Annotated in this window: 53 protein-coding genes (2 of these 53 only partly in view); 23 read left to right on the forward strand and 30 right to left on the reverse strand. The window is 62.9% G+C overall.

The window, feature by feature from the left end; all coding sequences use genetic code 11:
- Positions 1-88, reverse strand: partial view of a DUF1217 domain-containing protein gene (locus M1D34_RS11330; RefSeq protein ID WP_498779087.1) — the 5' end (the start) only. The gene continues 2,222 nt to the left of window position 1, outside the view; 88 of the gene's 2,310 nt are visible here — the first part of the coding sequence; its start codon is at positions 86-88; its stop codon lies off the left edge, out of view.
- Between the two features lie 374 nt (positions 89-462).
- Here M1D34_RS11330 and M1D34_RS11335 point away from each other — a divergent pair, with 374 nt between their 5' ends.
- Positions 463-1,029 carry a DUF6101 family protein gene (locus M1D34_RS11335; protein WP_498779089.1) on the forward strand — a complete coding sequence of 189 codons (567 nt, stop codon included), beginning with the start codon at positions 463-465 and terminating at the stop codon, positions 1,027-1,029.
- A gap of 79 nt (positions 1,030-1,108) precedes the next feature.
- On the opposite strand, the gene ubiA is transcribed toward M1D34_RS11335, so the two are convergent.
- The 3 genes from ubiA to M1D34_RS11350 all read right to left on the reverse strand — a co-directional run bounded on the left by ubiA (position 1,109) and on the right by M1D34_RS11350 (position 4,130).
- The gene (gene ubiA / locus M1D34_RS11340) at positions 1,109-2,065 is read right to left on the reverse strand and encodes a 4-hydroxybenzoate octaprenyltransferase (RefSeq protein ID WP_003533315.1); all 957 of its coding nucleotides are present in this window, start codon (positions 2,063-2,065) and stop codon (positions 1,109-1,111) included.
- Positions 2,066-2,137: 72 nt separating this feature from the next.
- Positions 2,138-2,944, reverse strand: coding sequence for a MipA/OmpV family protein (locus M1D34_RS11345; RefSeq protein WP_010968872.1), 807 nt, complete (start codon positions 2,942-2,944; stop codon positions 2,138-2,140).
- A 370-nt stretch (positions 2,945-3,314) separates the two neighbouring features.
- On the reverse strand, positions 3,315-4,130 hold the full coding sequence (locus tag M1D34_RS11350; RefSeq protein WP_003533310.1) for an AraC family transcriptional regulator: 816 nt from the start codon (positions 4,128-4,130) through the stop codon (positions 3,315-3,317).
- Between the two features lie 112 nt (positions 4,131-4,242).
- On the opposite strand from M1D34_RS11350, the gene M1D34_RS11355 reads away from it, so the two are divergent.
- The 5 genes from M1D34_RS11355 to M1D34_RS11375 all read left to right on the forward strand — a co-directional run bounded on the left by M1D34_RS11355 (position 4,243) and on the right by M1D34_RS11375 (position 10,952).
- Positions 4,243-5,439, forward strand: coding sequence for an MFS transporter (locus M1D34_RS11355; RefSeq protein ID WP_498779092.1), 1,197 nt, complete (start codon positions 4,243-4,245; stop codon positions 5,437-5,439).
- 106 nt (positions 5,440-5,545) lie between these two features.
- Positions 5,546-6,586 carry a polyamine ABC transporter substrate-binding protein gene (locus M1D34_RS11360; RefSeq protein WP_498779093.1) on the forward strand — a complete coding sequence of 347 codons (1,041 nt, stop codon included), beginning with the start codon at positions 5,546-5,548 and terminating at the stop codon, positions 6,584-6,586.
- Positions 6,583-8,955 (forward strand): putative bifunctional diguanylate cyclase/phosphodiesterase, encoded by a 2,373-nt coding sequence (locus tag M1D34_RS11365; RefSeq protein WP_498779095.1) that lies wholly within the window; start codon positions 6,583-6,585, stop codon positions 8,953-8,955. Before M1D34_RS11360 ends, M1D34_RS11365 begins: the two co-directional genes overlap by 4 nt.
- Before the next feature lie 126 nt (positions 8,956-9,081).
- Entirely contained in the window at positions 9,082-10,353 is a 1,272-nt protein-coding gene (purD, locus tag M1D34_RS11370; protein WP_498779096.1) for a phosphoribosylamine--glycine ligase, read from the forward strand.
- Between the two features lie 116 nt (positions 10,354-10,469).
- The gene (locus tag M1D34_RS11375) at positions 10,470-10,952 is read left to right on the forward strand and encodes a plant virulence effector HPE1-like domain-containing protein (RefSeq protein WP_498779097.1); all 483 of its coding nucleotides are present in this window, start codon (positions 10,470-10,472) and stop codon (positions 10,950-10,952) included.
- 110 nt (positions 10,953-11,062) lie between these two features.
- Here M1D34_RS11375 and M1D34_RS11380 read toward each other — a convergent pair whose 3' ends face one another.
- The 4 genes from M1D34_RS11380 to M1D34_RS11395 all read right to left on the reverse strand — a co-directional run bounded on the left by M1D34_RS11380 (position 11,063) and on the right by M1D34_RS11395 (position 16,518).
- Positions 11,063-11,599 carry a 2-thiouracil desulfurase family protein gene (locus tag M1D34_RS11380; protein ID WP_498779099.1) on the reverse strand — a complete coding sequence of 179 codons (537 nt, stop codon included), beginning with the start codon at positions 11,597-11,599 and terminating at the stop codon, positions 11,063-11,065.
- 59 nt (positions 11,600-11,658) lie between these two features.
- Positions 11,659-13,824 carry a glycine--tRNA ligase subunit beta gene (gene glyS / locus M1D34_RS11385; RefSeq protein WP_498779100.1) on the reverse strand — a complete coding sequence of 722 codons (2,166 nt, stop codon included), beginning with the start codon at positions 13,822-13,824 and terminating at the stop codon, positions 11,659-11,661.
- Between the two features lie 91 nt (positions 13,825-13,915).
- Positions 13,916-15,850, reverse strand: coding sequence for a DUF2207 domain-containing protein (locus M1D34_RS11390; protein ID WP_498779102.1), 1,935 nt, complete (start codon positions 15,848-15,850; stop codon positions 13,916-13,918).
- Positions 15,851-15,969: 119 nt separating this feature from the next.
- The gene (locus tag M1D34_RS11395; RefSeq protein ID WP_010968864.1) at positions 15,970-16,518 is read right to left on the reverse strand and encodes a LemA family protein; all 549 of its coding nucleotides are present in this window, start codon (positions 16,516-16,518) and stop codon (positions 15,970-15,972) included.
- Positions 16,519-16,745: 227 nt separating this feature from the next.
- On the opposite strand from M1D34_RS11395, the gene M1D34_RS11400 reads away from it, so the two are divergent.
- Positions 16,746-16,991, forward strand: coding sequence for a hypothetical protein (locus M1D34_RS11400; protein ID WP_003533290.1), 246 nt, complete (start codon positions 16,746-16,748; stop codon positions 16,989-16,991).
- Here the strand turns inward: M1D34_RS11400 and M1D34_RS11405 are convergent, their stop codons facing one another.
- The 5 genes from M1D34_RS11405 to M1D34_RS11425 all read right to left on the reverse strand — a co-directional run bounded on the left by M1D34_RS11405 (position 16,992) and on the right by M1D34_RS11425 (position 20,422).
- Positions 16,992-17,954 (reverse strand): glycine--tRNA ligase subunit alpha, encoded by a 963-nt coding sequence (locus M1D34_RS11405; protein WP_013844095.1) that lies wholly within the window; start codon positions 17,952-17,954, stop codon positions 16,992-16,994.
- A 99-nt stretch (positions 17,955-18,053) separates the two neighbouring features.
- On the reverse strand, positions 18,054-18,245 hold the full coding sequence (locus M1D34_RS11410) for a hypothetical protein (protein WP_003533286.1): 192 nt from the start codon (positions 18,243-18,245) through the stop codon (positions 18,054-18,056).
- A gap of 145 nt (positions 18,246-18,390) precedes the next feature.
- On the reverse strand, positions 18,391-19,257 hold the full coding sequence (locus M1D34_RS11415; RefSeq protein WP_003533284.1) for a S49 family peptidase: 867 nt from the start codon (positions 19,255-19,257) through the stop codon (positions 18,391-18,393).
- 138 nt (positions 19,258-19,395) lie between these two features.
- A complete protein-coding gene (locus M1D34_RS11420; RefSeq protein WP_127541639.1) occupies positions 19,396-20,166 on the reverse strand; it encodes a tRNA1(Val) (adenine(37)-N6)-methyltransferase in 771 nt (256 codons plus the stop codon).
- A 34-nt stretch (positions 20,167-20,200) separates the two neighbouring features.
- Positions 20,201-20,422 carry a putative signal transducing protein gene (locus tag M1D34_RS11425; protein ID WP_003533280.1) on the reverse strand — a complete coding sequence of 74 codons (222 nt, stop codon included), beginning with the start codon at positions 20,420-20,422 and terminating at the stop codon, positions 20,201-20,203.
- Positions 20,423-20,529: 107 nt separating this feature from the next.
- On the opposite strand from M1D34_RS11425, the gene M1D34_RS11430 reads away from it, so the two are divergent.
- The 5 genes from M1D34_RS11430 (at position 20,530) to M1D34_RS11450 (ending at position 26,635) form a co-directional block, all read left to right on the forward strand.
- Positions 20,530-21,546 carry a polyprenyl synthetase family protein gene (locus M1D34_RS11430; protein WP_010968861.1) on the forward strand — a complete coding sequence of 339 codons (1,017 nt, stop codon included), beginning with the start codon at positions 20,530-20,532 and terminating at the stop codon, positions 21,544-21,546.
- A 262-nt stretch (positions 21,547-21,808) separates the two neighbouring features.
- Positions 21,809-23,638: a tetratricopeptide repeat protein gene (locus M1D34_RS11435; protein WP_027992607.1), complete on the forward strand. Its 1,830-nt coding sequence runs from the start codon at positions 21,809-21,811 to the stop codon at positions 23,636-23,638.
- A 7-nt stretch (positions 23,639-23,645) separates the two neighbouring features.
- Complete coding sequence (locus M1D34_RS11440) at positions 23,646-24,551, forward strand: 4-(cytidine 5'-diphospho)-2-C-methyl-D-erythritol kinase (RefSeq protein ID WP_498779109.1); 906 nt, start codon at positions 23,646-23,648, stop codon at positions 24,549-24,551.
- 7 nt (positions 24,552-24,558) lie between these two features.
- Positions 24,559-25,101: a molybdenum cofactor biosynthesis protein B gene (moaB, locus tag M1D34_RS11445; protein WP_027992605.1), complete on the forward strand. Its 543-nt coding sequence runs from the start codon at positions 24,559-24,561 to the stop codon at positions 25,099-25,101.
- Positions 25,102-25,555: 454 nt separating this feature from the next.
- Positions 25,556-26,635 carry a hypothetical protein gene (locus M1D34_RS11450; protein ID WP_498779111.1) on the forward strand — a complete coding sequence of 360 codons (1,080 nt, stop codon included), beginning with the start codon at positions 25,556-25,558 and terminating at the stop codon, positions 26,633-26,635.
- 137 nt (positions 26,636-26,772) lie between these two features.
- Here the strand turns inward: M1D34_RS11450 and M1D34_RS11455 are convergent, their stop codons facing one another.
- On the reverse strand, positions 26,773-27,324 hold the full coding sequence (locus M1D34_RS11455; protein WP_498779113.1) for a glycosyl transferase: 552 nt from the start codon (positions 27,322-27,324) through the stop codon (positions 26,773-26,775).
- Between the two features lie 178 nt (positions 27,325-27,502).
- On the opposite strand from M1D34_RS11455, the gene M1D34_RS11460 reads away from it, so the two are divergent.
- Positions 27,503-28,660 carry a PA0069 family radical SAM protein gene (locus M1D34_RS11460; RefSeq protein ID WP_498779115.1) on the forward strand — a complete coding sequence of 386 codons (1,158 nt, stop codon included), beginning with the start codon at positions 27,503-27,505 and terminating at the stop codon, positions 28,658-28,660.
- A 160-nt stretch (positions 28,661-28,820) separates the two neighbouring features.
- On the forward strand, positions 28,821-29,471 hold the full coding sequence (rnhB, locus tag M1D34_RS11465) for a ribonuclease HII (protein WP_003533269.1): 651 nt from the start codon (positions 28,821-28,823) through the stop codon (positions 29,469-29,471).
- A 395-nt stretch (positions 29,472-29,866) separates the two neighbouring features.
- On the opposite strand, the gene M1D34_RS11470 is transcribed toward rnhB, so the two are convergent.
- From M1D34_RS11470 to M1D34_RS11525, 12 genes are all read right to left on the reverse strand, one after another.
- Positions 29,867-30,352 carry a F0F1 ATP synthase subunit B gene (locus tag M1D34_RS11470; protein WP_498779117.1) on the reverse strand — a complete coding sequence of 162 codons (486 nt, stop codon included), beginning with the start codon at positions 30,350-30,352 and terminating at the stop codon, positions 29,867-29,869.
- Positions 30,353-30,365: 13 nt separating this feature from the next.
- Positions 30,366-30,980: a F0F1 ATP synthase subunit B gene (locus M1D34_RS11475; protein WP_010968855.1), complete on the reverse strand. Its 615-nt coding sequence runs from the start codon at positions 30,978-30,980 to the stop codon at positions 30,366-30,368.
- Positions 30,981-31,053: 73 nt separating this feature from the next.
- The gene (locus M1D34_RS11480) at positions 31,054-31,281 is read right to left on the reverse strand and encodes a F0F1 ATP synthase subunit C (RefSeq protein ID WP_003533642.1); all 228 of its coding nucleotides are present in this window, start codon (positions 31,279-31,281) and stop codon (positions 31,054-31,056) included.
- A gap of 84 nt (positions 31,282-31,365) precedes the next feature.
- Positions 31,366-32,118 carry a F0F1 ATP synthase subunit A gene (locus M1D34_RS11485; protein WP_003533645.1) on the reverse strand — a complete coding sequence of 251 codons (753 nt, stop codon included), beginning with the start codon at positions 32,116-32,118 and terminating at the stop codon, positions 31,366-31,368.
- A gap of 60 nt (positions 32,119-32,178) precedes the next feature.
- Positions 32,179-32,541, reverse strand: coding sequence for an AtpZ/AtpI family protein (locus M1D34_RS11490; protein ID WP_003533647.1), 363 nt, complete (start codon positions 32,539-32,541; stop codon positions 32,179-32,181).
- Between the two features lie 291 nt (positions 32,542-32,832).
- The gene (locus M1D34_RS11495) at positions 32,833-33,990 is read right to left on the reverse strand and encodes a cell wall hydrolase (RefSeq protein WP_010968853.1); all 1,158 of its coding nucleotides are present in this window, start codon (positions 33,988-33,990) and stop codon (positions 32,833-32,835) included.
- Between the two features lie 290 nt (positions 33,991-34,280).
- Positions 34,281-36,182, reverse strand: a complete 1,902-nt coding sequence (locus M1D34_RS11500; protein WP_013844091.1) for a potassium transporter Kup — start codon at positions 36,180-36,182, stop codon at positions 34,281-34,283.
- Positions 36,183-36,198: 16 nt separating this feature from the next.
- Complete coding sequence (locus M1D34_RS11505) at positions 36,199-37,179, reverse strand: magnesium transporter CorA family protein (RefSeq protein WP_003533653.1); 981 nt, start codon at positions 37,177-37,179, stop codon at positions 36,199-36,201.
- A gap of 294 nt (positions 37,180-37,473) precedes the next feature.
- Entirely contained in the window at positions 37,474-38,628 is a 1,155-nt protein-coding gene (locus M1D34_RS11510; protein ID WP_318867087.1) for an Mrp/NBP35 family ATP-binding protein, read from the reverse strand.
- Positions 38,629-39,089: 461 nt separating this feature from the next.
- Complete coding sequence (nurR, locus tag M1D34_RS11515) at positions 39,090-39,923, reverse strand: LuxR family transcriptional regulator NurR (RefSeq protein WP_003533659.1); 834 nt, start codon at positions 39,921-39,923, stop codon at positions 39,090-39,092.
- Between the two features lie 153 nt (positions 39,924-40,076).
- Positions 40,077-40,817, reverse strand: a complete 741-nt coding sequence (locus tag M1D34_RS11520; protein WP_107591875.1) for a helix-turn-helix transcriptional regulator — start codon at positions 40,815-40,817, stop codon at positions 40,077-40,079.
- Positions 40,818-41,044: 227 nt separating this feature from the next.
- Entirely contained in the window at positions 41,045-41,905 is an 861-nt protein-coding gene (locus tag M1D34_RS11525; RefSeq protein WP_013844089.1) for an IclR family transcriptional regulator, read from the reverse strand.
- A 119-nt stretch (positions 41,906-42,024) separates the two neighbouring features.
- On the opposite strand from M1D34_RS11525, the gene M1D34_RS11530 reads away from it, so the two are divergent.
- The 6 genes from M1D34_RS11530 (at position 42,025) to M1D34_RS11555 (ending at position 48,067) form a co-directional block, all read left to right on the forward strand.
- Positions 42,025-42,795: an SDR family NAD(P)-dependent oxidoreductase gene (locus tag M1D34_RS11530; protein WP_498779120.1), complete on the forward strand. Its 771-nt coding sequence runs from the start codon at positions 42,025-42,027 to the stop codon at positions 42,793-42,795.
- Positions 42,792-43,712: a 2-dehydro-3-deoxygalactonokinase gene (locus M1D34_RS11535; RefSeq protein ID WP_015007236.1), complete on the forward strand. Its 921-nt coding sequence runs from the start codon at positions 42,792-42,794 to the stop codon at positions 43,710-43,712. Before M1D34_RS11530 ends, M1D34_RS11535 begins: the two co-directional genes overlap by 4 nt.
- Before the next feature lie 14 nt (positions 43,713-43,726).
- Positions 43,727-44,365 carry a 2-dehydro-3-deoxy-6-phosphogalactonate aldolase gene (locus M1D34_RS11540; RefSeq protein ID WP_153312927.1) on the forward strand — a complete coding sequence of 213 codons (639 nt, stop codon included), beginning with the start codon at positions 43,727-43,729 and terminating at the stop codon, positions 44,363-44,365.
- The gene (locus M1D34_RS11545) at positions 44,362-45,246 is read left to right on the forward strand and encodes an SMP-30/gluconolactonase/LRE family protein (protein ID WP_127638796.1); all 885 of its coding nucleotides are present in this window, start codon (positions 44,362-44,364) and stop codon (positions 45,244-45,246) included. The genes M1D34_RS11540 and M1D34_RS11545 overlap by 4 nt, the downstream gene beginning before the upstream one ends.
- 91 nt (positions 45,247-45,337) lie before the next feature.
- Positions 45,338-47,062 carry an IlvD/Edd family dehydratase gene (locus tag M1D34_RS11550; protein ID WP_003533670.1) on the forward strand — a complete coding sequence of 575 codons (1,725 nt, stop codon included), beginning with the start codon at positions 45,338-45,340 and terminating at the stop codon, positions 47,060-47,062.
- Positions 47,063-47,428: 366 nt separating this feature from the next.
- Positions 47,429-48,067, forward strand: a complete 639-nt coding sequence (locus M1D34_RS11555; RefSeq protein WP_498779122.1) for a PRC-barrel domain-containing protein — start codon at positions 47,429-47,431, stop codon at positions 48,065-48,067.
- An 82-nt stretch (positions 48,068-48,149) separates the two neighbouring features.
- Here the strand turns inward: M1D34_RS11555 and M1D34_RS11560 are convergent, their stop codons facing one another.
- Positions 48,150-49,694: a trimethylamine methyltransferase family protein gene (locus tag M1D34_RS11560; RefSeq protein WP_027989715.1), complete on the reverse strand. Its 1,545-nt coding sequence runs from the start codon at positions 49,692-49,694 to the stop codon at positions 48,150-48,152.
- A 90-nt stretch (positions 49,695-49,784) separates the two neighbouring features.
- Between M1D34_RS11560 and M1D34_RS11565 the strand changes: the two genes are divergently transcribed.
- Positions 49,785-50,756, forward strand: coding sequence for a LysR substrate-binding domain-containing protein (locus M1D34_RS11565; RefSeq protein WP_027989716.1), 972 nt, complete (start codon positions 49,785-49,787; stop codon positions 50,754-50,756).
- Here the strand turns inward: M1D34_RS11565 and M1D34_RS11570 are convergent.
- Both M1D34_RS11570 and M1D34_RS11575 read right to left on the reverse strand, forming a co-directional pair.
- Positions 50,732-52,078 (reverse strand): putative bifunctional diguanylate cyclase/phosphodiesterase, encoded by a 1,347-nt coding sequence (locus tag M1D34_RS11570; RefSeq protein ID WP_127638798.1) that lies wholly within the window; start codon positions 52,076-52,078, stop codon positions 50,732-50,734. The two genes, M1D34_RS11565 and M1D34_RS11570, sit on opposite strands and share 25 nt — an antisense overlap.
- A complete protein-coding gene (locus M1D34_RS11575) occupies positions 52,075-53,940 on the reverse strand; it encodes a response regulator (protein WP_498779124.1) in 1,866 nt (621 codons plus the stop codon). The genes M1D34_RS11570 and M1D34_RS11575 overlap by 4 nt, the downstream gene beginning before the upstream one ends.
- A gap of 238 nt (positions 53,941-54,178) precedes the next feature.
- Here M1D34_RS11575 and mutL point away from each other — a divergent pair, with 238 nt between their 5' ends.
- A complete protein-coding gene (mutL, locus tag M1D34_RS11580; protein WP_498779125.1) occupies positions 54,179-55,996 on the forward strand; it encodes a DNA mismatch repair endonuclease MutL in 1,818 nt (605 codons plus the stop codon).
- A gap of 93 nt (positions 55,997-56,089) precedes the next feature.
- Entirely contained in the window at positions 56,090-56,323 is a 234-nt protein-coding gene (locus M1D34_RS11585; protein WP_010968840.1) for a DUF2093 domain-containing protein, read from the forward strand.
- 122 nt (positions 56,324-56,445) lie between these two features.
- On the opposite strand, the gene lpxK is transcribed toward M1D34_RS11585, so the two are convergent.
- Positions 56,446-56,813, reverse strand: the end of a protein-coding gene (gene lpxK / locus M1D34_RS11590) for a tetraacyldisaccharide 4'-kinase (RefSeq protein ID WP_010968838.1). 673 nt of this gene lie beyond the right edge of the window; the window shows 368 of its 1,041 coding nt (coding positions 674-1,041); its start codon lies off the right edge, out of view; it ends in the stop codon at positions 56,446-56,448.

Genomic DNA, 56,813 nt, shown 5'->3' on the forward strand with positions numbered 1-56,813 from the left:
GGGCGACGATCGTCTGCTCCGACACGCGCCTCAGGCTGAGCTTCATGTCCCGTGCGATCAGATTGTAGTCGAGATAAGTCGAAACCATGCGTCGCCCGCCAGCAAGGAACGGGGACCGCCGGCGCTCCGACATCCCCTGAAACCACTCCGATGATGACCAAGATCGCGCAGCATGCTTGTGTGTGGCTTTTCCCGCTGGAGCGGGACGAGGAAAGTGAGTGCCCATTTTCCGCTCGCATCCCGCGCCCTGGCAAAGCACGTCGAAAATGCCCGCGGTTTCATTGACGAATGAGAAACCTTGCGGCCTCGGCTTTTGCTAACCATCGGAGACAGCAAAGTTTTTTTAACCGCGAATTTTAAGCCGCCCGGAACGGAGCCCACCTATCCTCAGCCCGTAGAGGACGAAAAGTCCCGACAGGAAGGCCGGGAACGGCTCTCAAGGAAAAACAAGGGCGATATGAAATGCGCAATACACTCTCTCAGCCGGCTTGGGTCGAAAACACGCTCAGACTTGACCCGAAGCGCTTTCCGCAGCAAGCAAGCTACGTGCTGCGCGGGCACACGGGGAATGTCAGCATCAGCCTTGACGAGCGTGGCGCTGTTCTGCGCAAGGTGCTACCATTCAGCTGCCTGCCGCTTTCGATCGCTCTGCCGGCGCGAGCTTTCAAGGGTGTGGCGGCACGGGCAATCGACCATGGCGACGGGGAGGTTACAGTGACGCTCGAACTTCATCACGATGATCCGGATCTCTGTATCCCGCTGCTCGTGGCTCATGATCTTTCGGACATCGCCGCCGATTGGCGCGCCTGGGCCGAAGCCTATCGCATTCCGATGCTCATGGTGGAAGCCGACGGGGTCGCGCGGCCGCTTGAGGAACATATCGGCGATGTCCGCACCGCTCCCGCAAAGCCGCGCCGCCGTCATTCCTTCTTCGCCGAGCGCCGCCCGCGTTTTCTCGTGCGCCGCTCCACCGGCAGTCTCGGTATCCAGATGAAGATCGACGGCCGCGAAATCATCGCCCGGGCGTGACCGCAGCGTTCCACGCCGTAAGACATAGATCAGCAAGCCGGCCCTACGACGCTCCGCGTCCTATGGCCGGCTTTTGTATTCAAATGAGCCGCACGAGAAGCGAGAGCACAAGTCCGGCAAAGATGATCAGGCCGACGACGCCGTTGAACTTGAATAGCGCGAGACATTGCAGCGGATCGTGAATGTTTAATACGACGATCTGGTAGGCGAGCATCACCGCGGCCACCAGAAGCCCGACATAGGCGAAGAATCCGGCACCGGCCGCCAGAAAGGCGAAAAGCATCAGGAAAACCGCAATCCCGTATAGCCCGATAAGCCAGGGCTGCGGGTTGTCGCCGAAGCGGCGGGCGGTCGAGCGGACGCCGATCAGCTCGTCGTCCTCCCTGTCCTGATAGGCGTAGATGGTATCATAACCGATGGTCCAGGCGATGGCGGCAGCGTAGAGGCTGATCGCAGCCAGGGAGAGGCTGCCGAACTCCGCGGTCCAGCCCATGATCGCGCCCCAGGAGAAGGCGAGCCCGAGGAAAAACTGCGGCCAGTCCGTGAAACGCTTGGCGAAGGGATAGATCGCGACCAGCGCCAGCGAAAGGAAGCCGAGAAAAATCGTGAAACCGTTGAACTGCAGGAGCACGACGAGACCCACAAGGGCCTGCAACAGCATGAATGCCTTCGCCTGAAAGCGGGTGACGCGGCCGGAAGGCAGCGGGCGCGAACGCGTACGTGCCACTTCCATGTCGATGTCGTGATCGACGATGTCGTTGTAGGTGCAGCCGGCACCGCGCATGGCAATCGCGCCGACAGTGAAGAGAAATATATGGAAAAGGAAGCGCCCGGCCGAGAAGCTGCCGAGCGAAGCCGCCGCCCCGGCCGCCATGGCGGCCGACCAGAGGCAGGGCAACAGCAGCAATTGCCAGCCGATCGGCCGGTCCCAGCGGGCGAGCTGCGCATAGGGCCACAGCGCTCGCGGCAGAACCCGATAGACCCAATTATTGGACGGCGCGTCGTGCACGCGGCCGGAATCGATAAAACTGTTCATGGCCTTTGTTTGGCCCCGCAAAACCCGCCGGTCAAGCGCCCCATTTCATCCCGCCGCCTTCCAGGCGGCCCGTCAGGGGAGCGTGAAATCGAAGCGATAGGTTGCGGTCACCCCGACGAGGAACTGGTCGCGGCTGCCGCGCTCGCGTACGAGGCTTGAATCGGCGGCAGCGCCCATCAATCGCCGATATTCGGCATAGACACCCGTCTCCAGCTTCTCGGTCGCCATCCAGTTGATCTCCGCGCCGAGACCCGCGGAGTGAATACCGCCACCCGGATCATAGGTGCCGAGTCCCGAAGCAGCGGATTCCGCTGCGTTGACGCCATAATAGGCGTCGAAATAATCGCTCGATGCCGCCGTCAACCGCGGTCCAGCGGAAATGCGGACGGTGTCGCCCAGATCGGCGAAGGCATCCGCCGCGACATCGGCGACGACCCCGTGATGGCTGCGGATACCCTGACGTATCTCGGCGCGAAGACGCATCCAGTCCGTGGGGTAGACCTCGGCGAAACCGCCGACTTCGCCGCCGAACTTGGGACGGTCTAGTCCGTCAAGATCGCTCGAGTCGTCCTCGTCACGCTCGAAAATCAATTTGCCGACGGCGCCAGCGCGGAAATGTCCCTGGTCGAGCAGGGCGTAGGACATGTTGTCGTTGCGCGACGAAAAGCGCACGGCGCTACCAGCCTTGCCGAGCGAAACGAGCGGCGCCGCCTGAAGCATGCGCTTCGAAGAGCCTTCATACTCCGGACCGAGAAAACCAGTGGCGCCTATCTTCAGATACCAGTCTCCAGACCATGGGTACCGGCCTTCTTCGGCAGCAACGGCTCCAGCTGCAAGAAGAAAAGCCTGAGACGCAAGAAAAACAACATGAATGCGCATCTATACTCCGAAGAATAGTTCGTCAGTGGAGGAAACCCGGTACATGACTTAAGCACGTATAAGGAGTGACTCCCTAAGTCATACAACGCATTCTTATCTTCGACAAGTCACTGCGATTCTGTTAACCCGATCTTTTCAGCTTCCGCACTCACGCAGCACCGCGGCTATCTCGCAAATTGGACTAAAGGTATTTGAGAATCATCTTTAGTTTATGAAGGCTGCTGTGAGTTGGATAATGGCGTTGTAGCTCTGGTGGGTTTTGTCGGCTGCAATCGCTCCTCATTTCTGTGCTTGTCACATAGAACAAGCCGCGGCGGGTATTCCGAATCTCAACAGGACTTAGAGCAATCCCAGAAAGTGCCGACGCCGTTCAGGTCCGCTGGTCACGCAGATAGACGCTCGGCGGCGCTCCCAGCATGCGGCGGAACATGGTCGTGAAAGCCGCGACGTTCTCATAGCCGGCGTCGAGCGCCACCGTGGTGATCGGTTCGCCGTCCGCGATGCGCGGCAGCGAGGCGAAAATGCAGGCATGCTGTCGCCACGTGACGAAGCTCACGCCCGTCTCCTGCCGGAAGAGCCGCGTGAAGGAACGCCGGCTGATGCCCATGCGGGCCGCCCATGCGTCGATATTCGCCGATGCCGACGGCGCCTCCAGAAACTGCCGGCAGAGGGCTGCGAGCTTGCGGTCGCGCGGGAAAGGCAGGCCCAAAGGCCGCTGGTTGAGCCGCGGTATTTCCGTGAGCAGCAATTCCATCATCAGGCTTTCGCGCCGTTCGGACGATGCTTCGTTCCCGGCGCCGACAAGTTCGTCGATGAGGCTGCCGACGAGCGCGCTCATCTCCAGGACGAGAGGCCGGCGCGCCTCGCTTGCCTCCGGCGAGATGTAAATGGAATGCATACGCACATCGCTGACCATCTCGGCCGAATGCTCGATACCCGCAGGGATCAGCAGGGCATGTCCCGGAGGAATCATCCAGCGCCCCCCCGACGTATAGACGAGCACCACCCCCGAACGCGCCCACCAGAGTTGAGTCCGGCTGTGGCTGTGGGAGGGCACGGTGAGCCCGCAGGCGTAATCCCTCCCGATCGCGAGAACGGGCGCGTTCGCCTTCTCGATCCATTCCAGGCTTCTGAAATGGTCCGCGTCCGGCAACTTTGGCAGGTGATGTCGGTCCGATTTCGCCATATGGCCCACTCACGAAAGAACTCGACCAAATCACAAAAGCAGGCCAGCGACAAGCCGTCTAGAGATGGCCGAAAAGGCTCCCTTGGCGAGCCGCCTCCTAAGGAAACATTCCATGGCAACGGTCACGTCGGCGGGCGGCATCAGCCCGGAAAAGACAGCATTCTCGGTCATCCTGGCGGTCAGCTTCTGTCATATGCTGAACGACATCATGCAATCGCTGCTGACGGCGCTCTATCCTTTGCTCAAGGAAAATTACGCGCTCGATTTCGTCCAGATCGGCCTTCTGACGTTCACATTTCAGGTGACGGCGTCGATGCTGCAGCCGGCCATCGGCATCGTGACGGATCGTTGGGCGCTCCCCTATTCGCTGCCGTTCGCCATGCTCTCGACCTGCATGGGCCTCCTGCTTCTCGCCAATGCCGACCACTTCTGGATGCTTCTCCTGGCAGCGAGCCTGATCGGCATCGGGTCGGCGATCTTCCATCCCGAATCCTCCCGCGTGGCCCGACTTGCTTCGGGCGGCCGCCACGGCCTGGCACAGTCGCTGTTCCAGGTCGGCGGCAATGCCGGAAGCGCGCTTGGCCCGCTGCTGGCCGCATTCATCGTGCTCCCTTTCGGCCAGGGCAGCCTCGGTTGGTTCTCCATCGTCGCCATCACCGGGTTCTTCGTGCTTTCCTGGGTGAGCATGTGGTACGTGCGCCACCGCCGCGCGACCATGAGCCGTCCCGTCCCCAGCCGCGCGCTGCCGTTGCCGAAGACGCGGGTCCTGTGGACGATCGCGATCCTCGTCCTGCTGACGGCTACGAAGAACGTCTATCTCACCAGCATCTCGAGCTATTTCACCTTCTTCGTCATCGAAAGGTTCGACACCAGCGTGCAGCAGGCGCAGCTGATGCTGTTCCTCTTCCTCGGTTCGGCGGCCGCAGGAACCTTCCTCGGCGGCCCGATCGGCGACCGGTACGGCGCCCGCTTCGTCATCTGGTTCTCGATCCTCGGCGTCGTCCCGTTCACCCTTCTTCTGCCCTATGCGAACCTGTTCTGGACGGGCGTGCTGAGCGTCATCATCGGCCTCATCTTTTCGTCCGCTTTCTCGGCAATCGTCGTCTTCGCGCAGGAACTCGTTCCGGGCCGGGTGGGGCTGATCGCCGGCGTCTTCTTCGGTTTCGCCTTCGGCGCCGGCGGCATGGGCGCCGCGGTCCTCGGCATCTTCGCCGACCGGGAGGGCATCGAGTTCGTCTATAAGATCTGCTCCTATCTGCCGCTCCTCGGGCTGCTCACCGTATTTCTGCCGAAGCTGCCCGCGCGATAAACAGGCGTGCGGGCGCCTCGCGCCCGCACGATCTTTGCTCCAGCCGTAAGCATTCCTCAATCATTGCCGGATAGCGTCCGGCGATGGGGGTGTGCAGGGGCAGAGAATGAAGGCACGCGGGGTTATTTCCGTCTTTCTGGCGACACTGCTTTGCGCTTCCGCGAGCCGCGCCGAAACGCTCAACCTGCTTATCTGGGAAGACTATATCGACGAGGGTCTCATCGACCGCTGGACCGAGAAGACGGGCGTTTCCATCCGCCAGATCAATTTCGACAGCGACGATGCCCGCGACGAGATTCTTGCCGATCCGGGCCGTAACATCGATCTTGTCATCGTCGATGAGAACGGCGCGACGCTTTTCGGACGGAAGGGCATCATCGAGCCGCTCTCCGAGACCAATCTGCCCGTGCTCGAGGACTATGCGCCGGAATGGCGCAAATCCTGCGCCGGTTACGGCCTTCCCTACTTCTGGGGCACGGTCGGCATCCTCTATCGCTCCGATGTGGTCACGCCGCCACCGACGTCTTGGCGGGACATGATGCGTCCTGCGCCGGCGCTGCGCAAACACATCGCAATGTTCGCCGACCACAGCGAGATTTTCGTGCCTCCGCTGATGCTGCTCGGCGCCTCCGTCAATGCCGACGACACGCCAACGCTGAAGGCCGCATTTGCGCTCCTGAAGACGCAGGCCCCATTCGTGCTGACCTACGACTACGTCGTCACCTCGATCCAGGATCCGGCGTTAGCCGGAAATATATATCTGGCGCTGGGCTACAGCGGCGATCAGCATGTGCTCAACAGTAAAGCCGGCAAGGCGGGGCTATGGCGCTATTCGGTCCCGAAAGAGGGTACATTGTCGTGGCTCGACTGTTTTTCCGTCACGGCCGCATCCCCTCGCAAGCAACGGGCCCTCGAATTCCTGAACTTCATTGGGTCGCCGGAGGCCGCCGCTGCCAATGCGATCGCGCTCAACATGCCGACTGCAAGCAACGCGGCGCTCAAGCTCCTTCCGCAGACCATGCGCTCCGATCCGGAAATCTACCCGCCGCCCGAAATCATGGCGAAGAACCAGCATCACCAGGAATTGTCCGTCCGATCTATTGAAGCGCGCCGGCGAATCATCAACACGTTGGCGAACTTCCAGTGACCCTCGGCAAGCGTGCGCTCATCCTCATCTTTCCGGTCGTGCTGGCGGGTTATCTTCTCGCAGCTCTCTCCGTTCACGTCGCACAGAGCCGTTCCATCCGCGCACTCGAGCACGCCAAACTTTCACAACGGCTCGAGCATGCCGCCTCCGTCTTCCAGAACGAGGTTCGGCGTAGCCGCGGTGCCCTCAACGCGCTCTTGAGCGGCAACGCGCTGCGGCAATACGTGGCCGAAACCGACAAGAAATATCGCGCCAATGCGCTCGGTGTGCGGCTGCAGGAGAGCCTGACGTCGCTGTCCGACGATCCTGCGGGCTTTATCTCCCTGGCTGTTTTCAACAGCAAGCTGGAAGCGGAGTACTATTTCGAGAACAGTTGGGATCCCTTTGCGGAAATCGATCCGGCACAGCTCGATCTCGCACGCCAGTTGCTCAACGGATCGAAACTCGGCGACTGGAGCTATGTCGATTCCGCCGGCGACCGGCCGCGGGTCGTCTACTCGCTGTTCGTCGATCCGGTGACCTTTGGCCGGCCGGCTCCCAGCAACAAGGCAAATGCGCTGCTGATGCAGGTTGCGGTACAGCCCGACCGCTTTCTCAGGCTGCAGCCCCCCCTGAAAAGGGAATATGGCGCCGAGATCGTGCTCCAGCCGTGGCCGCTTGCCGTGACCGACGATCTGTCGGCAAGCGTTCCTCTCGGGCCCGCCTTGCATGCGACGCTGACCGTTTCCGATGCGCATTTCGAAGCCCAGATGCTGCGTCAGAAAGTACTCCTCGCCCTGGGCGCATTGGCCATGAGCCTCTTTTCGATCTGGCTGATCATCGTGCTCATCCGCCGCTTCATCACGGGACCGATCGCAACGCTCGATACCAACGTCATGGCGGTGATGGCCGGGGCGCGCGAGGAGATCGCCGAGGTGGACGAGGCCGGCGAAATCGGCCGTCTGACGCGAAACATCCGGGAGATGCATCGACAATCCCTGCAGTCGCTCCAACTCGTGCAGCGGAGTTCCTGGACCGACACGTTGACGGGCATCAGCAACCGGGGGCGCTTCAACATGCTTGCCGCGCAGGCCGTCCAGGAGGCTGTCGCATCCCGCGAGAAATGCAGCCTGCTTTTCATCGACATAGACAATTTCAAGTTCGTCAACGACAAACATGGCCATGATGTCGGCGACGAGCTCTTGAAAACGCTGGCCACCCGGATCGCACGCGACGTCGAAGAGATCACGCGCAGACGCGGGCAGGAGCCGGCCATCCTGGCGCGGCTCTCCGGCGACGAATTCGCGGTTCTGTTGCGTTCGCAGCCCGGCGACGGCGCGGTGCAGGAGATCTGCGGCGCGATCCTCGCTCTGTTTTCAGATGGCTTCGAACTTTCCGGCAAGCGTTATCCGGTCACGGCAAGCATCGGCGTGGCGGCATGTCCTGATGATGCGAGCTCGGTCGCGGAGCTGATCTCGAATGCCGACGCCGCCATGTACCAGGCGAAGACCGCCGGCAAGAACCGGTCCGCCCGCTTCTCCCGCGCACTCAACGACAAGCGCACCCGCCAGCGGCAGATCCAGGATGAACTGCGCTCGCTCGATCCCGACGAACAGTTTCACCTGGTCTACATGCCGATCGTCGACGCCGGCGGAAAAGTCACCGGCTGTGAGGCTCTGTTGCGCTGGCACTCGCCGGTCCTGGGGCATGTGACGCCCGACGAATTCGTTCCGATAGCCGAGAGCTCCGGTCTGTTCACGAAGATCGACTGGTGGGTCATCGACAAGGCGATGTCGGATTGCCACCAACTGAAGGCGCTGTTCGGCCCCGATACGGTTCTGGCGATCAACATTTCCTCGGCCGAGCTGCACTCGAAGTCGATCAACGAGCATTTTTCGGACTGCCTCACGCGCCACGGCCTGGAGGCGCGATCGATCGACATCGAGCTCACCGAGACATTCGCCGTCCAAATCAGCGATCAATTGCGCCTGAATATGGAAGAGCTCAGGAGCAAGGGCTTCCGGCTCTCGATAGACGACTTCGGCGCCGGCTACACATCGGTTCAGCAGATCATCGATTATGCCGCCGACACCATCAAGCTCGACCGGGCGCTCGTCTCCAACCTGGCCGCTTCGCGATCGCTGGCGGTGCTCAAAGCGGTCGTCGCGCTATGCCACGCGAAGGAGATGACCGTGGTCGGCGAAGGCGTCGATACGCCGGAAAAGCTCGCCATGCTGACGGCGGCGGGCTGCGACCGCTTCCAGGGCTATCTGATCAGCAAGCCGCTCCCGCTCGCCGAGCTGGCGATCTGGGCGCTTTCCCGGGTCGCGCTCGCCGCAGACAAGCCGGCTGACGGCGACGTCTGGCCGGTGGCTGCAAGCCGGCGCTGACGTCACTTGCGAGAGAAGGACGCTGGCTGACACCAGGAAAATTGCAGCACGGGCCGCTTTTTCCTTGACCTCGTCCTGCCTGCCGTCTTAACCGCAGCGCAACAATTCCTGACGGCGAGGATGGCGATGAAGGTTCTTCTGATCGGATCGGGCGGCCGCGAACATGCGCTTGCATGGAAGATCGCGCAGTCGCCGAGGCTGACCAAGCTTTATGCCGCCCCCGGTAATCCGGGCATCGCCGAGGAGGCCGCGATCGTAGACCTCCACACGGAAAATCATGAGGCCGTCGTCGATTTCTGCAGGACCAATGCGATCGATTTCGTGGTGGTCGGTCCCGAAGCGCCCCTGGTCGCCGGCCTCGGCGACGTGCTTCGCGCGGCCGATATTCCCACCTTCGGCCCTTCGGCCGCAGCGGCCCAGCTCGAAGGCTCTAAGGGTTTCACCAAGGACCTCTGCGCGAGATACGGGATCCCGACCGGCGCCTATAGACGCTTTACCGATGCCGAGCCCGCTAAGGCCTATATCCGCGAAGAGGGCGCACCGATCGTCATCAAGGCCGACGGGCTTGCCGCCGGCAAGGGCGTGACGGTCGCGATGAGCCTCGACGAAGCCTTTGCCGCAGTCGACGAATGCTTCGCCGGCGCCTTCGGCGCGGCCGGCGCCGAGGTGGTCGTCGAGGCCTATCTCGACGGCGAGGAAGCGAGCTTCTTCTGCCTTTGCGACGGCAAGAGCGTACTGCCGCTCGCCTCCGCGCAGGATCACAAGCGTGTCGGCGACGGCGACACCGGGCCGAACACCGGCGGCATGGGCGCCTATTCGCCCGCGCCCGTCATGACCGCCGAGATGGTGGAACGGACGATGAAAGAGATAATCGAGCCCACCGTCCGCGGCATGGCAGAAAGCGGTTATCCCTTCACCGGCGTGTTCTTTGCCGGCCTGATGATCACGGAAAAGGGCCCGGAGCTCATCGAATACAATGTCCGCTTCGGCGATCCCGAATGCCAGGTGCTGATGATGCGGCTCGAGAGCGACCTCCTGCCGCTGCTCTACGCGGCGGCCACCGGAACGCTCGAAGGGATGAAAGCGGCGTGGCGCGACGAAGCTGCCCTGACCGTGGTGATGGCCTCGCGCGGCTACCCGGGCGCCTACGAGAAAGATACGCCGATCGCGGCCCTGCCCGACGCGTCCGCCGCGACGAAGGTATTTCATGCCGGAACCGCAATGAAGGGCGGCGGGCTGGTCGCAGCCGGCGGCCGGGTGCTGAACGTCACCGCCACGGGAAAGACCGTCGGCGAGGCGAAGGACGCAGCCTATGCGGCCGTTCGCGACGTCAGCTGGGAGAACGGCTTCTATCGCAACGACATCGGCTGGCGGGCGGTCGCGCGCGAGACTGCCTGACGGCTCCAGCGAGCGGCGCTGCAGGAAAAGCCGTATCGTTCAATTTTTATCATTTCTCCTGACCGGGCGGTAAGGGGATACCGCTATTCTCACCTCGACCAATCGAGGAGAGATCAATGCGTTCCCTGCTGATCACAGCCGCTCTCGTCTATGCCGCCGGTCCCGCGGCAGCCTCTTCGATCGACAACATCACCTCCGGCGAGGCCGTCAATTCGAGCGTCGCGACGGTTTCCTGCGAGGCTTGCCCGCCCTTGCAGCCAAAGAAGAAGCCTTCCTACGTCGTCCCGGATCTTGCGCCGGGCACGGATCGCGTGGAGCTCAAGGAAATCCATGGAGAGGTGAAGTCGGTCCGCACGGAGGCGTGGCTGGGCGGCTCGCCGGTGATTTTCGTCAACGATGCATCGGATGACGCGATCCGGGCCGCGGGAATGGAGACGAGCGAGCCGGCAGTGGCCGACATCTCGTCAAGCACCCTCCCCGCTGGGATTGCGGAAATCTCCATCGACCATACCGCAAAAACCGCCGCGGTTGCCGCGTCTATGGCCAGCGACGGTTCACGGAAAATTGATCCAGCTGCTTTCGATCGTCGCCTAGATTGACACCATATCATTAAGGTTCCCTGCCCCAGTCAGTCGACGTTCAAGGCTGACGGGCAAATTCGCTGCAATAGCGAGAGGTTGCGCCCCTGAGAGAAGCAGGGGCGTAATCTTTAGGGCGATACCCCAACTTCATTGGGAGCCCCAACTCCATTGCCTGTATCGCCGCCGATCCTCGCGACCAGAGTCTCTATTTCGCGATCGGAATAGACCTCGACGCCGTTGGCCCGCAGCAGCGCGGCCGTCACGCCCTCACCCGCAATTCGCTCGCCGCTGAACCGGCCGTCATAGATGAAGCCGGAGCCGCAGGACGGGCTGCCGTCGATCAGCAGGGCAAACCGGCAATTCGTCTCGCGTGCCAGCGCAAGCGCATTCTCCGCAGCGCGGCGAAACTCCGACGTCACATCGCCGCCCGTCTTTTCGAGGACACGGGTCCTGCCGGCGAGCACGTCGGCGCCCGTCCTGCCGCCTTCGATCTCCGCCGGCGGACGCGGCACCGGCATGCCGGCCGACATTTCCGGACAGATGGTGACGAGCCGCCCTTCCCGCCTCCAGCGATCGATCGCCGGGTGAATGAGCGGCTTCGACGCGCCGTCGTAACGCACGGCATGTCCCATGAGGCAGGCACTGACGAGAATCCTGGCGGTCATAGGCCTTCATATCGGCCGGCCGTTAACACGGCAACCTCTGCAGTGCAGAGCGCTCCGAGTTACCCGGATATCTTCGAGAAGTCCGCCACCTCACCCGTCGCCGAGCGGATGAGGCCCAGGAGCGCGAGGCGGTTGGCACGGATCGCCTTGTCCTCGTCATTGACGAGAACGTCATTGAAGAAATCGTCGACCGGTGCGCGCAGTTTCGAGAGCGCCTGCATGGCCGAACGGAAATCCTCCTTGACGATCGCGTCGCGCGCATCGTCCGACGCCACCTTGATCGAAGCGTGCAGCGTCCGCTCGGCATCGAGCCGGAACAGTGCTTCGTCGACGCTCTCGGCGACTTCCGTACCCTTCTTCTCTTCGGCAGCGAGGATTTGCGTCGCACGTTTCGTGCCGGTGAGCAGGTTCCTGCCCTCCTCGGCCGTGATGAAGGCGGTCAGCGCCTCGACGCGGCGGGCGATCATCAACAGGTCGTCCGCATCCGGCGCGAGCACCGCATCGATCAGATCGTATCGCGCGCCGAGATCGCGCAGGTAAACCTTCAGACGATCATGGAAGAATGCGAGCAGATCGGCGGAGATCTCGGCTGTGATATCCGGACGCTGTGCCTTCAGCGCGGCGAGCGCCACATCGAAACAGGGCAGAAGCGGCAGCCGTGCACTTCCCTCCAGAATGAGCCGGATCACGCCGAGTGCCGCACGGCGCAGCGCATAGGGATCCTTGGAGCCGGTCGGCTTTTCATCGATCGCCCAGAAGCCGACGAGGGTATCGAGCTTGTCGGCAAGCGCCACCGTTACCGAGACGGGATCGGTCGGCACACGGTCGGATGGTCCTTGCGGCTTGTAGTGATCCTCGATCGCATCGGCGACGGCCGCGGCTTCGCCCTGCAGCACTGCATATTTGTGGCCCATGATGCCCTGCAGTTCCGGGAATTCGCCGACTGCCTCGGTGCGCAGGTCCGCCTTGGCGAGCACGACCGCGCGATCGACGGAGGCCGCATCGGCACCGGTGAGCCTGGCGAGTGCTGCGGCGAGCGAGCGGATGCGGGCGACACGCTCGCCCTGCGTGCCGAGCTTGGCATGGAAAGTCACGTTCAGGGCGTCGAGCTTCGCCATCCGCTGGTCGAGAGGCTTTTTCAGATCGAGGCCGAACTTCTCGGCTGACGCCGTCAGCGTTTCGAGATCCGGCAGATCGCCCTGGTCGCGCTTCCAGAAATGCGCCGCGTCGGAGAGCCGCGCACGCACGACCTTGCCGTTGCCGTGGGCGATCTCCTTGCCGCCGTCCTTCGCCTCGATATTCGAAACGAGGATGAACCGGTTGGACAGCGTTTCGGCGCCCCGCTTCCGGGTGACGAAGCATTTCTGGTTGGTCTTGATCGTCAGCCGGATGATTTCGGACGGGATTTCGAGATAGCTTTCCTCGAAGCTGCCCATCAGCACCCTCGGCCATTCGACGAGACCGGCGACTTCCTCCAGGAGGCCCTCGTCCTCGACGAGCTCCAGGCCGTTGGCGAAGGCGACATTGTGGGCGTCGGCGGAGATGATCTCCTTGCGGCGCTCCGCATCGATCACGACCTTCGCCTTTTCGAGCTTCTCGGCGTAGTCGGCGAAGCGGCGGACCGTGATCGCTTCCGGCGCATGGAAACGGTGGCCGTAGGTGATGTTCGAGGCGACGATGCCATCGACCTCGAAGGGGATCACCTTCGTCTCGTCGTGTTCCGCGCCGAAGGTGCAGACGATCGACTGCAGCGGCCGGACCCAGCGAAGGCTGCCCGGTTTCGCCGAAGCGGCACCGGAGCGCATGGATTTCGGCCAGGGAAAGTCGCGGATGATCGCCGGCATCACGTCGGCGATGATCTCTTCCGCCTCGCGGCCGGGCTTTACGATGTGCGCGACGTAGAAATCGCCCTTCTTCGGGTCATTATGGACATGAGCCTCGCTGAGGGAAGAGAGGCCCGCCGCGCGGAGAAAGCCTTCGATCGCCTTCTCGTTCGCGTCGATGCGCGGACCCTTGCGCTCCTCGCGCAGATCGGCGGAGCGCGCGGTCAGGCCGCGGATGTCGAGCGCCAGCCGCCTCGGCGTCCAGTATTCGCGCGCGCCTTCATAGGTGAGCCCCGCCTCAACCAGAGCGTCCGTCACGAGCTTCTTCAGATCGCCGGCCGCCTTGCGCTGCATGCGGGCGGGGATTTCTTCGGATCGCAATTCAATAAGGAGATCGGGCATGGATTCGAGACTTCGTTCTGTTCCGGAAGGTTGCGGCGGACTTAGCAAGCTCTGGCGAAAATGTCATCACGGCCGGCGAGGAAATCCGCCATCACCAGCCGCCACCGCCGCCGCCGCCCCCGCCACCGCCGGAAAATCCGCCGCCGGAAGAAAAGCCCGAGGACGAACTCTTCGGAGGCGGCGGCAAGGAAGACGTCATCGTATCCGCCATCGAACCGGCAAAACCGCCGATCGTGTCGGTGAAGGATCCGGGCCCGAAGCTGTCGCCGTGATCCCAGCTCGGCTGATAGGCGGCTGCCGCCGCGCCCGCGGAGGCCGCAAGCAGCCAACGCTCGAAGGTCTCGCTCCAGGGCTTCTCCACACCGAGTGCGACGGCATAGGGGAGCAGGGTCTCGAAATGCCGCGGCGACATTTCCGGCGCGCCCTGCATGTTCAGACGGTCTTTCTCGGCAAGCGTAAGATATTGCCTGAGCCCGTCGATGCCATCCATCATGCGCGTGCCGAGCGGCGTCGGCGCGCCCATGAGGTAATAGAAAAGCCCGTTGACGAGGACGATGCCCCCGATCGCGAAGAACAGCGGCAGGTCGCCCGGATCGCTGGCCGAAAAGACGAGCGCGGCGAGAATGCTCGAGAAAACGGTGAACAGCACGAAACCGACGAAGGCAAGCACGACGATCGACAGAATGCGGCGTGCGAGGCTCGAGCCACGCCGCAGCGATTTGCCGACCGAAACGGCGAAGGCGGAAATGAAGACGGCGAGGAAGACAGGGACGATGACGAAAGGAACGCTGTCCTCGCTCAAGTCGCCGAAGACGAACAGCGCCGCGAGGGTGGCGACCGAAAGCACGATGCCGCCGACCACGTATCCGGTATTGGCGCGGTAATACTTGCCGCGATGCTCGCGCTCCATCGCGCTGCGGAAGCCGGAGCCCGCCGCCTGGATCTTCTTGCCGTTCGCCCTGTCGATGGTGAGCTTGCCGCCGGCCGCATCCACCGCTTTCATCAGGGCTGCTTCGCCGGTCGGCAGCTTCTCGCCGTTCTTGCCCGTGGCGGTGATGACGACCGCGTTCTTCAGGTCCTCGAGGATGACATGCCCCTTGACCGCAAGGTTGAGCGCCGCCGCGGAAAGAGCTGTCCATCCTTCGCCGGAAAAGCCCTTGTTATCGATGTAGTTGACGAGCGCGGGCGACACGCCGTCCGGAGGGTCCCAGCGCGGGACCATGACCCCGCGGGCCGGGTCGCGGCCGACACGCACCCAGGCACGCCCGTAATAGAGCAGGACGAGGAGGAGGCCGGACCCGGCGATGACCACGGTCATGTGATCGCGCAGCCACCAGATATTTTCCTGGGAGGAGGTTGGCCGTTCGATACTGCCCTTGGGCAGTTTGATCGCGACGGTCAATCCTTCCTGCGGGCGCAGCCGGCGCGTGGTCGCGAAGAAGATTTCGTCGCCCTCCTCCACCGCGCGCGCATCCTTTTCGGTCGCGCCGTAGCCGCCGGTAAAGACGTCTAGCGCCTCCGCCTTCACGCCCTCCGGCAAGGTGACGGTGGCCGTCGCCTCCTCGATCGGGAATGCCCATTCGGTTCCGGTCACGTTCCAATAGAGCTCGTCGTGATCGTCGAAGAAGCGTATCTGCCGGCTCGTCTCGTAGGTGATCTGAAAGGTGTGTTCGCCATGCGGCAGGAGCACGTCGGCACTTCCCGTGTAGATGCGGATGCCGCCGCTGATCGATTCCGTGCGGTATTCCTCTTCGTCGCCATCCCGCTCGACGGAGAGAAGGTTGAAGTCGACCTTGCTGCGGCCATTGCGCTCATCGGCGAAGGTCAGCGGAAAATCGCGATAGATGCCGCGCCGGATGCGGTTGCCTTCGACGTTCGCCGTGATCGTCTCGGTGACCGTGAGCGTGCCGTCTTTCGCGAGCTCGATGACCGAATGGTAGGCGGAGATGAACTCTTCCGCCGCCGCGACGCGCGGCGCTGCAAGAACGAAGGTGACGAGCGCAAGCGCCGCGAAAAGCCGCCTCATCGGGATTTCCCTCTTTCAGGCCCGCCGGAGCACTTCCAGGAAAAGCATGTAACGGTTTTCCGTCCGGAAGTGCGTGGTTTCAAACCGATAGATCGTTTTATCGATTCAGTGAAACTGATCTAGAACTTGACCGATGGAACCGCACGGTCCGCCTCGTTGGTGATCTCGAAATAGCTGGCCTTGACGAAGCGGAAGGCGTTGGCGATCAGGTTCGACGGGAAGCTCTCGACCTTGACGTTGAGATCGCGCGCGGCGCCGTTGTAATAGCGCCGGGACATCTGGATCTCGCCCTCGATCGTTTCCAACGAACGCTGGAGTTCTGCGAAATTCTCGTTGGCCTTCAGGTCCGGATAGGCTTCGGCGAGCGCGAAGACGCGGCCAAGCGCCTGCGAAAGCGCACCTTCGGCCGCGGCCCGCGCCGCGACATCGCCTTCCGGCACCGCCTGAGCCCGGTTGCGCAGCGTAACGACCTCCTCGAGCGTCGACTTCTCGTGAGCGGCGTAGCCCTTCACCGTCTCGATCAGATTCGGGATGAGATCGGCGCGGCGCTTCAACTGCACGTCGATGCCGGACCAGGCCTCCTCGGCCATCTGCCGCGCCTTGACGAGGCCGTTATAGACGAAGACGAGATAAAGAATAACGGCGACGCCAATTGCCAGCCCGATCATCAAACCCTCCTTTGGATCACGGCGATCCTACTGCATGCTTTCTTAAATTCCATTCGATTCAAGAACAAACCAACGTTCTACAGCGGCCGATCACAAGACCGCCCCAGCCCCTGCCCAGCAGGTCGTGCCGACGCCTGCAGCCTCAGGCTGTTCCACCGGTAACGGCAGCGCGTCGGCGGATGCTCGATAGTCTATTCATCGAACAACCACAACGCTTAGTGCCCGCCATGAACACGCCCGTGAGCTTCATCAACGTGATCGCCTTTACCGCCCTTTTCGCGACCCATGCAAGCGCGGGTCCGATCGAAAGGCCGAGCGGTGTGCGCCGCGCGCTGCAAATCTATGCCGGCGAGTTGTCGAGCGTCAGAGCGCCGGCGCCGAAGTGGCGGCTCGACGGGAGCGAGCACTTCTGCTCGCAGCGATCGGATCAGCTTGCCCCGCCATGCGGCCGGAGGACCTCCGCGACCTCTTGATCAGGCCGCTTCCCTGTTCCAGTTGGCGCCACCGGCCTCGGTCAGCAGGAAGGCTTCGCCGCAGGCTTTCGCGAGCGTACGCACGCGCAGGATGTAGCTCTGGCGCTCCGTCACCGAAATCACGCCGCGGGCATCCAGAAGATTGAAGACGTGGCTCGCCTTGATGCACTGGTCATAGGCGGGGAAGACGCATTTGTGCAGACGGTTGTTGCTGGAGTCACCAGGCGCACCGGCGGCCAGCAACGCCAGGCATTCCTTCTCCGCATCGATGAAATGCTGATGCAGCATCGCCGTATTGGCGTATTCGAAATTGTGCCGCGAATATTCCTGCTCCGCCTGCAGGAAGACATCGCCATAGCTGATCTTCTCGGCGCCTTCGCGGCCGTTGAAGTTGAGGTCGTAGACATTGTCGACGCCCTGGACATACATCGCCAGGCGCTCGAGGCCGTAGGTCAGTTCGCCGGAAACCGGGGAGCATTCGATCCCGCAAACCTGCTGGAAATAGGTGAACTGCGACACTTCCATGCCATCGCACCAGCATTCCCAGCCGAGCCCCCAGGCGCCGAGCGTCGGGCTCTCCCAGTCATCCTCGACGAAACGGATGTCGTGCAGCAGCGGATCGAGGCCGATCGCCTCGAGCGAGCCGAGATAGAGCTCCTGCAGATTGGAAGGGTTGGGCTTCAAGATCACCTGGTACTGGTAATAGTGCTGCAGCCGGTTGGGATTCTCGCCGTAGCGGCCGTCGGTCGGACGCCTCGACGGCTGCACATAGGCCGCGCGCCATGGCTTCGGGCCGAGCGCCCTGAGCGTCGTCGCCGGATGGAACGTGCCTGCGCCGACCTCCATGTCGTAGGGCTGAAGCACGGCGCAACCCTTGTCGGCCCAATAATTGTGCAGCGTCAGGATCAGTGCCTGAAAGGAGCGCTTCGGGTTCATGTGGTCCGGGAGGGGTGCAATGGTCATGGGATCCGGGTCCGAATTCGTCAAGATTTGCGGGGACAGGTGCCATGCCGCAGGGCGAGGGTCAAGCGCCTTCACCTGCCGGTATTCAGTCAGGCAGGCTCACTCGTCGTCGCGCTTCAGGCGGTACTCGCCGGTCTCGGCGTCCTTGACGAGCGTGCCGTTTGCGCCGGTCTCGCGCTGACGGCGCAGGCGCTCACGCTGACGCGTCAGCTTCTCGGCGTCCGCGATGAACTTGCGATAGCCGATCCAGGCGATGACGGCGATAATCAGAAGCAGGATGATCTGCGGCATGGTTCCTCCTCTGCATATCCCTCAGATGGAACGAAGGCGCGAGGGGATGCAGCAAATCGCAGTGTTAGCGCGCTCTTGCGGTACTGGCCAGATGCCGCGAGACCATTCTTCAAAAACACACGCCCGCGCAAGCAACGGGGCCGGTTCAAAGACCGAAACGCGCCCAGAGCGCCCGTTCCTCGACGGCCTCGACGAGACCTGCAGCCGCCGATGCGACGAGCGGTCCCGTGATTGCTCCGGCCACGGCTGCTCCGGGCTGACGCCGCCCGAAGAGGCTTCGCGCGGGCTGGATCAGCTCGAGCCGCGCTTTTTCTCCATAGCGCTTCTTCACTTCGCCCCTGATGTCGCCGAGAGCATCGACCAGGCCGAGTTCCTGACCCCGTTGCCCCGTCCAGAACAGCCCCGAGAAAAGGTCCGGATGGTCAGCCAGGAGCGAACCGCGTCTGCTCTTGACCATCTGGATGAAGATGTCGTGGATCTCGAGCTGCAGGCCCTTGAGAAATTCGATGTCACGCTCCTTCTCCGGCTGGAAAGGATCGAGAACCACCTTGTTTTCGCCCGCCGTGTAGACCCGTCTCTCGACGCCGATCTTCTTCAGGAGATCGGGGAAACCGAAGCCGCCCGAAACGACGCCGATCGAGCCGACGATCGAGGTCGGATCGGCGATGATCTCATCGCCGGCCAGTGCGATCATGTAACCACCGGACGCGGCCACGTCCTCGACGAAGATCAGCACACGCTTCCTCTTCTCCTGCGCGAGATCGCGGATGCGCTGATAGATAAGACGGGACTGCACCGGCGAACCGCCCGGAGAGTTGATGGAGATGGCAACGGCCGGGGCCTCTTTGACGGAGAAGGCCTTTTCGAGCAGCGGCGCAACCGTCGCAAGATTGAGAACCGGGCGGAGCGGGCTGCCGCCGGCCATGATTGCGCCATGCAGCCTGATCGCCGGAATCGTCACACCATCCCTGCGGAAGCGCTTCGGCATCAGCTTTCTGAAAAATCCGGCCATCTCAACTCCTACCCGCTGCAATCTCTGCATATCTGCTTAAATCCTAGCCGATTTAAGAACGAAGCCATGCAGCAATCCAAATTGTCGTCGTGCATGTATGCATTGGCGTCGCAAACGCAATGCCCTGCTTACGGTTAATCATCGGCGATGATAGGCCGCGCGGCCATTGTTGAGATCGTCGACCTCCGGCGAAAAGCGGTGGCCCTCCCCGTGCATCACGAGCGGCGCGCGCAGCGCCAGCCGCTTGCGGCTCTGCTTGATCGCGGAAACGAGGATGCGCACGGCATTTTCGCCCGCCCGCGGCAGAAGCGGGGTGATCTCTAAACCGCCGAAGCGGCGGCCGCAGGCCTCGATTATCCCGGCGATCGATTCCGGCCGGGCGATCAAAGAAAGCTGTCCGCCCGGCTTCATGATTGCCCCGGCCGTTTTGATCCACGCTTCGAACAGGTCGCCGCTCATGGCATGGGCTTCCGCCTTTAGCCGGTCGGGCGTCCTGCGGTCCGCGGCGTCGTTGAAGGGTGGGTTCATGATCACGTGGTCGAATGTGTCGTCCGGAAGACCCGCGGCTGCGCGCGCCTTGCCGCTCAGCGAGACATCGGCTTCGAGCACCGAGACGCGGCCGGCAAGATGCGCGTTCTCAGGCAATGCGAGGCTGCGGCGCGCAAAATCCGCCATGACCGGCGAACGCTCGACCAGCAGCACCTCGGCCTCCTCGATCCGCGACGCGACGGCCATGCCGGCCGCCCCGGCTCCGGCGCCGAGATCGGCGACGCGGCACGCGCCGCGGCAGGAAACGAGGGATGCGACCAGCATCGCATCCATTCCCGAACGGTGCCCCTGACCAAGAGGCTGGATCAGGTGGAACCTGCCGCGGTGGAAAGCATCCACCGTCTCCGGAATTCCCGTCATGCCGCTTTCCGCCTCGCGGAAGGGCCGCAGCCGATCATTGCCGCAATTCCAATTCGAGGCCCGCATCGATCAGAATGCGCCGCGCCCGATCGGCATCGTCCTCGGCGACCAGGAAGCGCCGCGGCAGGAGGCCGAGCGATCCTTCGAGTATGCTCATGTCCTGATCGGCGATGAAGCATCCGATGCCGGCGTCCTTCATCAGGCTTTCGGCAAAGGAAAGAAGGACGGCATCATTGGTGCGGATCAGTTCTTTCATCCGGCTCTATTTTCCTGTCTTAAAGCTGCGGGCGGGGCAATTCGCCTCTTGCCGCCCGAAGCCCCTCTTTCTATTGTCGAACCCGCAACGAAACAGGAGTCCGGGCGTTGGGCGTAGTGATACCGCTGGAAGACAATAAAAACAAACAGGCATCTGTGAAGCCGCTTGTCGACCTGACGCTGTCCGACATGGAGCGGGTCAACCAGCTCATTCTTTCCAAGGCGGGCTCCGACGTCCAGATGATCCCGGAAGTCGCCAACCACCTGATTTCCTCGGGCGGCAAACGGCTCCGGCCGATGCTGACGCTCGCAGCCGCTTCGATGTTCGGCTACGAGGGAGATGGTCACATCAAGCTCGCGACCAGCGTCGAGTTCATGCACACGGCGACCCTTTTGCACGACGACGTGGTCGACGAGAGCGACCTGAGGCGCGGCAAATCCACGGCGCGGACGATCTGGGGCAACCAGGCAAGCGTGCTCGTCGGCGATTTCCTGCTCGGGCAGGCTTTCCGCATGATGGTCGACGTCGGCTCGATCGATGCGCTCGACGTCCTTTCGACCGCCGCATCGGTGATCGCGGAGGGCGAGGTCCTGCAGCTTTCGGTCGCCAAGAACATGGAGACGACCGAGGACGACTATCTGCAGGTCATCCGCGCCAAGACAGCGGCCCTCTTCGCCGCCGCTTCCGAGGTCGGGCCGATCGTCGCAGGCGGAAGCAAAGCCGACCGCAACGCTCTGAAGTCCTACGGCACCAATCTCGGCCTTGCCTTCCAGCTGGTCGACGACGTTCTCGATTATGGCGGCACGTCGAGCGATCTCGGCAAGAATGTCGGAGACGATTTTCGCGAAGGCAAGATCACACTGCCGGTCATTCTCTCCTATCGCCGCGGCACGCCGCAAGACCGGGCGTTCTGGCGCGAGGCGATCGAGGGCGGCGCAAGCGATGCGGCAAATCTCGAAAAGGCGCTGGGTCTCATCCGTCGCTACGGGGGGCTTACGGATACGATCGCCCGTGCCAAGCACTACGGCACGATCGCCCGCGACGCGCTCGCGCCGCTGCCGGCTTCGCCATGGAAATCGGCGCTCGTCGAGGTGATCGATTTCTGCATCGATCGGGTAAGCTGAGCCACTTCATGTTTCCTTGCATCGCGGCCGATCCAAGGGCGGAAACATGGAGCAAATCAAAGTGCTGCCGCGAGCCCTGCGCTTCCGGCAAGACACGCGGCGCCGCAGGAGCCGCGGACGAAGACCTCCCCGGAGGATTTTCTTGCCGCGCTGCGCCAAAAAAGCCATTCTATTCTTGAAGACTTGCGCCCGATTTCCAATCGGCTCCGGGCCAACCAGCGGTGGCGCCTCGAAGCGTACCATCGGCAATGAAAGGTTTGATATGCGGCAGAATACATTCCTTCGCCTTTTCAGCGGCGCGGCAATGCTGGTTCTTGCAACGGTGAGCGGCAACCAGCAGGCCTTTGCCGAGGAGAAGGCGCCGGTCGAAGACGCCGAGCCTTTCGACATCAGGAGCGTCAACACCTTTGCCGGCGCATTCCTTGCGGCGCGCACGGCGGACGTCGATCGCGACTTTGCTGCGGCAACCGAGCTCTATCGTACCGCACTCAGGTTCGAGCCCGGCAATAACGATGTCAAGCAGCGGCTGATGATCACGCTGCTGATGAGCGGCAAGTTCGATGAAGGCGCCAAGATCGCCGAAGAGCTGAAATCGGATCCCGCCGTCGAAAGGATCACCACGGTGGTCCGCGCGATCGAAGCGATCCGCAAGCGCGAATACCGCAACGCGCAAAAGCTCTTGAACTACGATGGTCCGAACGATCTCGACCGGCTGATGAGTTCGCTGCTTTCCGCCTGGGCCAAGTTCGGCCAGGGCCGGCCGAAGGAGGCGCTGGCGCAGATCAAGAATCTGGAGGGCCCGGAATGGTTCCGGATCTTCAGAAACTATCATGCCGGGGCGATTGCGCTTGCGGCCGGAGACAAGGCGACTGCGCGCGCCCGGCTCAACGACGCCATTCTTGACCGCGAAGGCGGCGGCGCCGCGCCGGACACCTTCATGCGGGCCGTCGAGGCGCTGGCGCGGTTCGAAGCGCGCGAAGGCAACAAGCAGAAGGCGTTGGATACGATTTCCGTCGGCGAAAGCCTCGTCAACAACTACACTCCGCTCGAGGCGCTGAGGAAGAGTGTCGAGGAAGGAAAGCCGCAGGAGCAGCAGGTACGCAACGCCGTGCAGGGTGCGGCCGCCGTGCTCTTTTCGATCGGCGGCGCACTCAACCGCGAGGGCGCGGAAGACATAGTTTCGCTCTACCTTCAGACGGCGCGACGGCTCGACCCGGAAAGCGCCGATATTCTCGTGATGCTCGGCGGCATCGCCGAAAATCTGAAAAAGCCGGAAGAGGCGATCGAGCTTTACAAGAGCGTGCCGGAGAGCTCGCCGATGCGTCGCCTTTCCGAACTCCAGCTTGGCCTCAGCCTCGCCGGCATCGGCAAGGTCGACGAGGCGAAGAAGCATCTGAAAGGGCTGATCGACGTCGATCCCAAGAACATCCGCAACTACCTCGCCTATGGCAGCGTGCTTTCCGACGCCAAGAACTACAAGGAGATGGGCGAGCTTTACGACCGCGCGGTCGCCGCGATCGGCCCCGTGCCGAAGCGGAGCGACTGGACCGTCTTCTTCCAGCGCGGCATTGCCTACGAACGCCAGAAGCTCTGGGAAAAGGCCGAGCCGAACTTTCGCAAGGCGCTGGAGCTCAACCCGGATCAGCCGCAGGTTCTGAACTATCTCGGCTATTCCTGGGTCGACATGAACATCAACCTCGAGGACGGGCTTGAGATGATCCGCAAAGCGGTCGAGCTCAAGCCCGACGATGGCTACATCGTCGACTCGCTCGGCTGGGCCTATTTCCGCATGAACCGGTTCGACGAGGCTGTGACCGAGCTCGAGCGCGCTGCGGAACTGATGGCCGGCGACGCGACGATCAACGACCACCTCGGCGACGCCTACTGGCGCGTCGGCCGGAAGCTCGAAGCGGTGTTCCAGTGGAATCAGGCGCTGGAACTGAAGCCCGAGGAAGCGGAAATTCCGAAGATCAAGGCGAAGATCGAAAACGGTCTGCCGCCGCTTAAGGAACCGGTTCCGGCGGCGGCGGATGCCAAGGAAAAGCTGCCGAAAAAGACCGGACCGGAGACAGCGCCGGACAAGAAGTCCTGACTGTAGCATGCAGGCAGGCGGCATTCCGGGCTTCGCACTGACCTTTGCGGCGCCCGCCAAGATCAATCTCGCGCTGCACGTCGTCGGGCAGCGCGCCGACGGCCACCATCTGCTGGAAAGCCTGGTGACCTTCGCCGAATGTGGCGACCGGGTCGGGCTGATCGCGGCGGACAGGGACCGTTTCACGGTGTCGGGCCGCTTCGCGACCGACCTTTCAGCCGAGGGCAGTGGTGGTAATCTCGTGCTCCGCGCCCGGGACCTGCTGCGGCGCGAGCTTGCGGCGCAGGGTAGAATGGCAGGCCCGGTTCATCTGCATCTCGAGAAGAACCTGCCGATAGCATCGGGGATCGGCGGCGGCTCGGCCGATGCAGCCGCGACTCTGCGCGGGCTGCTGTCGCTCTGGGGCGCGACTGTCGAAGCGGCAAGCCTCAACAGCCTTGCGCTGCAGCTCGGCGCGGACGTCCCGATGTGTCTCGACCGGGGGCCCCTCGTCGCGAGAGGCATCGGCGAAGAGATCACGCCTCTTCCCGATCTGCCGCCCTTCAACGTCGTCCTCGTCAATCCCCTCGTCGCGGTCTCCACGCCGGTTATCTTCCGATCGCTCGTCAGGAAGACCAATCCTCCGCTGGTCTTGCCTGAAGATGCCCGCTCGACTGCCGAATGGCTGACGGCCATGGCGGCCATGCGGAACGACCTGGAGCCGCCGGCACGTGCGCACGAGCCGATGATCGAAACCGTCTCGAACGCATTGCGCGACGCAGGCGCGGCGCTCGTGCGGATGTCCGGCTCGGGTGCCACCTGCTTCGGCCTGTTCACGGAGATGAAAAGCGCCGAACGTGCCGCTGAGACCATTTCCGCCGGCCACCCGCGATGGTACGTTCAGGCGACGCGAACCGCGGGAAAATCAGGATAACGCCAGAATGCCCGGCCTCGATGAAAGACGCCCCTTCATCCCCATCGGCATCGCCGTGCTCACGGTCTCGGACACGCGCACACGCGCGGACGACAAGTCCGGCGATGTGCTCGAAGCGAGAATACGAGAGGCCGGCCACCGGCTCGAGGCGCGGACAATCGTTCCCGACGAGCGCGAGAAGATCTACGGACAGGTGAAGGCCTGGACGCTCGATGCCGCGATCGACGTCGTCATCACCACCGGGGGAACCGGATTCACGGGCCGCGACGTTACGCCGGAAGCGCTGGAGCCGCTCTTCGAGAAACGCATGGATGGCTTTTCGGAGGTGTTCCACCGGATCTCTTACGAGAAGATCGGCACGTCGACGATCCAGTCGCGGGCCACGGGCGGGGTCGTCAATGCGACGTTCATCTTCGTCCTGCCCGGATCCCCCGGTGCCTGCAAGGACGCCTGGGACGGAATCCTGAAGCAGCAACTCGATTACCGGCACATGCCGTGCAATTTCGTCGAGATCATGCCGCGGCTCGACGAGCACCTGAAGCGCGGCTGACGAGATTCGTGTTCCGTTTGGAACAGACCCGCGCCCCGAATCCCGCTACTTTGCCTTCGTCGGCTTGGCTCGAAGCGGGCAAGGCAAGCACCGTTTAATTGCTTCGAGCGAATGCCCGGCCTCTTTCCGGGGCAATATTGGGAAAGAGAGAAGGCTACGACGTGCTGCCCGTCCGAAACGATGGGCATGCATGGCAAGACATTTTCACAGACGGATATTTTTCATAAGCAAGGTCATTTGAGAGCCACTTTGGGGGTACCGCAAGGTACGCCCCATTCTTGCTTCGGAGAAGCGGCTCAGCTCGCGGCTACGGCCACCATGTCACGGCTTCTCATCGACGGAGAAAGCCCACTCGCATTTGCCGCCTCGGAGCCCCTTTTCCTCGTTTTCACTCAGACGCAGGCGCGCCGGTCGACAAGGCCCGCACTGCAACCCGCCAGGGTAGGAGGAAGTCATGGGAACGGCAGAGCACGCTTACTCGAAAACGGATCGGCCCGAGACCGAGGTTCCGCTGGGGCTGCAGGCCTTCTACGAACGTCGGCAGAAGGATGAATGGCAGGCAACGGTAACCAGGCTGGACGCATTGCGCCAGTCTTTCGCAGAGCAGCGCCGGCAGGTCTTTTCACCTGACCTGCGCGACAGGATCGCGCAGGTCGCAAGGTCGGGCCGACGTGATGATCCGCGCGGGCCCGGTCTTCGATACAGGTCGCTCGTCGAGGCCAGGAATACCGGCCTTGATCTGAACGCGCTCAAACGGCTTCATAAGCGTGCCTATGGCGAAGTCGGCGAGTTGGTGAAGGGCCACGAAGCCTTCCACCGCCACGAAACGGTGGTCGGCAGCGTCGCCGACATCTTCAAACAACCGCCGCTCGTGTATGTCGCGCCCGATCCCGACAAGGAAAAGCTGTTCCTCCCGCCCTTTGGAGGCTGCTGGGACAGACTCGAGCAGAACCAGGCAACCGGCGACGGAGCAATCGTGGAAAACAGTTCCTATTTGGACTGTGCGGGACGGATGGGATCGAGACTGATCGCCCGCAACAATAGTGCCTCCGATGCTGAAATCCTCTGCGCCTATCGGGAGAACGGCTACCTCGTGCCGTTCAAGACGCTCCGCACCGGTATACTGCAAGTCAAGGCAGACTTGTCGGCCCTCATCTGCCGCCATCACATCTCGACCTACGACGAGTTCGGGTGGTCCGACTTTCACGCCACGACGCGCGGCCGCCTCGTGCTGGCCGTGTTCTGGAATTGGGAGGATGTCGAACCGGCGAACGAGGTGAGCGACCAGTGGTTCGCCTCGGGTCTCGACTGCAGCGGCGATGGCGAGAGCTTTCCAGGTACCTCCATCCAGGCCGTTCCTGGCGAACGAAGAATCATCAACCTGTTCACCGAGATGGCCTTCCCCGCTGGCCGCAAGCTCTGGGTCTATGTCGGAGTGGCCGATCGCATCTGGACGTTCCTCAATGACGTCAGCATCGACATTTCGATCGACTCGGCCTGGCAGTTGAACTCGCTTGCAGTCCGCTCGATCTGAAAGTCATGCCACTCCGGCATCGGGCGCATCGGCCCGAAGATCGATTCCGATTTTCGGGCCGATGCGGTAGACCGTCAACTCGATAAGTTAGAGCGGGATGCGGGCTGAAAGCCGCACACACTTTTCCTTATCCCGCTCTACGAACAGGGCGTCCGGTGCCGTTCTCCCGCCGACCGGTTGTCCAATGCGACCCAGGCCGGGACGAGCTCGGTCGCAAGTTTGCGGGCGGCTCGTCCGCTCGCAAGGGCGCTGAGCGGCATCTTGCCGCGCGCAGCCGCGACCGCGTCCCCCTTCGGCAGCAGAAATCCGGACTCCAGCGGCGGCGCCCTGTGCGCCAAGCGCTTGAGAAGCGGGCGCTTATGCATTCGCGAGGGAGAAAACCGCGCCGGGCTCCTGTTCAGAGAGACGTATTCGGCCAGTTCATCCACCCAGCGACCGATAGGGCGGGCACCAGGCTCCAGAAGCATCAGCCACTCGCCGCGGGCGGAACGAAGGACATCGCCGAGATCCCACTCAAGGCAGAAACGGCAACCGGCAGCATCCGCGACCCTGGGGGAGCCGTCGGTCGATCCGTGGTCCAGGATTATTACATCGCTGACGAGCCCTTCCACCGCGCCGGCAACGAGCGCCGAGAGCGTCTGTGCGAGCTCCGCTTCGTTGTCCTTCGTTTCCATGATGACCGTCAGCATAGCCGTTCCTATCGCATCGCAGCGCAGATTGCTACAAGCGCAGGTCCGCACAGGGTGGCGGATGAACGCGCGCCTCCCCCGGAGATGTGCTGAATATTTGTTCTTGTTTTGTTCTATTTTCTGCGCTAGGAAAATAATCAGCACCAAGCGAGCCGAGCATGGTTCCGGGGAGATTTCGATGAACGATCTGTCTCAACTCAAGCAGGGCGTCTATGCGCCCGGCAACAGCGTGGATGTGGCGGAGGCCCTCGTCGCCGGATCCGGCATCCGAATCGACGTCGATCGTCGGCGTGGCCGCGGTGCCGCCCTCAACATCTCGGGACGCTTCGAGCAGAAAACGCGCGAAGTCTTCGATGACGGGTGGCAAACGCTCGAGGAGTTGCCGCCGTTCAAGACCGAGGTCCAGATAGAAAAGCCGAAGACGGCGATCACGCGCAACGAATCTCCCGACATATCTTTCGACCGATCGATCAACCCCTATCGCGGCTGCGAGCATGGCTGCATCTACTGCTTCGCGCGGCCTACGCACGCCTATATGGGGCTCTCGGCAGGGCTTGATTTCGAAGCCAAGCTCTTCGCCAAGCCCGACGCGCCACGTTTTCTCGAGCGCGAGCTGGCGAAGCCGGACTATAAGCTTCGCCCGATCGCGATCGGCACAAATACCGATCCCTATCAGCCGATCGAAAAGGAATGGCGGATCATGCGCCAGATCCTGGAAGTGCTGAAGGAGGCCAATCATCCGGTGATGATCGTTACAAAATCGGCCATGGTGACGCGCGATATCGACCTGCTGGCGCCGATGGCGGAAAAGGGTCTTGCCCGGGTCGTCATTTCGGTGACCACGCTCGACCGGAAACTGGCGCGCAGCATGGAACCGCGGGCGTCGACGCCCACCAAGCGGCTGGAGGCGCTACGCGCAATTTCCGAGGCCGGCATTCCCGCTGGAGTACTGGTCGCGCCGATCATTCCGGCGCTGAACGATCACGAGATCGAGCGCGTGCTCGATTCGGCGAAGTCGGCGGGCGCGTCGGATGCGAGCTACGTACTCCTCCGGCTTCCGCTGGAGGTGAGCCCCCTGTTCCGTGACTGGCTTCTCAGAAACTACCCGGACCGCTACCGGCACGTCATGTCGCTCATCCGCTCCATGCGCGGCGGCAAGGACTACGATGCCGAGTTCGGCAAACGAATGAAGGGCAGCGGACCTTACGCCTGGCAGATCGGCCGTCGATTCGAGCTTGCGGCCAAGCGGCTCGGCCTCAATCTGACGCGCCGGCAATTGCGCAGCGATCTCTTCGTGCCGCCGCTAGGAATGGGCGTTCAGCTGTCGCTTCTTTAGATCGAAAGCATAAGCCGCCACTCTTTCCCGCTGTGGAACGGCTTTGAAAATTCCAGCATCCGCCCTTTGCCCCACGGGGCGGCGCTGGTTCCCCCCGGCAACCGCCGCAAACCGAGCCGGGGGCTTGAAGGGAATCGGGCGAGTATGCGAGTGTCTTTTCATGTCACGTCGCAAACAGCCCGATTCCCCTCTTTTTCCTCTTCAGGCGCCCGTTCCGGATTTCACCTTCGAGCGCGCCGCCCATCGCGACGGTTTCTGGCCGGTCGCGGGGGCCGACGAAGCTGGGCGGGGACCGCTTGCGGGCCCGGTCGTCGCCGCCGCGGTCATTCTCGATCCGGACGCCATCCCGGCGGGTCTCAACGACAGCAAGCTGCTGACCGCGGAGCAGCGCGAGGCGCTGTTCGAAGAAATTCTGGCGACATCGACGGTTTCCATCGCCTCCTCCTCGTCGGCGCGCATCGACACGACAGATATCCTGAAGGCCAGCCTCGATGCGATGCGCCGCGCCGTTCACGGCCTCGAACTGGCGGCCCGCATCGTTCTGGTTGACGGCCGCGACGTGCCGCCCGGCCTCTCCTGCCACGCAAAAGCGATCGTCAAGGGGGACAGCCGCTCCGTGTCGATCGCCGCCGCATCGATCGTCGCCAAGGTCACCCGTGACCGCATGATGGCCCGCGCCGATGCAACTTTCCCGCTCTACGGCTTTGCCCACCATGCGGGCTATGCGACCGTGAAGCATCGCACGGCGATCGAAAGCCACGGCCCCTGCTCCCTGCACCGCATGAGCTTCCGCCCGTTCCGCCAAGTTTGACGGCGGTGAAGGCCCCTCATCCGCCTGCCGGCACCTTCTCCCCGCAGGCGGGGCGAAGGGACTCGCGGAACGCTCTTAAGTCCCCTCTCCCCGCCTGCGATAGGGCATATACACATCTGATCCTCTCGCGGGACCATTGCCTGGGGCGGGCGACAAACGGTTTGACCTTCGCACGCCAAAAACGATGCCACGGGCAGAACGCAGAAGTGGAAGCGAAGGCCCGCCGCAGGTATTCTCCCCCCTTGTGGGGGAGATGGCCGACAGGCCAGAGGGGGTCTGCTCTCCTGCTCGCCCATCAGGACTACATGACGTACGGTTGCCCGGATAACGGATCCCGCAAAGCAAAGCCCCGCCGAAGCGGGGCTTTTCAATCTCCAGGGTATTATCGGCTACGCTTAGTTCAGGCGCGCTTTGACTTCGCCAATCGCCTTCTTGAAAAGCGTCTCCTGCGCGCCTGCATCGGCCTTGCTCGCGAGCACTTTCTCGGCCGCGCTGATTGCCAGGTCCACCGCAGCTGCGCGGACGGCGTTGATCGCATCGCTTTCGGCCCGCTTGATCTTCTGTTCGGAAAGTGCCGTGCGGCGCGCGACATATTCCTCGGTCTTCTGCTTGGCTTCCGCAGTCAGCATCTCCGCCTCGCGCTGGGCCGCGGCGACGATGCTTGCGGCTTCCGCTTCGGCGTCCTTGCGCTTGCGCTGGTACTCGGCAACGAGGCTCTGGGCTTCCTCGCGCAGACGCTTGGCTTCGGCCAATTCATTGCTGATCTTGTCGGCGCGGGCGTCGAGCGCCTTGCCGACCATGCCCGGAACCTTGAGATAGGCGATGAGGACAAAGAAGAGAATGAGGCCTACGAGGGCATAGAAAGTCGCATCAAGAGCCATGGTTCTCTTTTCCTCAGTTGCCGGCCGAGGCCTTGAACGCCGCAGCGATCTCGGCCTTGGTGACGGTCCCGCCGATCAATTGTTTGACAACGGCTGTCGCCGTTTCCTCGGCGATCGCGCCGACATCGGCAAGAGCCTTCGACTTGATGTCGGCGATGCGCGCTTCTGCAGCGGCAATCTTCTTCGCAAGACCGGCTTCGACACCGTCGCGGTCGGCCTTGGCCTTCGCCTTGGCCGCTTCGCGGGCGGTGTCGGCAATCGAATGGCCCTTGGCTCTGGCGCCTGCCAACTCCTGCTCGTAAGCAGCAATGGCGGCATCGGCCTCGCCCTTCAGGCGGGATGCCTCGTCGAGATCCTGGGCGATCCGGTCATGACGCGTCTCGAGAATCCCCCCGATGCGCGGAATGATGACCTTCGACATCAGGAGATAGAACAGGCCGAAGGTGATCGCGAGCCACAGAAGCTGCGAAGCGAAATGGGTCGTATCGAAGGGCGGGAACACGCCGGCGCCATGATCGGCTTCGTGGGCCACACCCGTTTCGGTGTGCACCTCACCGGCCGCAGCGGCATCGTGTGCTTCGGCGCCTTCGGTGGTGGATGACTGGGCATATGCCGCGGTCACAAACATGCTCACCTCCAGGTGCACTCAAGAATATGCGCGGCCGCGGCCTTTCGGGCCGCGGCCAAAACTTCTGCCGATATCAGACGGCGAAGAGGAGGAGGAGTGCAATGAGCAGCGAGAAGATGCCCAGAGCTTCCGTAACGGCGAAGCCGAATACGAGGCGGCCGAACTGGCCGTCAGCTGCCGACGGATTGCGCAGTGCGCCGGACAGGTAGCTGCCGAAGATGTTGCCGAGGCCGAGAGCCGTGCCGGCCATACCAAGGCATGCAAGACCTGCACCGATGTACTTTGCTGCTTCCGCTTCCATGATTGACTCCTTCGAAATGGTGTTGCGGCTTAAGATTTGTGCTTCCGGCGGCAAGCCGACCGGAAACCAGCGACTGTTTATTCCTTAGTGGCCTCCGGGGTGGACCGCATCGTTGAGGTACATGCAGGTCAGCACCGCAAAGACATAGGCCTGGAGGAAGGCGACCAGGAATTCAAGACCGGTAAGCGCGACGGTCATGATGAGCGGCAGGATCGCACCGCCGATGCCGAGCGCACCAAAGGCGCTGAGCGAGGCGACGAAGCCTGCGAAGACCTTCAGCGTGATATGGCCGGCCAGCATGTTGGCGAAGAGACGGACCGAGAGGCTGATGGGTCGGGAAAGGAACGAGATGATTTCGATCGCCACGACCAGCGGCAGGAGCGCGCCCGGCACTCCCTGCGGCACGAAAAGCTTGAGGAAGCCGAAGCCGTGCTTGTAGAAGCCGTAGAGAAGGACGGTGCCGATCACGAAGACCGCAAGCGCGAAGGTGACGATGATCTGGCTGGTGACGGTGAAGAAATAGGGGACCATGCCGAGCAGGTTCGCCGTCAGGATGAACATGAACAGCGAGAAGACCATCGGGAAGAATTTCATCCCGTGACTGCCGGCGCCTTCGCGAAGCATCGAGGCGATGAACTCGTAGGACATTTCCGAAACCGACTGCATGCGCGTCGGGATAAGCCCGCGCTGCGATGTCGTCAGATAGAGGAAGCCGGCAGCCGCACCGACGGTCGCCACCATGAACAGCGACGCATTGGTGAAGGAAAAGTCAATTCCGCCGATCTCGAGCGGGACAATCTTGTTGACCAGGAACTGGTGGGTCGGATCGTTTGACACCGCGCTTCTCTTTCGTTCTGCCCGCCCGCGAGCGGAAATACTGTTCTTCCCGGCGACACCTCAGGCGTCGCCGCCGTCCTCTTTATCCGTGCCCGACCCGCCTTTCCGCTGGTCGGTTGTCGCCACCAAACCGGCGGAACGCAGCACGTTCAAGACACCGGCACAGAAGCCGAGAAGCAGGAGGACGATCATGCCCCACGGCCCTGTACCCGCAAAGTGGTCCAAAAGATAGCCCAGAAACGCCCCGACCAGGATGCCGGCGATGAATTCGCTCGAAAGCTTCATCGCCGCCGCGTATCCCTTGCGGCTTTCATCAGCGCGCCCATCCGCCCCTTCCGAAACATCCGCCCGCTTCTTGGACTTGATGTCGTCGCCGAGGCGCTTGAGCCGCGCTTCCAGACTTTCTTCCGGCTTCTCCGTCACATGGCTCCCCTTTGCAGCCCCACGCGGTCGAACGCGATCTCGGTCATACAAACGGCCGCTGTTCAAGCCACGCTTCGGCCCCATTTGAAGTCGCGCGCAACATAGTTTTAGGCACCCGCATAGTCAAGGCATGCGGGCACCTTCTACGTGGACAATATTCTTGTTTCAATTCAGGGGTTTAGCGATAAATCCGGTAAGCTGCGACAAAGGTGCAGAGGGAATCGCCGCCGGAGCCGCGGGGTCACGCCCGCGGCTCCGGCGGCTGACAGGGGCGCGCAGGCAGCTTCGCCGTCAGCTCCAGCCGCCGCCATAGGTCCTGTAGAAGATGTGCAGGCCGATCTTGCCGACACGCTTCATCGTCTTTGCCCAGGCGGGATTCACATAGGTGGCGTGATAATGGGTCGCCGAGCCGACTTCGGGGAGCCAGATTCTGCCGGCGGTCACCGCGAGCGCGACTTCCTTCGCCGTCTTCCAGTGCGATCGCGAATAGATCAGGTCGCGGATCATGTCGCAGGCGAAGGAGAACTGGCAGCGGTTGCGCCAGGCCTTGTTCTGGTAGACGACGCCGCAGATCGTTTTCGGGTAGGTCGGGTTGCGGACGCGATTGAGAATGACCTGCGCCACCGCGGCCTGACCCTTGACGGATTCGCTGCGGGCCTCGAAATAGATCCCCTCGGCCAGACAGGTCTGCTCTTCCTTGCTGAAGACGGTTGGCGGCAGCGGCGTTGCCGCCCAGGCATGATCGTCGGGCGCGATATCCGGGATGAAGCGCCCTGCATTCTCGTCGTTCCGCAGGATCGAATCGAAGGGTGATTCACGCGCATAGTCCGGCTCGGGCCGGACATAGGCAGTCGCAAGAATGTCGGGCTTGTCGTTGGTGACGAGCTTGGCAAGCATCGGCGAGAGGCCCGGTTCGGGCTTCGGCGGCGTCTTGCGGTAGAAGGCCGTGGCGATCTCGATCTCCTTGCCTTTGATCTTCGGCTTGGCAAAGACCATCTTTTCGGGGCCGTCGAGGGCCGGGCCGATAAGCGAGCTCGTGCGCTGAAGGATGGAGCCGGCGCTGAAGTCCTTGGGCGGGGTCACCGGCGTTACCGCGACGATTCGCCCCTTCTTCAGCTTCCGCGTCACGCGATCCTCGTCCGGCGTCCCCTGGTGCTTCGATTCGGCGGTCAGCGCCACGCGGCCGCCATCTGGCAGGGTCATGCCGGCGCCGCCATCGAGCGCACCGGTCGTGATCGGGTCCGTGAAGACCATCTCGACTTCGTGGAGGGAGCCGGCCGGCGACGGAGTGAGATAGGTGCGCCACCGCTCGCCGCCGCGGTTGATGCCGGACAGAAACGTCGCGATGTCCGAATAGGCGACCGCCGAGGGAAAGCCGAGGAAGACGGCAAGGCCCAGGATCGCCGGACCGCGCCAGGCCGAGAACGAAAACCGAAACTTGTCACGCAACTTCCAACTCTTACGCACCGGTCGGCTCCAGAAACTCTTTCTCAGGCACGCGTTCTCGCAAGCCGGCAATAAGCCAGCGGCAAGATTCCGTGCAGGACGCTAAGGTTGGTCGGCCGGCTCGCCGGGACCGTTTCTCTTGAGCCTTGAAAATGCGGCATTAACCTTGATGTTTGGTTAATGCGGACGCGCCGAGACCGGCAATTCGCCTGGCATTGCCAAAGCACTTCCAGGAAAAGTGTGTAGCGGTTTTCCGTGCGGAAGTGCGCAGTTTGAGGGACAGCGTCTTCGGATCAGATGATCACATGAGAGCCGAGTTCGACCACCCGGTTCGTCGGCAGGCGGAAATAGTCGGAGGGATCGATCGCAGCATTGGCGAGTGCGATGAACAGGCGGTCCTGCCAATGCGGCATGCCGGACTGGGCGTCGGGCACGAGTTTGCGCCGGCCGAGATAGAATGAGGTCGACATGATGTCGAACTTCAGGCCCGACTTCCTGAAGAGGCCCAGCGCCTGAGAGACATTCTGCGTCTCCATGAAGCCGAACTTCATTTCCAGCAGAGTGAAACGCTCCGACAGCCGCCGCACGCTGACCCGCTCTTCCTTCGGCACCTTCGGCGTGTTTGCCGTCCGGATCGTCAGGATGAAGTTCTGCTGATGCAGAACGTGGTTGTGTTTGATGTTGTGCAGCAGGGCGGCGGGAGTCGATTCCGGATCGCTGGTCAGGAATATCGCCGTGCCGGTCACCGACACCGGCGCGTGCTCGCTCTGGCGCTCGACCGATTTGATGAAGCTTGCCAGCGGAATGTCGATATGGCGGGTCTTGGCGTGCAGGATTGCTGTGCCGCGCTTCCAGGTCCACATGATGACGATGAAGGTCGCCGCGATCAGGATCGGCACGTAGCCGCCATCGTGGATCTTCAGCATGTTGGCGCCCAGGAAGACGAATTCCAGCACGAACAGCGGCAGCAGCGCACCGGCCGCCCACCAGGTCGGCCAGTTCCACCGCATACGCAGGAATTCGAAGGAAAGCACCGTGGTGACCACCATCGCACCGGTGACGGAAATGCCGTAGGCGGTCGCGAGCGCCTCCGAGGAGCCGAAGAGGAAGACGAGCGCCATGACGCCGAACATCAAAAGCGTGTTGACGTTCGGCAGGTAAATCTGGCCCGTATGGGTTTCGGACGTATGGAAAATCGCCATGCGCGGCAGGAAGCCAAGGTGAATGGCCTGGCGCGTCAGCGAAAACGCGCCGGTTATGACCGCCTGACTGGCGATGATGGTGGCTGCGGTCGCAAGAATGACGGCAGGCAGCAGCGCCCATTTCGGAAACATCAGGAAGAAGGGATCGGACATCGCCTCCGGGTTCTTCAGCACGAAGGCGCCCTGCCCCAGATAGTTCAGCGTGAGCGCCGGGAAGACGACGGTGAACCAGGCCCATTGGATCGGCCGCCGGCCGAAATGGCCGAGATCGGCGTAAAGCGCCTCGGCACCCGTGACCGTCAGGAAGACGGCGCCGAGTACGACGATACCGACATAGCCTTCGTTGAACAGAAAGCTGGCGGCATAATACGGGTTGAAGGCTCTGAAAATCGACAGATCGTCGGCAATATGAACGAAGCCGATCGTGCCCATGACGACGAACCAGATGAGCGTAATCGGCCCGAAGAAGTTGGAAACCGCCGCGGTACCCTTCGACTGGACGGTGAAGAGGAGCAGGAGGATCACGACGGCGATCGGAACGACGTAGTCCGAAAGGGCCGGGGTAACCAACTTCAAACCCTCGACGGCCGAGAGCACCGACAGTGCCGGTGTGATCATCGCGTCGCCGATGAAGAGCGCGGCGCCGGCGATCCCCATGAAGAACAGGATCGCCGTGTGACCATTGGCGGTCTTCATGAGCAGTGCCAGCAGGGAGAGCGTGCCGCCCTCGCCCTGATTGTCCGCCCGCAGCAGGAATAGCACGTATTTTATCGTGACGATGATCGTCAGCGCCCAGATCATCAGCGAGATCAAACCGATGATCTCGACGTCCGTCACGCCGTCGTGCGAGACGGGGCGCAAGGCTTCGCGGAAGGCATAGAGCGGGCTGGTGCCGATATCCCCATACACGACGCCGACGGAGCCGAGCGCCAGAACCAGCAGGCGGCGGGCATTTTCCACGCCAGGTGTAGCGGGAGCAGACAATTGAGACATGTTGCCCAACAGGCCCTTAGAGCCAGCCTTTCCAGCGGAAGAAGAAAAAGGGGATCACGGCCGAAAGCACCATGGCTGCAAGCGCCCACGGATAGCCGAACTGCCATTCAAGCTCAGGCATGATGCGAAAGTTCATGCCGTAGACGGAAGCGACCAGCGTCGGCGGCAACAGAACGACCGAAGCGATCGAGAAGATCTTGATGATGGCATTCTGCTCGACATTGATGAGGCCGAGCGAGGCATCGAGCAGGAAGGTGATATTTCCCGAGATGAAAGCCGTATGTTCCGAAAGCGACTGGATGTCCCGCGATACCGTACGGCAAAGTTCACGGGTTTCCTTGTCCGCCTGCACGTCGGGAACCGTGTAGACGAAGGTCAGCAGCCTCGAGAGCGAAGCGAGGCTGTCGCGCGTTTTCGCAACAAGCCGGTGATGGCCCGCGACGTCGCGCAGGCGTGCTTCGAGAAAGTGCGGTGGCCGGTGCCGCCGGCCGGACGTCTTGTCGCCGAAGACCTGGAGCGCCAGATCGTCGATCCTGTCGACAGCCTGCTCGAGAATTTCCGCCGTCCTGTCCACAATCGTCTCGAGCAGCCGCGTCAGAATCACTGCGCCGTTGCGGCAGCCGCCGGGAATGCGATGCATACCCGCCTTGAACAGGCCGAAGGCCCTCGGCTCGGCGTAGCGGACGGTGACGAGACACTTGCCCGCCAGAATGAAGCCGACATCGGTAAGCCCCGGCATTTCCGTGTCGCTTCGATAGACGAGCGAGGCGGTCATGAAGACGGCACCGTCGTCCGTATAAAGCCTGCTGGAAGGTTCGATGTCCCTCAGATCGTCCCGCGTCGGAATGGGAATTCCGAGCAGACCCTCGATCATCAGGTCTTCCGCCTTGGTCGGCTCGACAAGGTCTATCCAGACGAGATCGGGACGCAGGGCCGACGGCGGCTCGGCCGTGGAGAGAGCGACCGTTTCACCGTTGACACAATAGCCTGTGATCATGTGGCCGCCTTTTTCATGCAGCCGACGACGATGAACCGTGATGATTTCGTAGGATCAGCCGCCACACGATTTTCCACGATGCAGATTCATCCGATGAAGGCTTTCAGCCGTTCGACGCCGCTTGACGGCAGACGGGTGACCAAAGTCTCCGGCGATGGCAGTGGCTAGCTTTGCCTTGCCTATGCGAGCCAAGGGATATGACGCAACCCCGGCGCAAAATCAATGGCCTTCGGGGATCCGGCGCTTCCCTGTCGGATGTCTCAGTCGCGCCGCGCAGGTGACTGCGCCAAAGCGCTATTCGAAGACGATGCTCGGCATCGCACGGCTTTTGTCCTGCCGGGCAGCGGTGACCTCTCCCCAGACCCGCGCCGCGATGTCGCGATAGACGCGCGCGACCTCGCCATCGGGTTCGGACGCGACGAGAGGGGTTCCCGCGTCGGAGGTCTCGCGGATACCCATGGTCAGGGGCACCTCGCCGAGGAACGGTACGCCGATGCGCTCGGCTTCCTTGCGCGCGCCGCCATGACCGAAGATGTCGTAGCGCCTGCCCGTATCGGGCGCCACGAAATAACTCATGTTTTCGACGATCCCGAGCACCGGAACCTCGACCTTGCGGAACATGGCGAGACCCTTGCGGGCATCGACGAGCGCGAGGTCCTGTGGCGTCGACACGATGACGGCGCCTGCGAGCGGCACCTGCTGTGCCATCGTCAGCTGTGCGTCACCGGTACCCGGCGGCATGTCCACCACGAGGACGTCGAGCTCGCCCCAGGCCACCTCGCGCAACATCTGCAGGAGCGCCGACTGGATCATCGGGCCGCGCCAGATCATCGCGACCTCCTCATCCACCAGGAAGCCCATCGACATGACTTTCAGGCCGTAGTTTTCCATCGGACGGATAAGCCGCCCCTCGATCTGTTGCGGACGGCCGGAGATCTTCAAAAGCCGCGGCATCGAAGGGCCGTAGATATCGGCATCGAGGAGCCCGACCTTAAGCCCGTTTGCCTGAAGCGCCAGCGCCAGATTGACGGAGGTGGTGGACTTGCCGACGCCGCCTTTACCGGAGGCGACGGCGATAATGGCGCCGACGCCGGGGATGCCCGCCTTTGGTGCTCCACCGCCGGCCGCTCGCTGCGCCGGCGCATGGCCCGCCGGGGCCGGCCGCGGCCGCTCCACCGGGGCCTTCTGGGGAGCGGCCTTGCGGTCGGCAGTCAATGCCACCATGGCGGCGTTCACGCCGGGAATCTCGCGCACGACCCGTTCGGCGGCCGCCCGCATCGGCTCGAGCTCCTTCGCCCGGTCCGCCGGCACGGTGATCGAGAAGTAGGCCTTGCCGTCGGAAATGAACACATCGGATACGAGTCCGAGATCGACGATGTTTCCTTCCATGTCCGGCCCGCGGACGGTCCGCAGCTTCTCTAAAACCAATTCCCGGGTGACGTCCGGCATGTCGGCCTCTTGCTCTTTCGTTGGCGCGCAACGTTTTGACTGCTGCAATCGCTAGCCCAAATCGCACCCGATCTAGGGCGTTATGTATTAGATAGTCGAGCCGGGGCGCTTCGCCAATGCGACAGGTGGGAAAATGAGGGCCGCCAACCGATCTCCGTGTCCGTACATCCGGGATCACAGGCGATCGGCGGCGGCCCTTGTCGCGACCTTCTTGGGCGCTGTCTTATTGTGGTCCCCTCTGGACACGGAACTGAATATGCACAATGCGTGCCAGTTGGAACCTTCCGGAAAAAACCAGATTTTCCAAGGAGTTGCCCTTCGACTGCGAAGGATGCGCAAGAGACTGCGCTGCTCAATTCCTGAGCATGCGCGCTATTTGGGCACAATATGCTCGCAATAGGTTAGAGCGGATGCGGGCGGAAAACCGCACGCACTTTTCCTCAGATGAATATCAACAGGCCTTAGCTGATATAGCCCTTTTTCATCGCCTTCACGACCGCCTGTGTGCGGTTCACCGCGTCGAGCTTCTTGGTGACATGGTTGAGGTAATGATTGACCGTGTGCTCCGACAGGCCGAGGATACCGGCGATTTCCGAGCTGGTCTTGCCGGCGGCCGTCCAGCTCAGACACTGGATTTCCCGTTCGGAAAGAACCGTGTTGGTGTTCTTCCAGACCGAGCCGATCTCGGCGAGCCGGTTATAGACGTGGATCGCGATCATCTGCAGTTCCATCGCCGCCGTCATCGGCAATTCCGCTTCCGGGCCCATGAGGATGACCGCGCCGCGGCCACCTTCGGCATCGTGGACCGGGAAGTAATTGGCTTGGAATATGCCGTTCTCGCGCAACATGGCGATGTAATCCGCGGCAGAGTCGGGCTTGCCTCCCTCCCTCTCCCAGTCTTCAAGCATGACCTGAAACGGGGTCGTCGTCTCTCTCAACCGGCGCACCCCGGTGCTGAAACGCAGCATCGAAAGGCTGTCATATTTGTTGAGGAGCTCGGCCGGCATATTCGAGATGACCGTGGTCGCGGAGAGCCGCTCTACCTCGACTGCAGGGATCGAACAGATGAGAAAAGTCTTGAAGCCGAAAATCTGCGTGATCCGCCGCATGTAGCGGATGATGTCGAACTGGGTCTCGAGCCTTGCTATCTCAGACGCGAAATCGCCGCCCCGGGGCAGATCGATATCAGTCGTCCCCATCGTGATCATCTCTTGCATTAGCGCGGTTCCATCGCATTCATCGACTATCAAATAGCCCGAGCGGCCGCGCAATGCCAACAGGTGATTGACGATCATCACTTCTGATGCGCAAAACCCTGTGCATTTCGCCCGTGTCGATGAAAGCCGACCCCGCCCTCAACCGACGGCCATGTTCGGGTTCGGTGCCTCCATTTCCCGTGCTTGTCACGAGATGAGGGAGAAAAGAGCTCTAGGTCCGGCCGGCGTCGATCAATTGATCAACCCTGCACGTATCGCCTTGGCGACGGTTTGGACGCGATTGACCGAATCCAGCTTGCGCGTCGCACGGTTGAGATAGTGGTTCACCGTATATTCCGACAGTGCCATGATGCGGGCCATCTCCACCGTCGTCTTGCCAGCCGCGGCCCAGCGCAAACACTCGATCTCGCGCCGGGAAAGGCTGCCCGGGCCGCGTCGGTCGCGCGTTCTGACTTCGCTCAGCCGGCTGTATAGAAGGCCGGCCCAGAGGTTCAGAGCCTGCATCTCGTCGTCGGATACGGCAGACCTGTCACCGCCGAAGGCGATGGCGGCGCGGTGACCCGCGGCATCATGGACCGGCAGATACACCCCGCGCGGCATGTTCGCCTGTTCGAAGACGCATATGGCAGCTTCGCCCTTGCCGTCCACCCGCCCGCGCGCCAGCAGATGAGCATCATAGGTGAAGGGAATGGTGCTGCGCCGCAGCCGCTGGATCACCGGACTGCCGTCGATCAGGCGTGCACTGTCGTAGCGCCTGAGGAAATCCATCGGCCAGGTCGTCATGAGCGCCTGCGCAGTGAGGCTGTGGGACCCCGACTCGGGAATGGCGAGGACCATGAAGCCGCGAAAACCGAAACCTTCCGACACTCGGCCGAGCGCGCGCCGGACATCATCCTCGCTGTCGATCGACCCGCTGATTGCGTGACCGTCAGGGAGGACCAATGAGGATATATCCACGCTGAAATCGATCATCTTCCGCCCGCCTCTCACATCCGCGCTCCAGCTGGAGCATGACGCTCGCGCTGTCATACCCACGCCATGGCTTCCACCAGAATCCCGCCCGATGCAACCAGCCGTGGCAGCAGACCGGCATTGAAGCTACTTATCTTGAGCCTTTTCGTCCAGTCGAAACTTCTAATTTACCGTAAAGCGGTCCCGTTGCACGTTTCCGTGGAATACATGCTGTAATCCTTAAACCGTTACTGCGACCTTTGCGCGTCCGACAGAACACGCGGCGCCGCAGCCCCCGTTTCCCGCCCGGGGCCAAGCCGGATCCGGACCTCTTCCTCGATCTCTGCCGCCACCTTGCGCACGTCCTGCGCCCAGGCGGTCAGTTGCTTGAAGCTGACCCGATAGGAGGGGCCGGTGACCGAGATTCCCCCGACCAGGTCGTGTTCCGGAACGCTGATCGGGGCGGCCACGCAGCAGATCTCCGCCTCGTGCTCCTCCCGGTCGAACGCATGGCCGTCGTGCCGGATCTCCTCTATCTCGGCAAGGAGCGATTCTATCGAACGATGCGTTTGCGCCGTGAACGGATGAAACTCCATTCCTGTCGATATCCGCTGCAATTCGCCTCCAGGAAGAACCGAGAGAGCCGCCTTGCCGATACCCGTGCAATAGGCCGGCGACGCCTTGCCTATCTGCGAGCTCATACGCACGGTCTGCCGGCTTTCCACCTTGTCGACATAGATGATTTCGGCCTCCCGCAGCAGGCCGAGATGCACCGTCTCGCCCGTCAATTGGTGCAGGTGCAGGAGATAGGGGGCTGCGATCTCGCGAAACCGGTTCCCCGACCAGGAGCGATAAGCGAATTTCAACAGGCGAAGCCCGGGCTCGTAGGACAAGTCCCGGCGCTGCACCAGCAAGCCCTCTTCGACGAGATGGCCCAGCAGCCGGTGCAGGGTTCCGCGGGGCTGACGGACGGTCTGCAATATATCCGTGAAGCGCTGAGGGCGGTCGGCCATGGCTACCGCCTCCAGCACGGCCATTGCCTTGCCAAGCGTGCCGGTGCCGGCGGGGTCCCCTTCCATGTCGTCTTCTTTCTTCTGCTTCATTCTCATCGCTTTCCGCTGCGCTATCTTGACAGGGTAAAAGCATTGGCGCGATAATTCCATATATTAAAACACAGTTCCGGATACTGGAACAATCAATCCCGCAGCCGCGGTATCGGGGAGAAGCCATGACTTTGCCGAGCAGCCAGTTTCCCGACCTGCGCGATCGCGGAGTTCTGGTCACCGGCGGCGGCTCCGGTATAGGCGCCGCACTGGTGGAGGCGTTCGCCCGCCAGGGCGCCCGCGTCGCCTTCGTGGACATCGCAGCGGAATCGAGCCTGGCGGTCTGCGAGAAGGTCGCGGCGCAGACCGGACAGGCGCCGCATTTCATCCAAGCAGACCTTCGCAATGTCGAGGCCGTGCGGGCCGCAGCCGATGAGGCGGTGGCCAAACTCGGCTCCGTCCGTGTCCTCGTCAACAACGCCGCGCGCGACGACCGGCAAGCGCTCGAAGCGGTGACTGAGGAGAGCTGGGACGAAAGTCTTTCCGTCAACCTCAGGCATTTCTTTTTTATGTGCCAGGCGGTCGCGCCCCACATGCAGCGGCAAGGCGGCGGATCGATCGTCAATTTCTCCTCGATCGCCTTCATGCTCAATATGCCGGAGATCCCGGCCTACTCGACCGCCAAAGCGGGGATCATCGGCCTCACCAAATCGCTCGCCGGCAAGCTCGGACCGGACAATATCCGCGTCAACGCGATCCTGCCCGGCATGATCGTCACGGAGCGGCAGCGGCGCTTGTGGCTCACGGAAGAATCGATCGCACGGATGCAGGAAAGGCAGTGCCTCAAGCGCATGCTCGTCGCCGACGATCTCGTCGGACCCTGCCTCTTTCTGGCGTCGGACAGTTCGGCGGCGATGACCGCACAGGCCATGATCATCGATGGAGGCGTGTTTTGACGACGGCAGGCTATTATGCCGCAGTGGATTGGGGGACATCGAGCTTCCGCCTGTGGATCATCGGAGAGGACGGTGCGGTGCTGGCCGAACGCCGCAGCGCCGAGGGCATGACGACGGCCGCAAAGACCGGTTTTCACACGGTTCTTGACGGCCATCTCGCCGCGGTCTCCGCGCCTGCGCATCTGCCGATCATCATCTGCGGCATGGCAGGCGCCCGACAGGGCTGGAAGGAGGCCGGGTATATCGAAACGCCGGCAGCACTCGCCGAGATTGCCGGCCGTGCCACAGCCATTCCCGATGTCGACCGCGACATCCGCATCCTCCCGGGCCTTGCCCAGCGCGACCGACGGCATCCGGACGTCATGCGCGGCGAGGAAACGCAGCTGCTCGGCGCTGCCGCGCATCTCGGCGCCGGCAGCCATCTCGTCTGCATGCCTGGCACGCACAGCAAATGGGTTCGTCTTGCCGACGACAGGGTCGAGGGCTTCTCCACCTTCATGACCGGCGAGCTCTTCGACACCATCGCGCGCCACACCATCCTCAGCCATGCGGTGGCAGAAGCGGATACCTTCGCGGCCGGGAGTGCAGCCTTTACGGATGCAGTAAGCCGCACGAGGGAGAACCCGGCGCTCGCAACCAATCTGCTTTTCTCCGTTCGTGCCGGGCAGCTTCTGCACGGCACCGCCGCCGCCGACGCGAGAGCGCAATTGTCCGGGACCCTGATCGGCCTGGAGATCGCCGGAGCGCTCGCGGGGTCGGGCTCGGTGGACGGCGTATGTCTCGTCGGCTCCGGTGGTCTCGGCACGCTTTATCGTACTGCCCTCGAAAGCCAGGGCCTCAACGTCCGGGCGGTCGACGCCGACGAGGCGGTGCGGGCCGGTCTTTCCGCTGCCGCCCGTACGATTTGGCCTTTGTGATGGAAAGAAAGAACATGGACAGAATCCCCCTGCCCCCGATGGAACGCCCGCTGATCGCGATCCTGCGCGGTCTAAAGCCGGAGGAGGCGGAAGGCGTCGTCGGCGCCCTTATCGAAACAGGCTTCACGGCGATCGAGATCCCGCTGAATTCGCCCGACCCGTTTCGCTCCATCGAGACGGCCGTCAAGATGGCTCCGGCCGGGTGCCTTATCGGCGCCGGTACGGTGCTGACGACGGCCCAGGTGGAACGCCTCGCCGATGTCGGCGGGCGGCTGATGGTGAGCCCCAATGTCGAGCCGGCAGTCATCCGACTTGCCGCAGCGAAAGGCATGGTCACGATGCCCGGCGTTTTCACGCCGACGGAGGCATTGGCGGCTGCCGCCGCCGGAGCCAGCGGCCTCAAGTTCTTTCCGGCAAGCGTGCTCGGCCCCTCCGGCATCGCGGCGATCCGCGCGGTGCTGCCGGGCGATCTCGAGATCGCGGCGGTCGGCGGCGTGTCGGAGGTTAATTTCGCCGACTATGCAGCGATCGGGATCCGCAGCTTCGGGCTGGGTTCGAGCCTTTACAAGCCCGGAATGAGCGCCGGCGATGTGCGACAGCGGGCCATTGCGACGCTCGCAGCCTATGATGCCGTCTATGGAGGCCAGCAGTGACCGATCTCGTTCCCTTTTCCGGCCGCACCCTTTCGGAAGCCGCGTCCGAACTCGGCGAAGGCCCCACCTTCGACCCCGGCACAGGAACGGCCTGGTGGTTCAATATAACAGGCCGCGAGCTGCATGAGCTGCATCTCGAAAGCGGACGGAAGGCGATCCATCCCCTGCCCTTCCTCGGCAGCGTGCTTGCGGTGATCGATCCCTTGCGGCAGTTGATCGCCTCGGATCAGGGCCTTTTCGTGCGCGACACCGAGAGCTCGAAGCTCGGCCACTTCGCCACGCTTGAAGAAAAGCCGGGCAACCGCTCCAACGACGGACGCGTCCATCCCTGCGGCGCGCTCTGGATCGGCACCATGGGGCGCAGCGCCGAGAAGCATGCGGGTGCGATCTACCACGTTGCCGGCAGCCGCGTCACGAAGCTCTATAGCAACATCACCATTCCCAATGCGATCTGCTTTTCTCCGGATGGGGCGACCGCCTATTTCACCGATACCGACGTCAACCAGCTGATGCGCGTCGACATAGATCCGGCGACGGCGCTCCCGACCGGCGATCCGGTGCTGCTTTCGGACGAAAGCACGAGCCCGGGCGGCGTCGACGGCGCCGTCTGCGATGCCGATGGGCTGATCTGGAACGCCCGCTGGGGCGCAAGCGCCGTGGAGGTCTATAAACCCGACGGCCAGAAGGTCGCCCGCTACGCCGTGCCGGCGACGCAGCCGAGCTGCCCGGCTTTCGTCGGCGCCAAGGCCGAACGGCTTCTGGTGACCTCTGCCTGGCAAGGCATGGACGACGCCGCACGGGCAGCCGACCCGCATGCCGGGAAAACCTTCGAGCTCGGGATCGAGGTCAAAGGGCGCTTCGAGCCGGCATTCCGACTTTAAATCCCGCCGACCAACAAAGACTGGCGTCGCGCCGGCGAAAAATCATACAATTGCTCCATCGCGGTGAATCGCGTTGGGAAGGAGTGCTCGGATGAGCGACAAGAAAAAAGAACTGAGAAGCCGTCACTGGTACGGCGGCACGCACAAGGATGGTTTCATTCATCGGTCCTGGATGAAGAATCAGGGTTTTCCCGACCATGTTTTCGACGGCCGGCCGATCATCGGCATATGCAACACCTGGTCGGAGCTCACGCCCTGCAACAGCCATCTGCGTATCCTCGCCGAAGGGGTGAAGCGCGGCGTCTGGGAGGCGGGGGGCTTTCCGGTCGAATTTCCGGTGTCGTCGCTCGGGGAGACGCAGATGCGTCCGACCGCCATGCTCTTCCGCAACCTGCTCGCAATGGATGTCGAAGAGGCTATCCGCGCCTACGGCATCGACGGCGTCGTGCTGCTCGGCGGCTGCGACAAGACGACCCCCGGCCAGCTGATGGGGGCGGCCTCGGTCGACCTCCCGACGATCGTCGTTTCCTCCGGCCCCATGCTGAACGGCAAGTGGAAGGGCAAGGATATCGGTTCGGGCACGGATGTCTGGAAGTTTTCCGAAGCGGTGCGCGCCGGCGAAATGAGCCTGCAGGAATTCATGGCCGCCGAAAGCGGCATGTCGCGCTCGCCGGGTGTCTGCATGACCATGGGCACGGCGACGACGATGGCGTCGATCGTGGAAGCCATGGGCCTGTCGCTTCCGACGAACGCCGCCCTGCCCGCGGTCGACGCCCGCCGCATGGCCCTCTCTCACATGACCGGCAAGCGCATCGTCGAGATGGTGCATGAGGACCTCAGGCTGTCGAAAATCCTGACAAGGGAGAACTTCGAGAACGGCATCATCGCCAATGCCGCCGTCGGCGGATCGACCAATGCCGTGGTCCACATGCTGGCGATCGCCGGGCGCGCGGGTATCGACCTCTGTCTCGAGGATTTCGATCGGGTAGGCGGTCAGGTGCCCTGCATCGTCAACTGCATGCCGTCGGGCAAGTATCTCATCGAGGATCTCGCCTATGCGGGCGGCCTGCCGGCCGTGATGAACCGTATCCAGCACCTGCTTCATCCCGACGCACCGACGGTTTTCGGCGTTCCGATCAGCAAATATTGGGAGGCCGCGGAGGTCTATAACGACGACGTCATCCGCCCGCTCGACAACCCGTTGCGTGCGGCGGCGGGCATTCGCGTGCTGAAGGGTAATCTTGCGCCCAACGGTGCGGTGATCAAGCCGTCTGCAGCAAGCGAACACCTGCTCGCCCACGAGGGACCGGCCTATGTCTTCGACACGATCGAAGACCTCAGGGCCAAGATCGACGATCCCGACCTGCCGGTCACCGAAGACACGATCCTCGTGCTCAAGGGTTGCGGACCGAAGGGCTATCCCGGCATGGCAGAGGTCGGCAACATGCCGATTCCACGCAGGCTCGTGGAAAAGGGCGTGCGCGACATGGTGCGCATCTCCGATGCGCGCATGTCCGGCACCGCCTTCGGCACCGTCGTTCTCCATGTGAGCCCCGAAGCCAATGCAGGCGGGCCCCTGGCGATCGTCAGGACCGGCGACCGGATCCGCCTCGACGCCCTGAAAGGCGAGCTGAACCTTCTCGTCAGCGAGGAAGAACTGGCGGCCCGCATGGCGGCCTGGCAGCCGCCCGAACAGAAATGGCATCGCGGCTATTACAAACTCTATCACGACACGGTGCTGCAGGCCGACAAGGGCGCGGACCTCGATTTCCTCGTCGGCAAGAGCGGCAGCGAGGTTCTCCGCGAAAGCCACTAGATCACGATGATCTTAGGTCGGTTCGTTCTGAGATCATGAAAGGCGATCGACCCGAAGACAACTCTTATGCGATGTTCCTGCGCCGCATGTTCCCCCGAACCTGCGGCGCAGCTGTTTTTTGGGCGGCAAGCATGAAAAGCCTTGCGCCAGCCGACTTTGGGCGTTCATTTTTTCCGGAACAGTTTGCGTTGCCGGGCGTTGCTTGAGTGTCATCGGCGCAGCATCCCTGGCCCAACTTGAGGCTGCGCCTGATCACGGTGATTTCGCCGTGATCGATACCAAAGAGCCAGAACGGGATGCGGGCGGAAACCCGCACAAAACTTTCGTCCCGTCCTGGTCGACAACGTCAACGAAAGGCAGTCTGACATGAAAGAGAGACTTATATCTTCCGTTGCCGCTGGCGCGCTTCTCGTGGGCGTTGCCGTTGCCCCGATGAGCTTCGCACAGCAAACCACGACGCCGCCGGCTACGGCACCTGAAACCCAGACCATGGAACCGGCTCCGGCTCCGGCCCCGGCTACACCGCCGGCCGCCGACGAGCAGGCGCAGACACCGGATACGGCAGACAAGACGACCGATCTGGCGGCTGGTGACGCCTCCTACCTGACTGAGCAGGCGGAGAATCAAGTTTCCGCCAACACCTATATCGGCCAGTCCGTCTACAATGCCAGCGATGAAAGCATCGGCGAGATCAACGACCTGATCATCGAGAAGGAAGGCGGTATCGCTGCAGCTGTCGTCGGAGTTGGCGGCTTCCTCGGTATCGGGGAAAAGAACGTCGCAGTTCCGTTCGACAAGATCGCAGTCGCCGACCAGCCCGACTCGGATGACATCAAGCTGACGACCACCGAAACGGCCGACTCTCTGAAGGCCGCACCGGAGTTCAAGACGAAATCGCAGCTGATGGCCGAGCGTAACGCCGACCAGCCGGTCGATACGTCGACGACTTCCGCAACGGGTACAACCCCGGCACCGGCGCCTGCGGAACCTGCCCCTCAGCAGTAAGCCGTAGGCTCTAAAAGCGAACGACTGGAGCGGCGCCCATGGCGCCGCTTTCCGTCGTCGGGTGGCGACGCGGCGGGAGGCTCTAATACCAGGCGTCGGCCATGCCGTTTTTGCGCGTTGCGACATAGTCGTTCAGCGCTTCGTCGATTGCCGCATCCAAGGGCGGCGCCTCGTATTCGGCGAGAGCCTTCTTCCAGCTCCTGTTCGCGCGCAGCGCCATGTCGGTTTCGCCCTGTTCCACCCATTTCTCGAATGGTTCGTTGTCGGAAAGGGCGCTGTCCCAGAAGGCGGTCTGATAATTGCGCATCGTGTGGCCGCAGCCAAGGAAGTGGCTGCCCGGACCCACCTCCAGGAAGGCGTCCATGGCCAGCGTATTGTCATCGACAACGACGCCGGCAAGGTAGGAATGCAGTGCCCCGCAGAAATCCATGTCCATCATGAATTTCTCGTAGGACATCGCCAGCAGCCCGTCGGCAAAGCCTGCCGAATGCAGGACGAAATTGGCGCCGCAATGGACCGCTGAAAGCATCGACATGACGCCTTCCTGCATCGCCTGAGCATCCGGTCGCTTTGAGTTGGAGAAGTTTCCGGCGCAGCGCAACGGCAGGCCGAGCCGGCGCGCGAGCTGGCCGATGACCATGCTGCCGATTGCCGGCTCCGGCGTGCCGAAGGTCGGCGAGCCCGAGCGGAGCGACATCGACGACAGAAAGTTGCCGAAGATGACCGGCGCGCCCTTGCGTTCGAGCTGCGTCAGTGCACAGCCGGCAAGCGTTTCGGCATAGGATTGCGCGATCGCCCCGGCATTGGTGACCGGCCCCATCGCGCCGCCGAGAATGAACGGCACGATCACCGCAGCCTGGTTGGCGCGGGCATAGGCCCGCAGCGACTTCGTCATCGTGCCGTCCCAGACGAGCGGCGAGTTGACGTTGACATTGCCGAGAATGACACAGTTCCCGTCGACGAAATCGGCGCCGAAAAGAATGCGGGCCATTTCGATCGAATCCTCGGCACGTCCCTCCGAGGTAATCGACCCCATGAAGGCGCGATCGGAGTATTTTATGTGGCTGTAGACCATGTCGAGATGGCGTTTGTTCACCGGCACGTCGCACGGTTCGCAGATGGTGCCGCCGGAGTGGTGCAGCCAGGGGCTCGACTGGGCGAGCTTTACCAGATTGCGGAAGTCCTCGATGGTGCCGTAGCGCCTGCCCTTGTCCAGATCCATGACGAAGGGAGAACCGTATGCCGGAGAGAAAACCACGTTTCGGCCGCCGATCTCGACGCTGCGGGCCGGGTTGCGGGCGTGCTGCGTGAATTGCGCCGGCGCCGAGCGGACGATCTCTTTCAGCATGCCCGGCTCGAAGCTGACGCGAAGGCCTTCGATTTTTGCCCCGGCGCGCCGCCAGTGGTCGAGCGCCACCGGATCGTCGCGAAACTCGATGCCGACTTCGGCGAGAATGCGGTCGGCCACCTGCTCGATCCGCTCCAAGTTCTCCTCGCCGAGGATGTCATAGGTCGGTATATTGCGGACGATGTAGGGGACGCCGAGATTCTTGCTGCCCTCGCGCCGCTGCGGTCGCCCGCTCCGGGTCCGTTTCGGCGCATCGCCGGTTGCTTCCGCCATTTCCATGATCAATCTCCCATCATTTGCAATGATGGTATTGACGAGAGAGGCTGTTGTAACGCAGGAAAAATTCGACGCTTGATATAAGTGGTACTTATGGAAAACCTGCGCCGTCTCCTCCCGTCGGCCGCAAGCCTCATCGTCTTCGAGGCGGCCGGCCGGCATCAGAACTTCACACGCGCCGCCAGTGAGCTCGGAATGACTCAGGCGGCGGTGTCCTACGCCATTCGAGGACTCGAGAACCAGCTGGGCGTGCCGCTGTTCCACCGGGTGCACCGGGCGGTCGAACTGACGGAAGCCGGAGAGAAGTTTCACGCGGATGTCTCGGTCGGCCTCGCGCGGATCCAGAAGTCGGCCGAAGACATCCGCGCCAAGGGGCGCGAGACCAACGTGACGCTGGCGGCGTCGACGGCCTTCGCCTCCATGTGGATGCTGCCGCGGCTCGCCCGGCTGCGCGAAGACCTGCCGGAGATCGACCTTCGCATCCAGACCAGCGTGCGCGACCTCGATCTGGATGATGAGCCGATCCCGCTCGGAATCCGCGGCGGGGATCCCAGCCATTGGCCGCGCTATCATGCGGCGGTGCTGGCCGATGAAGTCATCCAGGCCGTGGCGACACCGGCCTATATCGAGACGCATGGGCTGCCGGCAACGCCCGCGGACCTCATCAGGCACAATCTCATCCACCTCGAAGAACCGGTAAGGCGGGCCTGCGACTGGACCGAATGGTTCGCGAGCGCGGGCCTTGCCTACCCGACCCAAGGCAAGCGCCTCGCGATCAACGATTACGTGCTCGTGATCCAGGCCGTTCTGGCGGGAGAGGGCATCGCGCTCGGCTGGGAGCATCTGACCGCCCGACAGGTGCGCTCCGGCGCGCTGGTGCCGGTCGGCGGGCATGTGCTGCGGACGGGCCAGGCCTTCTACGTCGTCTGGCCGCGGTCACGCGAACTCAACAGTCAGGCGCGGCGCATTCGCGACTGGCTTTTGGAGGAGGGCCTGCGCGACCGTCCGGGGACCGACACCGCGATCGGGCATGAGGCGCTTCAGCGCACCGCCGTATCCCGATAATGCTCCGAAAGGTAACGCAGGGTCGCATCGGCATCGGCGGGCTTGCCGTAGAAATAGCCCTGTCCCAGGCCGCAGCCGAGCGCTTTGAGCTTCAGCGCCTCGGATGAATGCTCGATGCCTTCGGCGACCACGGCGAGTTCCAGTCCCTCGCACATCGAAACGATCGCCTTGACGATATGTTCTGAAGTCCGGTCGGTGGAAATCCCCGAAACGAAGGTCCGGTCTATCTTCACCTTGTCGAGGGAAAAATCCCTGAGCCGCCCGAGGCTCGACTGACCCGTTCCGAAATCGTCCAGCGACACGCGCACGCCGGCCGCTCTCAATTCGGTGACGATCCTCTGGGCGGTGCCGGCGTCGGCCATCGCAGCGGTCTCGGTGATCTCGAGTTCGAGGCGCCGGGGGTCGAGGCCCACCTGAGCTATGATTGCCAGAAGCCGAGCGCTCGTCGCCGGATCCATCAGCTGGACCGAGGACAGGTTGAAGGACAGGAAGAGGTCCTCCGGCCAGGACAGGGCAGCCCGCGCCGCCTTGCGCAGAAGCATCTCGGAAAGCGCGTCGATGAAGCCGCGCTCTTCCGCGAAAGGCACGAACACCGCTGGCGAGACATAGCCGAGGTCGGCGTCGCACCAGCGTGCCAGCGCCTCGAAGCCCACCGGACGGTCGCTGCGCAGATCGACGATCGGTTGAAAGTGGACATCGATCCCACCGGCGATGATCGCGTTGCGCAGTGCCTGCTCAAGCTGCGTCGCGTGCTTCATCTCCTGTGCGATCTCTTGCGAATAGACGGTGATCTGTCCGCGGCCGCGCCGTTTCGAGCGGTAGAGCGCGGTATCGGCGCTCTTCAACAGGTCGTCGAACGTGTCTCCGGCAAAGGGATAGACAGCAAAGCCGAACGAGGCCGACAGCCGAACGTTCCGGTCGCCGAGCGCGAAGGGCGAGGAGAGCACTTCCTTGAGCATCTGGCCGCGCTTCTCCGCACTCCTTCGTTCAAAGACCAGCGGCAGGACGATGGCGAATTCGTCATCCGCGGTACGCGTCACCGTCGCGCCCTCGGGAACGCAGGCCTTCAGCCGGTGTGCCACCTGACGCAGGATCTGGTCGCCGGCCTCAGGGCCGAAGAGGTCGTTGATCGGCTTGAATCCATCCAGGTTTGCAAGGCCGATGGTAAAGGGTGCGGGATCGCTTGCCCGTTCGGCCGCGAGGGTGCAAACGGTTTGCTTGAGGTGGCGTGCATTGCCGAGTTCGGTCAATGGATCGACGAACGGGGCGCCATGCGTACTGTCGCGCTTCGGCCGATCGATACCGAGTTCCTGCAATGTCATTGCGATCCGCTCCGACCGGAACCCGAAGCGCGCGTTTCACCCGCAGGCAGGTATTTCCGCAGCAGCATCTCGATCATATCCGGGCTGACCGGCTTCATGATGTGGTCGTCCATTCCCGATGTCCTGCAGCGCTCGAGGTCGATATCGAGCGCCTGGGCGGTCACGGCCACGATCGGCGTGCGACGGCCCGCGCGCTTCTCGGCCTGTCGAATGGCAATAGCGGCTTCAAAGCCGTTCATCACCGGCATGGAGACGTCCATCAGGACCAGGGCGGGCTGGAGTTCGTGCCAGAGGTCCACCGCTTCTCTTCCATCCGCGGCGATCCGGTGGGAGATCCCGAGCCCCTCCAGAATCTGCGCGAAGACGAACTGGTTGACCTGGTTGTCCTCCGCGACGAGGACTTCCACCGCCGGCGCATTCGTCGCGGGCACCTGATCGCGGTCGAGCGCCATCCCCCATTGGGACTGCAGCAACGGAGGACGCGCGCCGCGGGCACAGACGCCGAAGATCTCCGCAAGCAGGACCGTGGCATCCGTATCGCTCGATACCTCGACCCATGTGCAGGCGCGCCAGGAGGCGAGGACGCCATGCTTCTCCGGAAAAGCGGCGTCGAGCAGAAGAAGGTCGATCTCCAATCCGCGGGCCTCGGCGGCCAGTGCGAAGGCGTCGAGCTCCTCGCCATTGCGGACCGCACAGGCGTCGAGCCCGGAGCCGCGCAGCCGCGCCACGAATCGCTCTTCCATTTCCCGGTCGGCGGTCGCAAGAAGCACGCGCAAGCCGCGTGCCGGCAGCATGCCGATCTTCGATCCGGCACTGGCGAGTTGCTGCATGTCGAGCGACCGGAAGGGATCGTAGAAATTCTGCGCGGGCGTGAAGATGCTGTAGTCGCGGATCTGCAGGCCGGTGTCGCCGCCCCTTTGCGAGCCGCCATACCAGACGGCGATATCGGTGACGTCGTTCATGCAGGTGACGACGAAATGGCGGTCGGGCAGGCCGACACGATATTTGCGCGTCACGACCCAAAGGTCGCTGCCGTCGGCGCGAACGATATGCTCCGCCTCCGAATACGGCGTGCCTGTCTCCAGGACGTGGCGATCCGACCGTTCGAAGTGCTCCGCAAGCTCCGTTTCTACGAGATCCGAGGCGGAACGTCCGAGCATGGCGTCCGGCGCGAGATCGTGGATGGCGCTGAAGGCCTTGTTTACGGCGATGTAGTGGAGGTTACGGTCCTTGACGCAGATGGGATTGGGTTGAGCGTTGAGGATCTCTTCCGTCAGGGCGATCCGCTGGAGATCGGTCCGGGCCTGCTCGTCGCGCTTCTTCTGTTCGGAGACATCGCTGACGGCGAGAATACCGATACCGCTCGACAGCCGCCGCTGACGCAGAGAGAGCCAGCGCGTCCGGCCGGCCCGTTCGACATTTTCGTAGCGCTCCCGCCAGTGAAGCGCCATCTGCTCGGCGATCCAGTCTTCGCGGTTCGGCCTGTGCCGGCTGGACTCCGGCAAGGTTCCGGGGCGCACGCCGGTATCGTAGACCGCCCCCAAAAAATCGCGCAGCCGCGTCCCGGGAATCAGCATGCCGGCGGGCACGGGGAAAAATTGCAGTATCGAGGCGCTCGCGAAGGTGATGGTGTCGTCCCGGCCGAAAACGAGCAAGGCGGCGCCAAGCGTTTCGCCGCTTGCCTCCAGAATGATCCTGCTGATGTCTGCGCCGCCCGACGCCACATCATTCATCGCGCTGCCCTCGTTCCCGCTACAGCGCCAGCCGTCCTCGGACGCATAACGGGTGCTGTAGCACTCTGACTGCTGAACGGCCTTCCCGGCCCGGTTACGGTCCGGCGAACCGATCAGCAGCGGTTTCATTTCGGGACATGCTGGCCGCCTTTGGGGCATCCTTGAAGGGATGCGGGCGGCGTCCAGCAACGCCGCGGTGCTCCAGAGGCAAAAACCCGACGATCATTCAGGTTGCTGTGGAAAATTGCAGCAGAACGTTAAAGCCCGATTAAGTCGCAATCCTGCTTTTTGCAGGTACCGGCCGACAGCTATGGAGAAGTGTGAGCGCGGGGCTTTCCCTCCCTCTCCGAATCCTGGAAAATAGGGCATGGCCATCAAGCAACTTTCCGAAACGCTCATCAACCAGATCGCCGCCGGCGAAGTCATCGAACGACCGGCGAGCGCCGCGAAGGAATTGATCGAGAACGCGCTCGATGCGGGCGCGACCAGGATCGAGATCGCGACCGCCGGTGGCGGCAAGACGCTCCTCAGGGTCACCGACAACGGCATCGGCATGTCGCCGGCCGATCTCGAACTGGCGATCCGCCGACATTGCACCTCCAAGCTCGATGACAGCCTCGCCGACATCCGGACGCTCGGCTTCCGCGGCGAAGCCCTGCCTTCGATCGGATCGGTGGCGCGCCTGTCGATCACCACGAGGACGGCGGAGGCCCGGGAAGGCGCTGCGATCACGGTCACCGGCGGCAGGAGCGAACCCGCACGCCCGTCGGCCGCTATCGTAGGCACCGTGGTCGAGGTGCGCGACCTCTTCTTCGCGACCCCGGCGCGGCTGAAATTCATGAAGTCGGAAAAGGCCGAGGCGGCTGCGATCTCGGAAGTCGTCCGGCGTATGGCGATCGCCTTTCCGAGAGTGCGTTTCGTGCTTTCCGGCTCCGATCGCACGACGCTCGAATTCCCCGCAACAGGCGACGACCGGCTGGCACGGATGGCGCAAGTGCTCGGCCGCGACTTCCGCGACAATGCCATCGAGATCGACGCCGAGCGCGAGGGTGCGCGGCTGACGGGCTTTGCCGGTGTCCCGACCTTCAACCGCGGCAATTCGCTTCAGCAATATGCCTTCGTCAACGGCCGCCCGGTCCAGGACAAGCTGCTCATGTCCGCTCTCCGCGCCGCCTATGCCGAGACCATCCCGCAGGGGCGCTACCCGATCGCGGTGCTGTCGATCACGCTCGATCCGGCTCTTGTTGACGTCAATGTCCATCCGGCGAAATCGGACGTGCGCTTCCGCGATCCCGGACTGATCCGCGGCTTGATCATCGGCGCCATCCGCGAGGCGTTGACGCGTGAGGGCGACCGGGCGGCGACGACCGGGGCGCATGGACTGATGCGCGCCTTCCGCCCCGAGTTCCACCGCGCAGACCAGCGAACGCCGCAGGAACCCTGGAGTGCAGCCGCCTCGCCCTATCGGCCGCTGCGCTTCGAAGAGGCCGCGCGCGGTTTTGCAGAAGCACCCCAGGCGGCCTTCTCTGATTTCGCCCAGCCGTCGGCCCGCAGCGCTGCCGCCGCCGTGGAGGCGACGCGGGCCACCGATGGACAGGCGGCCTCCTTCCCGCTTGGCGCCGCCCGCGCCCAGCTTCACGAAAACTATATCGTCGCCCAGACCGACGACGGCCTCGTCATCGTCGACCAGCACGCCGCCCATGAGCGGCTCGTCTTCGAGACGATGCGAACGGCGCTCCATGCCCGCCCGGTGCCCGCGCAGGCACTGCTCATCCCGGAGATCGTCGACCTGCCGGAAGACGATTGCGACCGGCTGATCGCGCATGCCGAGGAGTTCACACGCCTCGGGCTCGCCATCGAGCGCTTCGGCCCGGCGGCGGTCGCCGTGCGGGAAACGCCGGCGATGCTCGGCGAGATGGACGCCGCCGGACTGGTGCGGCAGCTTGCCGACGAGCTTGCGGAATGGGACACGGCCAGTGGACTTGCCGGGCGGCTCGAATATCTGGCCGCCACCATGGCCTGCCACGGCTCCGTGCGCTCCGGCCGCCGCCTGCGCACCGAGGAGATGAACGCCCTGCTTCGCCAGATGGAGGCGACGCCCGGCTCCGGCCAATGCAACCACGGCCGGCCGACCTATATCGAACTCAAGCTCGCCGACATCGAGCGGCTTTTCGGCCGGAGTTGAGAACCTGCCGGAACCATATTCCGAAACCGCTGGTTTTTTGCAGAGCGCCACGATAGATCAGGACGTTCACGAGAAGACGAGGCCCGTTCAGGCATGATGAACCGTTTTGAAGGAAGCTCCTCCCGGGAGGCGAAGATCCGCTATCTCGACGGAGACTTCCAAGTCGTACTTGCCGGCTCGCACGTGATCTGTGCCGTTACGGGCAAGCCCGTTCCGGTCGATGAACTGCGTTACTGGAGTGTCGCCCGCCAGGAAGCTTACGTGGATGCTGCCGCCTCGCTCGAGGCTGACCGACGCGCCGGCGTTTTGCCGGGTCAGCAGCCATAGAGCACTTCACTCTTCTGTCAGCCCCTCGCCCGCTTGCCGTAATGAACACCGGAAGCTTCATCCCCGTCGGCGACCATATCTGCAACTTTGCCTTCCCAGCACGATGCCCTCCATAACCAGCATTAGCCCGCCTTGCGCTCGCGCAATCGGCGGGCACGGGCGGAGGCAAGTGCCGCGTCGATGATCTTTCCCGGCGCTGCCGGATCGTCGAAGCGCACTTCGATCTCGATCACGCGGCTCTTTGCCGCCAGTTCCCCTGCCCGCCCGTGGCCGGGCTCCAGACGGACCATGTCCTTGGCCGTGGTCACCAGCGTGTAGCCCCGGCTTGCGGCGCGGTCGATGAGGTCGGCAATCTCGTCCTCGGAGAAATGATGGTGATCCGGGAAGCTCCGGGTCTCTTCGATGACCGCGCCGGTCTCGCGAACGGTCTTGAAGAACTTCTCCGGATCGGCAATTCCGGCCCAGGCAAGGACCTTGACGCCGTCGAGCG

Source organism: Ensifer sp. D2-11 (assembly GCF_054161295.1).

Coding starts and splice junctions, on each gene's coding strand:
- M1D34_RS11335 (WP_498779089.1), top strand. CDS start 463: ATGCGCAATACACTCTCTCAGCCGGCTTGGGTCGAAAACACGCTCAGA.
- ubiA (WP_003533315.1), bottom strand. CDS start 2,065: ATGAACAGTTTTATCGATTCCGGCCGCGTGCACGACGCGCCGTCCAAT.
- M1D34_RS11345 (WP_010968872.1), bottom strand. CDS start 2,944: ATGCGCATTCATGTTGTTTTTCTTGCGTCTCAGGCTTTTCTTCTTGCA.
- M1D34_RS11350 (WP_003533310.1), bottom strand. CDS start 4,130: ATGGCGAAATCGGACCGACATCACCTGCCAAAGTTGCCGGACGCGGAC.
- M1D34_RS11355 (WP_498779092.1), top strand. CDS start 4,243: ATGGCAACGGTCACGTCGGCGGGCGGCATCAGCCCGGAAAAGACAGCA.
- M1D34_RS11360 (WP_498779093.1), top strand. CDS start 5,546: ATGAAGGCACGCGGGGTTATTTCCGTCTTTCTGGCGACACTGCTTTGC.
- purD (WP_498779096.1), top strand. CDS start 9,082: ATGAAGGTTCTTCTGATCGGATCGGGCGGCCGCGAACATGCGCTTGCA.
- M1D34_RS11375 (WP_498779097.1), top strand. CDS start 10,470: ATGCGTTCCCTGCTGATCACAGCCGCTCTCGTCTATGCCGCCGGTCCC.
- M1D34_RS11380 (WP_498779099.1), bottom strand. CDS start 11,599: ATGACCGCCAGGATTCTCGTCAGTGCCTGCCTCATGGGACATGCCGTG.
- glyS (WP_498779100.1), bottom strand. CDS start 13,824: ATGCCCGATCTCCTTATTGAATTGCGATCCGAAGAAATCCCCGCCCGC.
- M1D34_RS11390 (WP_498779102.1), bottom strand. CDS start 15,850: ATGAGGCGGCTTTTCGCGGCGCTTGCGCTCGTCACCTTCGTTCTTGCA.
- M1D34_RS11395 (WP_010968864.1), bottom strand. CDS start 16,518: ATGATCGGGCTGGCAATTGGCGTCGCCGTTATTCTTTATCTCGTCTTC.
- M1D34_RS11400 (WP_003533290.1), top strand. CDS start 16,746: ATGAACACGCCCGTGAGCTTCATCAACGTGATCGCCTTTACCGCCCTT.
- M1D34_RS11405 (WP_013844095.1), bottom strand. CDS start 17,954: ATGACCATTGCACCCCTCCCGGACCACATGAACCCGAAGCGCTCCTTT.
- M1D34_RS11410 (WP_003533286.1), bottom strand. CDS start 18,245: ATGCCGCAGATCATCCTGCTTCTGATTATCGCCGTCATCGCCTGGATC.
- M1D34_RS11415 (WP_003533284.1), bottom strand. CDS start 19,257: ATGGCCGGATTTTTCAGAAAGCTGATGCCGAAGCGCTTCCGCAGGGAT.
- M1D34_RS11420 (WP_127541639.1), bottom strand. CDS start 20,166: ATGACGGGAATTCCGGAGACGGTGGATGCTTTCCACCGCGGCAGGTTC.
- M1D34_RS11425 (WP_003533280.1), bottom strand. CDS start 20,422: ATGAAAGAACTGATCCGCACCAATGATGCCGTCCTTCTTTCCTTTGCC.
- M1D34_RS11435 (WP_027992607.1), top strand. CDS start 21,809: ATGCGGCAGAATACATTCCTTCGCCTTTTCAGCGGCGCGGCAATGCTG.
- M1D34_RS11440 (WP_498779109.1), top strand. CDS start 23,646: ATGCAGGCAGGCGGCATTCCGGGCTTCGCACTGACCTTTGCGGCGCCC.
- moaB (WP_027992605.1), top strand. CDS start 24,559: ATGCCCGGCCTCGATGAAAGACGCCCCTTCATCCCCATCGGCATCGCC.
- M1D34_RS11450 (WP_498779111.1), top strand. CDS start 25,556: ATGGGAACGGCAGAGCACGCTTACTCGAAAACGGATCGGCCCGAGACC.
- M1D34_RS11455 (WP_498779113.1), bottom strand. CDS start 27,324: ATGCTGACGGTCATCATGGAAACGAAGGACAACGAAGCGGAGCTCGCA.
- M1D34_RS11460 (WP_498779115.1), top strand. CDS start 27,503: ATGAACGATCTGTCTCAACTCAAGCAGGGCGTCTATGCGCCCGGCAAC.
- rnhB (WP_003533269.1), top strand. CDS start 28,821: ATGTCACGTCGCAAACAGCCCGATTCCCCTCTTTTTCCTCTTCAGGCG.
- M1D34_RS11470 (WP_498779117.1), bottom strand. CDS start 30,352: ATGGCTCTTGATGCGACTTTCTATGCCCTCGTAGGCCTCATTCTCTTC.
- M1D34_RS11475 (WP_010968855.1), bottom strand. CDS start 30,980: ATGTTTGTGACCGCGGCATATGCCCAGTCATCCACCACCGAAGGCGCC.
- M1D34_RS11480 (WP_003533642.1), bottom strand. CDS start 31,281: ATGGAAGCGGAAGCAGCAAAGTACATCGGTGCAGGTCTTGCATGCCTT.
- M1D34_RS11500 (WP_013844091.1), bottom strand. CDS start 36,182: ATGTCTCAATTGTCTGCTCCCGCTACACCTGGCGTGGAAAATGCCCGC.
- M1D34_RS11505 (WP_003533653.1), bottom strand. CDS start 37,179: ATGATCACAGGCTATTGTGTCAACGGTGAAACGGTCGCTCTCTCCACG.
- M1D34_RS11510 (WP_318867087.1), bottom strand. CDS start 38,628: ATGCCGGACGTCACCCGGGAATTGGTTTTAGAGAAGCTGCGGACCGTC.
- nurR (WP_003533659.1), bottom strand. CDS start 39,923: ATGATCGTCAATCACCTGTTGGCATTGCGCGGCCGCTCGGGCTATTTG.
- M1D34_RS11520 (WP_107591875.1), bottom strand. CDS start 40,817: ATGATCGATTTCAGCGTGGATATATCCTCATTGGTCCTCCCTGACGGT.
- M1D34_RS11525 (WP_013844089.1), bottom strand. CDS start 41,905: ATGAGAATGAAGCAGAAGAAAGAAGACGACATGGAAGGGGACCCCGCC.
- M1D34_RS11530 (WP_498779120.1), top strand. CDS start 42,025: ATGACTTTGCCGAGCAGCCAGTTTCCCGACCTGCGCGATCGCGGAGTT.
- M1D34_RS11540 (WP_153312927.1), top strand. CDS start 43,727: ATGGACAGAATCCCCCTGCCCCCGATGGAACGCCCGCTGATCGCGATC.
- M1D34_RS11550 (WP_003533670.1), top strand. CDS start 45,338: ATGAGCGACAAGAAAAAAGAACTGAGAAGCCGTCACTGGTACGGCGGC.
- M1D34_RS11555 (WP_498779122.1), top strand. CDS start 47,429: ATGAAAGAGAGACTTATATCTTCCGTTGCCGCTGGCGCGCTTCTCGTG.
- M1D34_RS11560 (WP_027989715.1), bottom strand. CDS start 49,694: ATGGAAATGGCGGAAGCAACCGGCGATGCGCCGAAACGGACCCGGAGC.
- M1D34_RS11565 (WP_027989716.1), top strand. CDS start 49,785: ATGGAAAACCTGCGCCGTCTCCTCCCGTCGGCCGCAAGCCTCATCGTC.
- M1D34_RS11570 (WP_127638798.1), bottom strand. CDS start 52,078: ATGACATTGCAGGAACTCGGTATCGATCGGCCGAAGCGCGACAGTACG.
- M1D34_RS11575 (WP_498779124.1), bottom strand. CDS start 53,940: ATGAAACCGCTGCTGATCGGTTCGCCGGACCGTAACCGGGCCGGGAAG.
- mutL (WP_498779125.1), top strand. CDS start 54,179: ATGGCCATCAAGCAACTTTCCGAAACGCTCATCAACCAGATCGCCGCC.
- M1D34_RS11585 (WP_010968840.1), top strand. CDS start 56,090: ATGATGAACCGTTTTGAAGGAAGCTCCTCCCGGGAGGCGAAGATCCGC.